This window comes from Neptuniibacter sp. QD37_11 (assembly GCF_047778105.1).
Taxonomy (GTDB): Bacteria; Pseudomonadota; Gammaproteobacteria; order Pseudomonadales; family Balneatricaceae; genus Neptuniibacter.
The window spans coordinates 519,045-576,715 of sequence record NZ_CP180552.1; the positions used below are offsets into that span (position 1 = coordinate 519,045).

Here is a 57,671-nt window from a genome sequence, read left to right on the forward strand (position 1 = left end):
TTGTCTTTCATGCCAGTGCTATTTAGCTAAATTAGCTAGCTTTCGCGCCACGAGGAGCGTAAACGTAACCGATACCCTGGTCGTGATCTTCACCGCGACGTAGAGAAACGATTTCAACACCTTCTGGAAGAGTGATGTCAGATAGGTGAAGAACCTGGTCTGAAGCACAAGCAGAAAGGTCAACAACTAGAGTTTCTGGCAAGTTTGCTGGTAGGCAAAGAATCTCAACAGTGTTTTTCTCTGCTGCGAACTTGCAAGCTGCTTTAGATGCTGGAGACTTCTCGAAGTTAGCAAATTCAACAGGAACAGTGATCTTGATCTTGTTGGATTTAGTAATGCGCTGGAAGTCAGCGTGCAGTACTACAGGCTTAGCTGGGTGACGCTGTAGATCTTTGATGATTACTTGCTCTTCTTTACCGTCCAAAGACAGAGTAAGGATAGAAGAGAAGAAAGTCTGATCTTCGATCATTTTAACTAGTTCGTTGTTAGGAACAGAGATAGAAGCAGGCTTCTTACGCTTGTCACCACCGAAAACGATACCAGGAACTAGACCTTCGCGACGTAGGCGGCGGCTCGCACCTTTCCCTTCGTCAGCACGTGCTACTGCATTAACTACAAAGTTAGACATTTTTAATACCTTTAAATAAATAAGCTGCAAAACCTTGCGACCAGGCTTTGCAGCAATCACCCGAGGGTGGAAAAACTTACTCGTTATTGAGTAAGTTGCTTTACCAGCGAGTTGTCCTTAACGGAACATCGCGCTGATGGATTCTTCATTGCAAACACGGCGCACAGCTTCAGCTAGAAGCGGAGCAAGTGTTAGCTGACGAATTTTGTCGCACTTAGATGCGGATTCAGACAGTGGAATCGTATCTGTAACAACAAATTCATCTAGATCAGAATTAGTGATGTTGCTTACTGCAGGGCCAGAAAGTACGGCGTGAGTCGCGTAAGCTACAACGCGTGCTGCACCGTTATCTTTAAGTGCTTTAGCTGCTTTACAAAGCGTACCGGCAGTATCACACATGTCATCAACCAATACGCAAGTACGGCCTTCAACATCACCAATGATATTCATAACTTGAGATTCGTTAGCACGCTCACGACGCTTGTCGATGATTGCTAGGTCGCAATCAAGTTGCTTAGCAACTGCGCGGGCACGAACTACACCACCAACGTCTGGAGAAACAACTAAGATGTTGTCGTATTCCTGATCAACGATGTCGTCGAGTAGAACAGGTGAACCGTAAACGTTATCTACAGGTACAGAGAAGAAGCCCTGAATCTGGTCAGCGTGTAGGTCAACTGTCAGTACGCGGTCGATGCCGATAGCATCCATCATATCTGCAACTACTTTTGCAGTGATAGGTACACGAGCAGAACGTGGACGTCGATCCTGACGTGCATAGCCGAAGTAAGGTACAACAGCTGTGATACGTGAAGCAGAAGCGCGACGAAGAGCGTCGGCTAGTACAATCAGCTCCATCAAGTTGTCGTTAGTTGGCGCGCAAGTAGACTGGATAATAAATACGTCTTTACCACGTACGTTTTCCTGAATCTCAACGCTTACTTCGCCATCACTAAAACGACCAACATTCGCTTTACCCATAGGAATATCTAGGCGATCAACTACTTTTCTCGCCAGATCAGGGTTAGCGTTGCCGGTGAAGACCATCATCTTGGACACGGCGTGCACCTTTTCGATTGTAATTTGTTCGGAATCTGTAGATCGGGAACCGTTCATAGGCATTTGGCTGGGGTAGGAGGATTCGAACCTCCGCATACTGGAATCAGAATCCAGTGCCTTACCGCTTGGCGATACCCCAACATTATTCCTCTTGGAGGACCGGCCTCCCGTTGAAAGAGGCGCAGATTATCCAAGACTCGTGGTTAAAAGTCAAACTAAAGCAGGGGGAGGGGCTACTAGTATTCAGAGCGTAATTGCGGGCTTTCTGTGATGGCTACGCGAGAATGAAATTAATGTTGGGGTGATTCCCGCTGACTATAGTTTTATCCACGTTTTAATCACAATGGTGACTTTCAAATCACGGTACTGCAGACGCATTTTAGTAGGTAGGGCAGGTGTTTGTTGGTTATAGCGAAGATACTCAATTTTCCAATCTTGTTGGGTTAATCGTGCAAGTCTTTCATCGACGATTGTTTGGTCGTATTGCGAGTGAGGCGAAGGTAGCCCCCTGATCCACCAAAAAATATCACTGACAGGCAGTGCCCAGCCCCACTGTTGATGGAGGATTTGTTCCGGATTTGTACCGGTAAAGGTTCCTTCGCCGGCAATATCAACGGTAACTTCTTGTGGGTTGCCCGCAATAGATGCGCCACCTTGCCCCCAAGGCCCGCGGATATCTATCTGATAATCAGAACCTTCTTGTAGCCATTTTAAACTGGCTGATTGGCTGTCCTCAGGTGTACGGATGCCTATCTTGCCGCTAGCTTCCCAATCAGAGATGTCTTTAAGCAGACTTTGCCGAGTTTCCCAAGAAATATCGCTAGGTGCTGGTAGCTGAGTTTTTTGTAAGCTACAACCGGCTAAGAATAGGCACAGCAACGCTCCAAGGTACTTTTTTAACATCTACTTTTATTACTCTGCGTTAATTAGCTGTGCTGCTTCTTCTAAGAAGGGGTCGCCCGGATTATCTTTTTGGCTTCTTTGTAGCAGTGAACGAGCTTTCTCTTTTTGATCTATTGCCCAATACACCTGAATTAGGTGGCTAGAGACTTCAGGGTCGGAATATAAAGCATGAGCCTTTTCTAAATAAGTCACGGCTTCATGATTTCTACCCAATTTAAATAAAGCCCAACCCATTGAATCCAAAATAGCAGGGTCTTCTGGCTCTGTGGTTAGCGCTGCTTGGATTAGCTTGTAGGCTTCTTCATAACGCTCAGTATGTAGAAGCAGGGTGTAGCCTAAAGCATTCTGCACTGTAGCGTTGCCAGGCTCTAATTCTAATACTCTGCGTAGATCTTTTTCTGCCTGCGGGAAATCGGTTGATTCCACCATCATTGCACGGGTGTATAGCAGTGCGGTGTTATCAACAAACAGTACTAGCGCATCTTCTAATACAGTTAAGGCTTCCTCTTTCAAATTATGGAGGTTTAGCCATTCTGCCTCTAATGTATAAATTGAAGCTGCTTGGTTGGGCATGCTGGCTCTGGCATCAGATAAAATCTGCTGTAGACGAGGTTTGTCTTCCACATCTTTAAGAAGCGAGCTTACTCGAGATAGGGATTGCAGAACGTTAGAGCCATTTTTTACAGAGCTGTAATGTTCAATCGCTTGATCACGCATCTCTTCCGACTGAGCAATGTGGCCCAAATAAAAATGCGGTGAAGTGTCCTCAGGTTTCAGTTCAAGTAATCGCAAAAAGGCTGCTTTAGCGTCCTGGGGGGCTTCATTCTCTAGCATCAACAGGGCTAAGTAGTAGGTTAACTGATGATCTTTTAAATTGTTTTTTAGCAGCTCTTTAGCCTGAGAAACCGCTTGTTTAGATTGCTTATTTTGGAATAACAGCTGTGTGTAAAGGATATGCAACTGACGGTTATTTGGCTGTTGTTCAAAAGCAGAGCGGATAAGCTTAAGTGCATCGTAGACTTTGTTTTGAGAGCGCAGCAGTTCAGCTTTTTGTATCAACGCTTCTGGATTCTCGGGGTCAATCCTAAGGGCGCGATTAAACGAGGTGAGTGAAGCCTGCTCGTTGTTATTGGCTCGATGCAACAGTGCTAGAGTCAGCTCCAGATCAGAGCGTGGATCGGCAGATTGACGATGCTTATTTAGCATCGTGATGTAGCCGGATAAGACTTGGGGATCAATACGTTCTACTTGCCCACGAATCAAAGCCAAGGTGCGTAATGGATCGAACTCTAAGGCCTTCTCAACCAAAGGCAGTGCCTCGGTGTATTTGCCTTTATGTAGAAGCATATTCGCTTCTATTTGATAAGGCTCTGGATTAGACGGAGCAATTTCGCGCCAAAGTCGGGACGCCTGAATGACTTTGTCAGGGTTTCTTAGGTATTGAGCAATTCGTGTGGCGCGTTCTGCAACGCCAGAGTCCTGACTTTTCTCAGCTTGTTTGAGGTAGTTCTCCAGGGCTACTGGGAAGAGCCTGCGCTGCCCTGCAATCTCGGCAAGTAATAAATCGTAAAGAGATTCTTGGTTGAACTCGCCATCTACGTAATTAACTGGCTCGGAGGTAACTTCTTGTGTCTGTTTCGTTGGGGTGCTTTGACAGCCTTGTAATAAGGCGAAGACACAAGTTAAAACGATAAGTGATTTATTCATGTATACAGCCGTAATAGCCCCGACATCCCTGAATGATTTGGTCACTATAGTTGAATAACCTGTGGCTTGTCAGCTACCGACCAAAGGTTTTAAAGAGAATAAGTTAACGATTTTTAGATTGTTACTCATACATGCTGACTTTGACCTTAATTTAAAGAGTTAGACCTAAGGTTCTTTATTTTTGTTCGATTTATGTGGATTTTGTCCAAAGATTTGTAATTAATCCGCTGTTTTTTGATCGAAGTTGCCTAAATTGTGGTGCTGCCTTTTAACCTTTGTCGCAAAGCGTTGTATCATAGCGCGCTGATTTAGATCAGCTTCAGTTGATTTGTAGTGCCGTCTATACGACGGTAGATTTTTTGGTATGGCGGATCGCATGGCGTTACTTGCATTAGGCATCAATCACAAAACGGCTTCGGTAGAGGTTCGCGAACGCGTGGCGTTTGCCCCCGAGCTGCTTGCTGAAGCGATGAATGGTGCTGCCGAATTTGCTGATCTGAAAGAGATTGCCATCCTATCGACCTGTAACCGTACAGAGCTGTATTGCTCTTCTGCCATAGAAGGGTCGAGAGCCCTGTTGGAATGGCTAGGCAAATACCACGATTTAGATCCTGATGAACTGCAGCAATGTTCCTATGCTTTCTGGGGTGAAGATGCCGCGCGTCATATGATGCGTGTTGCGAGCGGTTTGGACTCCTTAGTATTGGGAGAGCCGCAGATACTTGGTCAACTGAAGTCGGCATATAGCCTTTCTCAAGAAAATGGCCATGTAGGTGCCGAGCTGGGACGCTTATTCCAGCAGACGTTTTCTGTGGCTAAGCAGGTGCGTACTGATACGGCGATTGGTGAAAACCCAGTATCAGTTGCTTATGCAGCAGTAAGCCTTGCTCAGCATATCTTCTCGGATATGCGCGAAAGCAAAGCGTTACTGATTGGCGCAGGTGAAACCATAGAGTTGGTAGCGCGCCATTTAGCGAATGCTGGCGTTAAAGATATCACGGTGGCTAACCGTACCCTTAATCGTGCTTTGGCATTGGCTGATGAATTTGATGGTAAAGCGATCTTGTTGGGTGATATTCCAAATGCGCTGGCCGAGGCCGATATAGTGATTGCTTCTACTGCCAGCCAGTTGCCTATTCTAGGTAAAGGTGCAGTTGAGTCCGCGCTTAAGCAACGTAAGCACCGCCCTATCTTTATGGTTGATATAGCCGTTCCGCGTGACATAGAGGCGCAAGTTGCGGAACTGGATGATGTTTATTTGTATACGGTCGATGACCTTAAAGAGGTTATCGAAGAGAACCAACGTAGCCGTGAAGATGCTGCTAGGCAAGCAGAAGAAATTATAGAGACTGGCGCGCATGAATTTATGCGTCAGTTGCGTTCACTGGAAGCGGTTGATGTATTAACGGCTTTCCGTGGTCAGGCAGAAAGTTTGCGTGATCAAGAATTAGGCCGAGCGTTAAAACAGCTGGAGAATGGTAAACCAGCTGAAGAAGTGTTAACCATGTTAGCGCGTAGCCTGACGAATAAAATGCTGCACCATCCTACAATTCAAATGCGTAAAGCAAGCGCTGAAGGGCGCAGTGAATTACTGGACTTGGTGCAAGAGCTTCACCAGTTAGGTGAACATGCTAAGAATGAGAAATAATGAAAGAATCTATTCTAAGTAAGCTAGAAAAGCTTAGCGATCGATACGAAGAGCTTGCTGCTCTAATGTCTGATCCAGAAATTATCTCAGATCAGGATAAGTTTCGTGATTATTCCAAGGAATATTCCGAATTAGAGCCTGTGGTACAGGCATTTGCAGCTTTTAATCAAGCGCAGGATGATCTTGAAGAAGCCGAGATGATGATGGCTGACAGTGATCCTGATATGCGAGAGATGGCAAAAGAGGAATACCCTGCCGTTAAAGAGCGTATCGAAAACCTTGAAGCTGAACTGCAGATTCTTTTATTACCTAAAGATCCAAATGATTCTCGCAACGTCTTCTTGGAAGTACGTGCCGGAACCGGTGGAGATGAAGCAGCTATTTTCGCCGGTGATCTTTTCCGTATGTACTCTCGTTTCGCGGAAGTACAGGGTTGGCGTGTAGAGGTTATCAGCGTTAACGAAGGTGACCATGGCGGCTATAAAGAGGTTATCTCTCGTATCGTTGGGACGGATGTGTATTCGAAGCTGAAATTCGAATCCGGTGCACACCGTGTACAACGTGTTCCTGAAACCGAGTCTCAAGGCCGTGTTCATACGTCTGCTTGTACCGTTGCAATTATGGCAGAGATGGATGAGTCCGCTGAGATCGAGATCAATAAAGCTGATCTACGTGTTGATACCTTCCGTGCATCAGGTGCTGGTGGTCAGCACGTCAATAAAACTGATTCGGCTATTCGTTTGACCCACATTCCTACAGGTGTAGTAGTTGAGTGTCAGGAAGAGCGTTCGCAGCATAAGAACCGTGCTAAGGCGATGTCACTTCTAGCATCTCGTTTACAGGCTGCAGAAGACGAACGACAGGCAGCCGAAATGGCAAGTACGCGTAAAAGTCTAGTGGGTAGTGGTGACCGCTCTGAACGAATCCGTACCTATAATTATCCACAAGGTCGAGTAACGGATCACCGTATCAACCTAACGCTATATAAGCTGCAGGAGATTATTGGTGGTGAGCTGCAACACGTTGTTGAGCCGCTCTTAAATGAGCACCAAGCAGAACAGCTTGGGGCGCTCTCCGAAGAAAGTTAATCAAAGGGCCTGTATGGCCCTTTTTGATATGTATTAAATCTCTATGCAGATTAAGCAAGCGGTAAAACTAAGTAATCAACTCGGTGGTGTCAGTGAGTCGGCTCAATTAGATGTTGAGTTGATGCTATGTCATCTGCTCGATAAGCCGGGCAGCTACCTGTTTACTTGGCCTGAAAAAGAGTTAGACCCAAAAATTGTCGATCAATTGACAGTGATGATTGATCGGCGTCTCAAAGGTGAGCCTGTTGCGCATATTATCGGTATGCGAGGTTTTTGGGATTTTGACTTGGAAGTGTCCCCTCATACCTTGATTCCTCGTCCCGATACCGAAGTGGTGGTCGAAAAGGCTTTGCAGTTATGCACCAAAAAACAAGCGCGCATTACTGATTTGGGCACGGGAACAGGTGCAATTGCTTTAGCCTTGGCTTATGAAAATCCAGAATGGACTGTGGTTGCATCAGACTTTGTGCCGGAGGCGGCACAATTGGCCGAGCGTAATCGAGCCCGTTTGCAGCTTGAAAACGTAGAAGTCATACAAGGAAGCTGGTTTGAGCCTCACCATGGCCATTACGATATGATCGTCAGTAATCCTCCTTATATCGATCCGAAAGACCCGCATCTAGAGCAAGGTGATGTGAGGTTTGAGCCGCTCTCAGCGCTCACGGCTGAAGATCATGGAATGGCAGATATCAAACATATATGTGAACAGGCTCGAAGTTACCTTGTTCCAGGTGGTCATCTGTTGTTTGAACATGGTTATGACCAAGGTCCTGTTTGCCGCGCCTTGCTGGACAGTTTAGGGTATACAGAAATTGGTACTCAGCGCGATTATGGCGATAATGAGCGAGTAACCTTTGCATTATGGCCAGGTAACACCTGCGCTTAAGGAGAAAACAATGCTGAGTGATGAGCAGCTATTACGCTACAGCCGCCAAATTATGTTGCCTGATGTCGATATCAATGGGCAGGAGATCTGGTTAAATTCGACAGTTTTGATCATAGGTCTAGGTGGTTTGGGCAGTCCTGTCGCTATGTACCTAGCTGCGGCAGGTATAGGTGAGCTTATCCTAGTGGATGATGACGAGGTCGAGCTTTCCAATCTACAGCGTCAGATTGCTCATAACACTAAGCGTATTGGAGCGCCTAAAGTGGATTCGGCTCGAAATACCATTGCCGGTCTTAATCCGGATACTCGAGTTAAAGCATTGTATGAGCGTTTAGACGATGAGGCTTTGCAGCGTTTAGTCGCAACCGTTGACCTTGTGGTTGATTGTACTGATAACTTTAGTACTCGGTTTTCGATTAACCGTGCCTGCTTTATGCACAAGAAACCATTGGTTTCCGGTGCGGCTATCCGTATGGAAGGTCAGGTGGCGGTTTACGATCCGCTTAATCCTGAATCACCTTGCTATCAATGCCTCTACAAAGAGGGAAGTGATGAAGCGCTTACTTGCTCTGAGTCCGGTGTTTTATCGCCTCTCGTCGGTATTATCGGATCGGTTCAAGCATTAGAAGCATTAAAAGTTTTGGCTTCGGTTGGCGAGAACTTGGCAGGCCGTTTACTGCTTTTAGATGCCAAAACCATGGATTGGCGCACCCTTAAATTGCGCAAAGACCCAGAGTGTAGTGTTTGCAAAGGCATGCATGCCGAAGGTGATAGTCATGACTGACGATCAGTTATCTATCGATGTTTTAGAAAGTGTCCGGACTATCGCGCTAGTAGGTGCAAGTAACAAGCCTGAGCGCGCAAGTTTTCGTGTGATGGCTTTCTTGAAAACTTGCGATTATGACGTTATCCCGGTCAACCCTGCACTTGAGGGTGAAACTCTGCACGGTGAGCAGGTTGTGGCCTCTTTAGCTGATATCGATAAGAAGATTGATATGGTCGATGTGTTTCGCCGCAGCGATCAGGCTGGAGAGGTTATCGACGAAGCCATTCAAATCGGAGCTAAGGCGGTTTGGTTACAGTTAGGGGTTTATAGCCCAGACGCACAGAAACGCGCTGAAGTTGCAGGTCTTAAGGTTGTGGTAAATCGCTGCCCTAAGATCGATATACCTGACCTATCAATTAAAACTCCCTCAAGTTTTAACGTCTAGCCCGAATTAGGAAGAATGGCGTTTCTAACTGAATGGTTTCAATCTCAATGTTGTTAAAACCATTACTTTTCAATAACTCGATATAAGCATTGGGTTCACGGAAAGAGCGATTGAACAACAACATAGGCAAGAGGCCATAAGGTACTGGATCACTTAGATCTAATGGTCCTCTTTCACATATCAGTATTTCACCCCGATCATTTAATGTGCTTGCTGCTTGTCGGATAAATTGTGCACAGGCTTCTATTGGCCAGTCATGCAAAATAGATTTGAACGTCACCAGATCTTGTTGCTGCGGTAGTTTATCCACAAGAGCGTCTGCTGCTTTAAAATCGATTCGATCTGCTTCTTGTTCACTCTTAATGTGTCTTTTACCTACTTCACACACCACAGGAAGATCGATAATAGTCGAATTGAGTGCTGGATTGGTTTTGCATAATTGCAGTGCAAATTCTCCACTGTTTCCTCCGATATCCAAATGATTTTTTATATGACTCAGATCGGCGTGTTTAGCAATTACACGGCCTTCGTAGCGGGTTAAGCAGGTGGTGAAGCGCATCCAGCGACGGGTTGCAGTAATGTTTTCTGGCGTGACCTCAAAACAGCGATTGTAAGCGAACAATTCAAATACCTTAGCTTGCTGAATAAAACGAGGCATGTCCTCAAGGAACAGTGTGTAGTGCTCCAAAAGGTCAGGTGCTAATAGATTTGCAAACTCCAATTTGGAAAGTAGCAGATCTTGGAAGGGGAGTGTTTGGCTGAAATCCGTCGTCAGTTGCCATTGAAGATTGTCGTCCTGCTCAATTACATTGGCTGCTTTTAATTGTTGGAGCAGCATACCCAGGGCTGTCACTTTAGGGTGGCTTTGTTGCAAAGCATCTTCAGAACGAGGTTGGTCTGATAGGATTTTGATCAGGCCTAGTTGTAAAGCCGTTAACAGTGCTTGGGCTGTGACAAAATCTTGAATAAATGCCTCGATGCAAAGGTAGGCTTTCCAGTCCTGTTGTTCAGCTGTTGAATCATCTAAGCAAAGAGGTTGCATTGTTTATCCTTTTTATTGTTCTTGTGAGATCGCTTGGTAAATGTGCTGAGTTATTTCGCCAAGTGGAAGGGTGCCATCGATATTAATATCGGCATCTTTGACTAAGCGTTCTTGCTGTATGACGAGTGTAGCGCGGATATCTTGAATATAGCCTTCAAGGTAATTAGCTAGCCAGTCAAGTTGTTGAACGTAGTCGGATGGGGCCTTTTTAAATTCGCTGCTAAAGGCTTTGATATTACGAGCAAGTGAAATATCAAGAGGAGTGTCTAGCCAAACTAGGCAATCAATATATCGTCCACTGGCGTGATGATGTCGGCCTAATGGGGTTTCAATCAACAAGAACCGTTTATGAGTGGTTTGGATCTGGGTGGCAATCGCTTCAGCAAAGCCGGGAATATTTAACTTGTTGTAGTCGCTACCTTGTTTCATCCATTGAAGGATTTCTGCCATGGATTGATTTGTGGCTTGTTGATAATCATCGTAAAAGAGTGTGTCTGCATCTAGCAGTTTAGCTAGGGCTAGGGTTAAAGAGGTCTTACCGCTACCAGGTGCACCAGCGACAGCTATTACATAGCATCTCTTTGAATCTGTCATGAGAGAAACATCGCTCTAATTCTCTGATCGTCCCAGCATTTTTGTGCATAGTTTAGCGTCTCTTCTGAGTAATTATGCTGGTTTATATCGTCTGGACAAGATGCGCCAGAATTTATAATAAAGTGAATAAGCGGTAACTGATCGCTAGCTAAGGCTTTATGAACAAGTTCGTCATCAAGCTGTCCGCTATATTGGAGCAAGACGGATAGATGCAGCATGAGTTCTTGTTCGGAACAGTGGTCAAAGCATTGTTGCATCAATGGTGTTGGATCGGTTTTGGCACCAGCAGTATAAAGCGCTGTTAGTAAGGACAGACTTTTTTCTTGTCTAAGTGACAGTTCTGCAAGTGTTAGAGCTGCATTTGTGTGACTTGTTTGGTCTGGATTAGCGCCGAAGTTTAACACCAGCTTTAACGCTTTAGGGGCTTCTTTAAGAATACAGACTTCAGCTAAAGGCGCAGTATCATCGGAGACTGGCTGATTGATTTCTTCAGGTTCGAGTTTTTGCAGATGTTTTTGTAGTTTGGTCAGATCATCGGCATCGATCGCCTTAAAAGCTTTTGCCAATCGATCGCTTTTGAATAACTTAAACATCTTTATCCTCACTTAATAAAACTCTACTGACACTACGCTGTCAGTAGGCCTAGTTTAGCATCCCTGTTGTCATATTTAAGAATTGGATTAAGGAGAATAACAATGACAACAACCGTCGTGGAAATGGTAACTTACAATCTGAAATCAGGCGTGAATAAAGCTGACTTTGCATCGACTCATGACAAGGTTAATGAGTGGTTAAAAAAGCAGGAAGGCTTTCTGTATCGTTCAGTGAGCGAAGATGAAAATGGCTTACTGCATGATTTAGCTTATTGGCAGGATATGCCGACAGCTAAAGCGGCGGGCGATGCATTTATGCAATCTGACGAAGGCCAGTCGTTGTGTGGTCTTATTGATATGGACAGTTGTCATATGCGTCATATGGAAGTACAAACAGAAGCGATGATTTGCGAAGGGGCTTAGGGAGCTAAATTACCGATGAGGAAAGCGGAACGCTTATTTCAATTACTCACGCTTTTGCGCGGCCGCCGAACAGCTTTAACGGCCAGCGCTTTGGCAGAAGTATTGGAAGTCTCTGAGAGAACTATCTACCGAGATATACAGGCGCTTTCGCTTTCTGGTGTGCCTATTGAAGGTGAAGCGGGGGTGGGCTATCGGCTACGCCCAGAATTCAATCTGCCACCTTTGATGTTTGATGAAGAGGAACTAGAAGCACTGTTGCTTGGCGTGCGCTTAGTGCAGGGTTGTAGTGATCAGCATCTGGGGCAGTCTGCTTCCCGAGTGTTAGATAAAGTCAGAGCGGTTTTGCCTACTGAACTTTACGACCAATATATTGAAGGCCCCGAATGGTTTGTTGTTCCTGGATTGCATCGACAATGGACAACGCAATACAGCGATCAGATTAGAGTCGCGATCAAGAATAGGTTTGTGATTGCAATTGGTTATCAACGAGAAGATAAACAACAATCCGAGCGTGAAGTTTGGCCTTTAGGTTTAGTGTACTGGGGTGCTGTTTGGACCTTGGTTGCTTGGTGTGAGTTACGCGATGATTTTCGTATGTTTAGATTGGATCGTATCCAATCGCTCACGCAATTGTCCCGTCATTTTGAAACTACAGATCAAATTAGCTTACAGACCTACCTTAAGCGTACAGAATGTACTGAAGCTTAAATGACACCTGTGACGCGCATGATATAGATGCCTGCCGATAGGCTAAGAATAGAGCCTATGGTCGTCATCAAGATTATATTCGCTGCTAGTTTCTCATTGCCTCCCATCGCTTTAGCCATCACAAAGCTAGCTGCAGCCGTTGGGCAGCCAAATAGAACCATTAGCATGGTTAAGTCTTGCCCTTTAAAGCCGTATGCCCAAGCGGCTAGCGTTAATATCAATGGAATAAAAAGCAGCTTTGATAAGGTCGCCCAAGTGGCTTGAGAAGATGTGCTGCGTAAGCTCTTCATGTTCAATGAGCCGCCTATAGCCAGTAGGGCTAAAGGTAGTGTCAAATTCGCAAAGTAACGCCCCGTTTTTTGTGCAATTTCGGGAAGTTGAAAACCAAAGTAAGAGAACGGAAGCGCCAGCAATACCGCAATGATCAGTGGGTTTTTTACGATCTCTAATACGGTTTTGCCAATACTTGCGCCACCTTGATGTTTGGCTGGCAGAGTTAATGCAATGATTGAAAGGACGTTAAATAGAGGAATCACGAGTGCCAGCAATAGGGATGCTTGAGCTAAACCGGAATCAGAAAAAAGGTTATAGCTCACAGCTAAACCAATAATGCCGTAATTACTCCGAAACGCACCTTGTATAAATACGCCTAAGTCTTCTGGTTGTTTGATCCAGCGCTTAGCGAGAAACCAAAGAGCGATGAAACTGATTAGAGTGCCAATTAAGACAAATCCTAGTTGTTCCGGATTAAAGACTGCGTGAAAGTCTGTCCGTGAGATGGACATAAAAACCAAGGCTGGCAGGGTGATCATAAATACGAGCTTTGATGCTGTATTTATGAAGGCATCATCAATCAGCCCAACACGTTTCAGTAGATAGCCTAAAAAGCCAATAAAAAAGATTGGGGCGGTAATACTTGCAGTAAAACTGAGCGATGAAAGGTAAAGATCCACAGGCACTCACTCTGGAATAAAGAGTACAGTTTATCATAGTTGCTTAGGTGGTAGTTGAAGCGTGCTTTTTCGGGTAATCGAATAAAATGCTGGTGGCGCAGCCCGCTGCTAATTCATGCCACTGGGTGATGCTCAGATGCATGTGAAGGACGGCTGCCGTTGGCAGTTTTTCTAAGTGGTTTTGAGTAAGCAAATCAGCTAATTGATGTAACGCTGGATTATGGCCGATTAGCATAATACTACTTAGATGATCTGATTGATTTTGCAAAAGGTACATCAGCGTTTCGGCACAAGATGCATATAGTTCAGGATGCATTTGCAACTGTTCGGGTTTTAAATTGAGCTGTCGATGGATCTCGGAGGCAGTCTTGATTGCTCTGTTAGCGTCGCTAGCTAAGATGAGGTCTGGCACGATGCCGTACTCATTTAAACGCTTGGCCATCTTTGGAAGGTCCCGCTGACCACGCTTGTTGAGAGGGCGATCAAAGTCATCTAGGCTGGGGTCTTTCCAGCTAGATTTTGCGTGGCGAACTAAAGTTAGCTTTTTCATAAAGCGCTCCCGCAGTTAGACGCTCTTTGGAGTATTGCTTTAGATAGCTGGAATTGCGAGTTAGGCTAGATGAAAAAACATCCGGAGAGCGGCCAAAAGACTAAAATCCGGGGCTGCGGTGAAGTGCAGTATAGATTTGAGTAATGATGTGAACCGCTCTCTGCAATAAGAATAGAGCCTTAGCACAAGTCCGCCGCACAGCGAGAATATGGCAATGGGGTCAGTACGTTGTGTACCTTCCCCTATCTTATTGCTGGATGATAAAAGGACGATCTTACGAAATTGAATACATCTTTGACGGTTGTGGGACCGGCTTTTGCGGTTGAAGGACGTTCTTCATTAATGCCCGCATCTGCTGCATCGGTCTGCTACCGGGTTGATTTAAGCGCATTGGGCTTTCACGGAATAGGCGCTCATCCATCGGAGTTAAGTGATCATCAATTAACGGCATAAACTCCATCTGATCCAGTACATCCTTCTGCAGATCGATACCTGGAGCAATCTCGGTTAGTAAAAGGCCTTTTGGCGTGAGTTTGAATACCGCACGTTCAGTGATGAAGGTTACTCGTTGTTGGCATTGCATGGCGTAACTGCCATTAAATGTGATTTGTTGAACAGCCTTTTTAAATTTCTTAAGAGGCCCGTTCTCTATCACTTTTAAGCCGTGCTCGTGCACTTCCAATAGTTGTTTGCCTGAGGTGAATGTGCCCAGAAAATAAACGTCTTTAGTGTTTTGGGTGATGTTGATAAATCCGCCCGCACCAGCGAGTTTGGGGCCGAATTTACTAACGTTAACGTGACCTTCTGGGCAGGTTTCAGCTAAGCCTAAAAAGGCTTGGTCTAAACCGCCGCCATCATAGAAATCAAACTGAGCAGGTTGGTCTACAACTGCTTCGGCATTACTTGTTGCGCCAAAGCTTAGTCCGCTAGCGGGTTGGCCGCCGATGCCGCCAGGCTCAACGGTAAGAGTGAAATCTTCTATCTTTCCTTCTTCAGCGGCAACGGCTGCTACTGTTTCTGGCATGCCAATACCAAGATTGACGACGGCACTATTTTTCAGCTCCATCAGCGCGCGACGTGCAATGACTTTTCTGGCGTCTAAAGGAACAGGCTTGCTTGCTTGAGCCGGTAGCGTAATTTCGCCGCTGTAGGCTGGGTTATAGACTTCGGCAAATGTTTGAGGGTGGTCTTCAGCATGGGCCTGAATGATATGGTCGACCAAAATACCCGGGATACGGATTCTATCTGGAGTTAGGTTATGCTGCGCAGTAACACGTTCAACTTGTACTAGTACCTTACCGCCACTGTTTTTAACGGCTTGCGCAATCGCTAAGGCATCTAAAGGCAGAGCTTCGCGTTCCATGGATATATTGCCTTTACTATCTGCAGTAGTACCTCGTAGCAGGGCAATATTAGGCTGGCAGTGTTTATATAGAAGCGCTTCTTCACCGTTAAGATCAAGTAGCTGTACCAGTTGCTCTTCTGTACGGCTATTTACTTTGCCACCTTCAAAACGTGGGTCTACAAAGGTGTGCAAGCCTACCCGTGTGAGCGTGCCTGGTTTACCTGCAGCAATATCACGGAACATGTGACAGATAACCCCTTGAGGGAGATTATATGCCTCAATTTTATTATCGATCGCCATTTTTCCTAGCGCCGGTGCTAAGCCCCAATGTCCACCGATGACTCGCTTTATCATCCCTTCATGAGCAAAGTGATTTAGGCCGCGAGTTTGGGCATCGCCTTGGCCGGCCGCATAAAGCAGGCTGAGATTGTTGGGTGTACCTTGATCTAGAAATCGTTTTTCGATCGCTTTTGCGAGAGTTTCAGCAAAGCCGATGCCGATAAAGCCGCCTGTCACTATGGTGTCATTTGATTGAATTAATGCTGCCGCTTGATCGGCTGAGATCAGCTTATTTTGAGACATCCTGAATACCATTTTTGTTATTTTTAATTCGTGTGTTTACAGCAAGGCAGGGGCCATGTTTTAAATATTGTTTAAAAACAATGGTTTATTTGTTTTTTTGGTGGATGGAATATAGATAAGTGTCTGTAAAAATAGACAGTGTGTTTTTTATGTCTAATTTTTTAGACGCTTTTCCCGTCTCTTAGGCGTTGATAAAGACTTGCTCTAGAGATACCTAGCAGTTTAGCCGCAGCTGTTTTATTGCCATTGCATTGCTGTATCGCTTCTTCAATAGCTGAACGCTCGTGCTCTTTACGATAGCTTTTGAGATTAGTTAAAGGGTTTCTTTGATGGGGCTGTTCTTCATTTGCGCCTAAATCAGGCGCTTCTATTGAAGAGCCTTCAGCCATAACACAGCCTCGTTCTAGGCGATTTCGCAGTTCACGGATATTACCAGGCCAGCTGTAGCTTTGTAGCCATTCTAGGGCTGACTGTGACAGAGGTAGTTCAGGTAGCTGCGATTGACGCTGAATTTCGCTCAACATGTGTTCGGATAGCAGTGGAATATCTTGGATTCGCTCTCTTAGTGGCGGTAGGTTGATCGGTAAGACGTTCAATCGATAGTAGAGGTCTTCTCGAAATAAACCTTGCTCTACTTGGTTGCGAAGATCTTTTGCGGTTGCAGCGATGATACGTACATCCACTTTCTCAAGGCGGTTGGAGCCCAGGGCTTCTACTTCACGTTCCTGTAGGACTCGAAGAAGTTTTGCCTGCATGGAGAGAGGCATCTCTGCAATCTCATCAAGAAATAGAGTACCACCTTCAGCTAGCTGGACTTTGCCTTTGCGTGCCTTTTTATCTGCGCCGGTATAAGCACCGGGAGCGGTGCCAAACAGTTCAGCTTCGGCAAGCGATTCGGGTAGTGCACCCATATTAATGCCGACAAAAGGTCCGCTGCGCCGTGTGGAAGCATGGTGGATGCCTTGAGCTAAAAGCTCTTTTCCCGTCCCGGTTTCGCCTAATAAAAGCAAGGTAGTGTCGAGTTGTGATGCTCTTAGTGCTTGGCGACGAAGTTGCTGTGTCTTCGGCGCATTACCGATCATGTCGTCCAAAGCGTAGCGGCTTGGGCGGATGATTTTCTCATCTTCAAATTTACGCTGCAGGCGAGCAAATTTGTCGAACAATGGTTGAAGGCTGTCTAAGTCGTCGTAAAAAATAAAACCAATAGCGCCGATAATCTCATTTTCTGAATTCTTGATAGGAAGGCGGGTAACAACACACCAGCGGTTGTTAATCTGCATCAGATCGACAAAGGAAGGTTTGCCGCTTTTAATGACTCGGGGCAGTTGAGTCGTGGGGATTAATTCTTCTACATTACAGCCAATTGGATCGATCTCTTCTGGAATAGCAACGAGCTTACGATAAGCATCGTTCATCCAGAGAATGGATGCTTTTTCATCGACTGCAATAGAGCCTTGGCAAAGACTGGAGAGTAGATCGAATAAGTTGTGATTATTATCTTGCTCAATCAGCTGGCGAAGTGAATGCATAGGAACCAATCGTGTTTAAGTTTCTATGACAAAACTACGCGTAACTATCTGGGCTGCCAAGTAAAATTTGGCTTGGGACGCTGCTAAGCAACTTTTTCTTTGGCTTCTTTCGCGCGCTTTTTATGATGTCGAGCAACAGAACCCTTGATCACGATCTCCCAGTTGTCTGCTGTGCTCATTAACATGGCACCGCAGTTACCGCATTTGCAGATCTGAGAGTTACCTAAATCACTAACCGTTTTTAGCTGTGGGTGTTCCTTCCCGTTTTTAACTAACTCAAAGCAATACTTGCAATCAGTGTTCATGCTATATCTCCTTGCTAGGCATGAGAGGCTACTTTCGGTTAAATATCGGACAATAAATCATATTCTTTAATAAAAAATATAAAAAACAGCAGGTTTTTCTGCTTGTTTATTGTCCGATTTTAAGGTGCTTATATAACTTATTGAAATATAAAGATTAGATGGCTTCTTCTGTGCTGGCCATAATGCTACCGCCATCACCATTTTTGGCTAGTTCACCGATCTCCTTATCGATAAAGAATAAACCTTTGCCATCTTCGCCAATGATTTTGATTTTATCTAGGATGCCATTGAACAGCTTTTCTTCTTCGTGCTGTTCAGCAACATACCATTGCAGGAAGCTAAAAGTTGAGTAGTCCTGATTTGTAAAAGCGGTGTGCGCTAATTCGTTGATCTTGCTGGTCACTAGGCATTCGTGTTCGTAAACTTTCTCGAATAGATCACGGATAGATTCGAACTCTGCTTCAGGGGCTTCAATAGTGCCAATCAGCGCCATCGCACCGGTTTCGTTAACGTAAGTGAACAGACGTTTCATGTGAGACATCTCTTCATCAGCGTGCTTGTAAAGGAATTCAGCACAGCCTTCATAACCTTTAGACTCTGCCCATGCACCCATTTGTAGGTAAAGGTTGGATGAGAAAAATTCTAGATTGATCTGTTCGTTTAGCTTTTCAAGCATTGCTGGGCTAAGCATAGGTAAATCCTTACTAATTGGTTACGTCACATCGCAACAGGTTTACACAGCCATTTTTTACTATTGGCAGAACGAGCGCATTTGCGACATAGGTAAGTGCTTGAACGGGTATGTTTGGCAATCTCAGAGAAGTGATGCTCTATATCGCTCTTACTAAACTTACATAAGGTTTTAGATTTGCTCATTCAGAATGGGGCTGTAAAAATTTTGCTAATGATAATCAATATTAAATGTGAAATGGCTACTAGTCTATACAATCCGACATTATATCTGACCGAAAGGTCGGTAGAAACGTTTAGAAATCTATGGTTTGGCCCTAGCTAAGCTAGGGCCTCAAAAGGATTTTTTCTGTGTGGATTAAACCGAAAAGGTCTTCATCATGGAACGTAGGTCGGTTACCAACTTATGCAGATTATTGCTGGCATTATTGGTTTGCTCTGCAGCGGTCATATTGCTGCTGGCAATATCACGGATATTTAGAATGTTGTGATTGATCTCATCAGATACGGAACTTTGTTGTTCGGAAGCACTCGCAACTTGAATGCAACGATCAGAGACTTCTAGCATAGCTTCTGATACGGAATCAAATGATTGGCTAGCATCATTAGCCAAATGAATTCCTTTTTGGGCTTGTTCGGAGCAGCGCTGCATAGTGTCGGCAGTCACGGCAACTTGCTTTTGAATCGCTTCAATTGTGCTTCTGATTTCGCTGGTGGAGGTTTGTGTGCGCTGAGCTAGAGTACGTACTTCGTCAGCTACTACAGCAAATCCACGGCCTTGATCACCTGCGCGGGCTGCTTCAATCGCGGCATTCAAAGCCAACAGATTAGTCTGCTCTGCAATATCATTGATAATGTTAACGATTTGCTCGATTGAAGAAGCTTGATGTTTTAGCTCATCAGAAGATTCTGATGCTTGTTCAACATCTCTAACAAGCTCGGTGATGCTTTCAAGCATGACATCAATATTCTCTTTGCCGTTGTTTGCAAGGTCTGATGCTTTTTGCGTTGCCTGAGAGGTTTGTGCAGTGTTTTGCGCGATTTCATGAGCTGTTGCAGACATTTGAGTAGCTGCGCTGGCAAGCATGTCGCTCTCACTGTTTTGCTGCTGAATGCCCGCTGTAGTTTGATTAATGGCAGCATCTGTTTCGTTCATTACCTCGCCTAAGGTCTCAATACTGTCCTCGACTCGGCCGATAACTGTCCGCAAACGTGCGCGCATCATGCGGGTGGCTAGATCAACAGAACCTTGCTCATGCATATTTTCTGTCATCACTAATTGCGCTAATGGGTTGCTATAGATCTCATCTGTGGTGGATGAGATCTTTTTTAGACCCCGAGTACTGGCAAATAGCGTATATAGTCCAGCAGCCAGCACCGTTAACATCGCGATGGATTGGTATAGCTCAGAGATCGGTGCAAAGTTTAGGGCCAACATACTCGCCCCCATCAAACCGGTAATGCTTATAATTCGAGCCGCAAGGCTTGTTGTTTTAACTGATTTTGGTGGTGATTTGCGAATCTTTCCATAAACTTGTTCAGCACGTTGAATCTGTTCTTGGCTTGGGCGAGTTCGGACCGATTGATAGCCAGTTTTAGTGCCATTGTTATCGTATAGTGGCATTACATAAGCTTGAACCCAGTAGTAATCACCATTTTTACAACGGTTTTTTACCATCCCCATCCAAGGCTGGTCGTCTTTGATATGGTTCCATAAATCTTCAAAAGCGGCCGCAGGCATATCAGGGTGTCGAACTAAGCAATGAGGTTTGCCGATTAGTTCTTCTTGTGTGTATCCAGCGACTTGGCAGAATTCCGGGTTGGCATAAGTGATGATACCGCGAGTATCGGTTGTAGAAATAAGGCGAACATTATCGGGATACACGTGTTCCCGATCTGTTGTGTGAACAGAAGCCATATCTGTCTCCAGTTTAATTCCGGTTTATTCTGGACGGGGATCTCTCTATCCCGTGTAGTACTTATTCTTCCGTGCAGAACCACAGCAGATGTTTGTCTGCTTCCTATCTAAGTATATTCATCCAAATGACATTTGCATGAAATTCACTTACAAAATATAAGTTTTTATAGTGCTCGGACTGAACGGTCGGTATTCTTCCATGGCTTTCGCCTCCCTGCAATGGATACTCTGAAAATAAATATGGTTATTTAGTCGAGTGCTGGGGCTTTTATATTGGTAATGGAATCAACTGGTTAGGGATTTCTGTGCGTACTCTAAGAGGCGGGTGCTGCTATCGGGCTTACCGAGTAAGAAGCCTTGAATTTCATCGCATTGATGATCCTTCAAAAAGCTCAGTTGCTCTTGAGTTTCTACCCCTTCGGCAACAACTTTCAATTGCAGTGAATGGGACATAGATATGATTGCAGCGATGATATTTTCATCATCTGTATCACCGGGTACGCCAGTGACAAAGGATCGGTCAATTTTAACGGTGCTTACCGGTAGACGTTTTAGATAGATAAGAGATGAGTATCCAGTGCCAAAGTCATCCACAGATAAGCTGACACCAAGGTCACATATTTGCTGAAGCTTGTTGATAACTTTGTCTAGGTCATCAATTGCGAGTGTTTCGGTAATCTCAAGTTCTAGCAGTGACGGTGCAAGGTCGCTGTCTATAAGTGCGCCTTTGATATCATCAATTAGGTTTGGATCATAAATCTGTCGTGCTGATAGATTGACAGATACCGGCATAGGCCTAGCAGGATTCAGATTCCAAGCTTTTGCTGCGTGGCAGGCTAGGTTTAGAATTTCTCTTCCAAGTTCGACAATTAGGCCGGTTTGCTCTGCTAATTCGATAAATTGCCCTGGAGGAATCATTCCTTTTTCAGGGTGGTTCCAACGAGCCAGTGCTTCGGCGCTCAGAATATCTTTACCATTGATATGGAAACGAGGTTGGTAAACCAAAAAGATATCTTGGTTATGCAAGGCGAGACGAAGATCTTCTTCTAAGCGAGTTTGCGCTTCAGCTTTTTGGTTGACCTCTTGGTCATAGAAGAGAATGCCGTTCCTGCCTTTTTCTTTCATGTGATACATCGCGGTATCAGCGTTGGTTAGCAGCTCTTTTGCATCCTTGCCGTCATCAGGGTAAAGAGCGATACCTATACTTACCGGAGCGTTACTCATGAAATTATCGAGCTGGAAAGGTGTTCTTAATGATTCAATGATTCTATGGGATATATGACTCACTGTGTCGACGTTATCAATGCTTTGTAAAATTACACCAAACTCATCCCCGCCTAAGCGTGATACGGTGTCATCAGGTCTTATGAAACCGGAAATACGGTTGGCGGTAGCTTTAAGTAATTCGTCACCGGCAGCGTGCCCATAGGTGTCATTGATGTTTTTGAAACGATCAATATTGATAAACAGTAGGCCTATTTGGCTCTTTTCACGATTGGACCGGGCGATAGCAGAGTTTAAACGATCAAAGAACAGACTACGATTAGGTAATCCAGTTAAGCCATCATAGTGAGATAGTTTTTCAAGCTTATTTTCGGCTTCTTTTTTAGCGCTGATATCAGAAAAGATTAGAACAAAGCGTTCTTCATTATCTTCTGTGTATAGGTTGCTAACAGACAGCCATGCAGGGAACGCTTGCCCATTTGGCCTACGTATCTGTGTTTCACCTTGCCAGCGTTTATCTTGTTTTAGACTGTGGCGTATATCTGGGTGTTCTGCGAAGAACCTACGACTAAATTGGTTGATAGTGAGATCGTCAGAGCCGCACAGTTGATGGCAGGCGCTATTGCTGGTCACCATTTTTAGATGAGTGTCGATGACCAAGATTGCTTCATCGGCTTGATCGAATATTTGTCCGGCCAGTTGAATATGGCTTTGTGCATGTTTGAGATCGGTAACATCAGTTACGATTCCTCCGATGGCGTAGACATTTCCCGATTCATCAAAGAGAGGGAACTTGGTACTTAGGTAATTTCGACGGCCTAGTTCTGTGGCTCCAGTGTATTCGATTTGGATAGGTGTACTTGTTCGAATAACTTCTAAATCGCTACTTTTAAGTATTTCAGCATGCTTAGGAGAATAGAGTTCATGGTCGGTTTTACCAATCACTTTTATTGATGTGTCTTTAATCAGATCATAATAATTAGGGCTGATCATCTGGTAGCGTAGATCAGCACCTTTTATAAAGATGATGTTGGGTGTATTAGTGATAATGCCATTGAGTTGCTGTTCGTGCTCACTTATTCGGCCAACCATATGCTCTAAAGTTTTACCCAGCAGGTTAAATTCGGAGAAGTGACCCGGTTTAAAAGGTTCGGCATCACGATTGATCGCCATGTCTTCAGCATATTGAACTAAACGCACGAGTGATGTTTTTGTCAGTCGTGATATCGCTAACACAGTTAGTAATCCGATGATCAGTGCTGCTGTAATCGCCATACCCAAATCTTTTGTATACGCCAGTTCTAGAGCAAGGATCGAAGAGTTTGGCAGTGTGGCTACAACTTTTAATTGTTGTTGTGTATTAAAAGAGAGCTGATAGTGGTGGATGATCCTATCGTCCTCGAATACCTCAAACAGAGTATCTGGTTTTGACTGCTGGAGTACTGATAGAAGCTTAGGTGTGAGTGCTAAGCTAGATGTGACTTGTTGGTTGAAATACAGCGCAACTGATTCTGCACCCGTTAAACTTTGAATCTCGCTGAGTAATTTAAAGTGATCATTTAACAGAATAAATGAATGTAGTGTTCCTATTACCTCGCCCAAGTCATCACTGATGATTGGAAAGGTAATTCGCATGAGGTGCAGTGGCGTAGCTGTGTCATGTGATACTGATTGTACTTTCCAGCTGCGATTTGGGATAAATTCTTTGGTTAATTCACTCAGGTTCAGCTGCATACCTAGAAGCGAGGTATTGATAAATTCGTAATGATTGCCTTGTTGGGTTTCCAGCACAAATGCATGGATGCTTTCACCTGTTTGTCCAGCTAGCTGCTGTTGCAAAAATTTGTTTAGGTCTTTTTGATGCTGGTTTTCTATGCCGGTTTTTAGAATGTCTCGTTGGCTAATCTGCTCGGCGTTAAAGGCTGCCGCTTTTAAGTATTTATAGAAGAATTGTTGAAGAACCGTCTGATTGCGGGAATGAGATAAGTTAATCTCTTCCAACAGTGCTCGTTGTGAACCTTGATACGCAGGTATGAGTAATACCAAAGCGATAACTGTGAGTGCACAGAGTACAATGGATAAGATAGCGGTTGAAAACTTAACTTTTTTCACTGATTACTGCCCGTGACTACTGTAGCGAAAAGCTCTTTTCTTTAGTTGCTCGATCTCATCCTTGTCTGTGCCTTTGCTCAATAAAACAATATCGCCTGAATAGATGTGAGGCACACTACTACTTTGGCCTGAAATATCCATCTTTATAGCCTCAGCCATAGCGACACTACTGTCGTCATTCATTCGCATAACAGTGAGGTCTAATTTACCTTCTAATAGTGCTTCAATCTCCCGATCGCCACCGCCCCAACCATTCAGTGTTACTTGATTGATTAGGTTTTTTTCGTCTAATGCTCTTATCGCACCTAAAGCGATATCGGTTGAGCAGGCAAAAATCATATTTAAATCTGGGGTTTTTTCTAGGGTCGCTAGTGTTGCTTTGTATGCTATTTCACTGTTTCCTTTAGTATAGTAACTGCTTACCAACTTTAAGTCGGCGTTGTTTACTGCTTGTTGAGTAAATGTATCTCCACGCATTTTGCTTACATATCCACGCGAGAAATAGAGCATGGAGTATTTGCCTTTAGAGTGTTGTTCTAGCATCTGATCGGCAAGTAACTGAGTTCCTTTCTCGTGATCAAAACCTGTATAGAGGAAAGGTTTTAGTTGCTGCCATTGCTGTAGTGGAGTTGTGATGTTCTGCAGAATTAATTTCGGTTTTCCGCGCAGCAAGATCCTCTCGATCATCGCTTGATGGCGAAGAGCATCAAGTGTGTAGATTAAATAATCAGGTTCCCAAGCAATGGCGCTATTGAGTTGCTCACTCTGCAATGAAATATCAACTGTAGGTCGAGAAAAATAGCTGTTGATCTCATATGAAACATTAAGTTCGGATAAGCGCTTTTCAAGGGTGCTTACGCTTCTACGCCAGTAGTCTGAAGATTGTTCTGCAGGATAGATGATCGCAATTTTGATCGGTTTTTCATTGGTTGTGTCTATAGGGGAGGCTTCTTCGCGCACAATCTTAGAAAAAGCCTGCATCTTTAGACGTTGTTCTGGGTGCGCTGTTAAGTAGTCAGATACACGAATATATTGGCTGTTGTCATCGGCTGCTACGCTTACCCAAAGGCCGCTGGCAAATAGAATCGTTGCAATATGCACGAAGAAGTTACGAAAAGGTTTGAACATATTGATTTTTAACCCTACTACAAACGTAGGTTTAACCTAGCATGTAAGTTTTTGTTTGAATATGCGCCATGTCATAAATATGTAATAAATTTTGTATGTAACTGCTTGTTTATAATAATGGTTCTGTATATTAGTAAAAGCCTGAATTACCAGTTTTAAGTGTTTTTGATCGCTGTGATCAGATCACCTTTTCTAACATTGATTGCCAGAGACTATGAAATTGCTGACTATTATTGTTAGTAAATGTGCGGGTGGATGTTATTGAGCAATTGCTGGCTTTATAGCAAGCTGCTCAGATCTTCCCGACAAAAATAATAATTGGGTTTTACATGCTAAAACGATTTCCAACAGCGCTTCTTAGTATAGCGCTCTTGTTAAATGTAGGTTTGGTTAAAGCAGATAGATTAATACTCCCGGCTTTAGAGCAAGATCGCTTGGATAAAAGTCTACTGCTTGATATAGACGCAGCTGATCAAAGGCTGGTTGCTGTAGGTGAGCAAGGTGTGATTATCACCTCCGATGATGAAGGTGATAAATGGCAACAAGCAATAGTGCCTGTAAGCGCAATGTTGACGGCCGTACACTTCTTAAATAATAAGCGTGGTTGGGCAGTAGGGCATGACGGTGTAATGCTCTCGAGCGAGGATGCTGGTTCTAATTGGCAGTTGGTTTTGGATGGCAACCAGCTCAACGGCATGCGAGTTAAAGCAATTGAAACTTCTCTCTCTGAACTATCCAAGCAAAGTGACGTTGATCCAATAGATATTGAAACCCTTGAATACCAATTAGAAGACGCTCAGTTTGCTAAAGAAGAGGGGGCTAGTTCTCCTCTATTAGATGTTTTATTTATTGATTCCCAAAAAGGTTTTGCTGTTGGTGCTTATGGTCTTTTGATTGAAACAAAAGATGCGGGTGCAAATTGGCACTATGCAGGCCATACACTTCCTAATCCTGAAAGCCTGCATTTGAACCGACTGTTCTACACAAAGCAAGATGAACTGTTTGTGCTAGGTGAAGCGGGTTTACTACTTAAAAGTAAGGACAACGGATTGAGCTGGGAAAGCGTGGTTGTGCCTTACGATGGTTCTTTCTTTGCCATGGTGGAAAGTGAAAACCTTTTTCTAATGGGGCTCAGAGGCAATGCTCTGATGAGAGTTAAAGCCGATGTTTGGGAAACAATAGAGCTTCCGGTTAAATCGACAATTAATGACGCAGTGGAAGCGGGTGGGAAGGTCTACCTTGTAGGTCAAGGTGGGGCGCTTTTACACAAGACGACAAGCGGGTATGAAGCTTTCTCTAAACGAGGTTTGCTAAGTTATTCGGCGGTTGTACATGTCGATGATCAGCTAATAGCAGTCGGTGAGGCCGGCGTAACAAAGATCGCTATACAGGGGCGTGCTGAAAATGAATAAGCTATCTGCTCTTCTTTTATGGCCGATTAACACTAGTGAACAATTAGCTGAAACACTTCTATTTAGCTATCGCAAAGTATTGTTGCTGATTTTTATAGTGATTACAGCGCTACTTGCCTGGCAAGCATCTCAAGTTCGCCCTGATGCTAGTTTTGTGAAAATGATCCCGGCTTCACATCCATATGTGGAAAACTATATTGAGTATCGTGATGACTTAGCGGGCCTTGGTAACAGTATTCGTGTGGTTGTTGCCGCAAAAGAGGGTGATATTTTTACACCTGAATTTCAGACCACTCTCAAGCAGGTAACGGACGAGCTGTTTTTTATCCCAGGGGTCGACCGATCATCGCTCAAGTCTATCTGGACGCCAAATGTACGTTGGACGGAAGTGACCGAAGACGGGTTTGTCGGTGGACCTGTAATTCCAGCCAAGTATGACGGTTCTAGTGAAAGCTTAGAGCAGGTAAGAACGAATATCTTACGTTCGGGGCAAGTTGGCATTCTGGTGGGTAATGATTTCAAATCCGCTATGGTGCAGGTTCCTCTATTTGATTTACATCCAGAAACGGGTGAAAAACTAGATTACCAAGCTTTCTCCGAGCAACTCGAAACGCTAGTACGAGATAAATACAGCTCGGACCAAATCGATATCCATATGACAGGGTTCGCCAAAATTGTTGGCGACCTAATCGATGGTGCTACCGAAGTTGCGTTGTTCTTTGCTGTGGCCATAGTTGTTACGTTGCTATTGCTTTATCTCTATTCTGGTAGTGTGATGGGTACCATCGTTCCGCTGGTTTGCTCTCTGGCTGCGGTTATTTGGCAGCTAGGTCTACTCAATCTGCTTGGATATGGTATCGATCCCTATTCGATGTTGGTGCCGTTTTTGGTGTTCGCCATAGCGGTTAGTCATGGTGTGCAGATTGTAAATACGATCACTTTAGAATCGGCGACTAAAGGCTCGAGTAAGCTGGTTGCGGCACGACATGCTTTTAAAGCGATCTATATTCCAGGTATTACTGCGCTAATTTCTGACGGAATCGGGTTTATCACTTTGATGGTGATAGAGATTGAGGTAATTCAAGATCTGGCGGTTGCAGCTTCTCTGGGAGTTGCAGTTATTGTGCTGACTAACCTGATGCTATTGCCATTACTTATGAGTTACGTTGGGGTAGGTAAGCGAGCGATAACAAAAGCTAAACGAAGTATTGAATCGGAAAGTTCATATTGGCACTACCTAAGCTTTTTTTCACGCCCAATAGGTGCAACGATCGCGGTAACGACTGCTTGCATTATGTTGGTGTTAGGTTTGTATGGCAGTAAGGATCTACAAATAGGAGATCTTGATGCAGGAGCACCAGAGCTTCGTGCTGACTCTCGTTATAACTTGGATAATCAGTTTGTAACCTCCAATTACTCGACATCCAGTGATGTGTTTGTGGTGATGGTCACTACACAAGAGGAGCAGTGTAGTCATTACAAAACCTTAGAGGTTGTGGATAGATTTCAGTTCTATCTGCGATCCATTAAAGGTGTTCAATCCAGTATTTCTTTAGTTGACGTATCTGAACGTGTAACCGCGGGGCTTAATGAGGGCAGTCTAAAGTGGCGGACAGTACTACGTAACCAATACGTTATTAATGCCTCACTTTCTCATGTACCAGCAGGTTTAATGAACTCTAACTGTTCTTTACTGCCAGTGATTGTGTTCTTGGATGATCATAAGGCTCAAACGCTCAAAGATGTAACAGCGGCAGTCGATAGCTTTGCTGCAGAATACGGAACTGAGGATATCCAATTCAAAATGGCTGCAGGCAAGGCCGGTTTTGAGGCTGCAACCAACGAAGTCATTGAGACAGCCCAATATGAGATGCTGATTTGGGTTTACTCAGTAGTCAGTTTGCTTTGCTTGCTAACGTTTAGGTCTATAAGAACAGTTGTCTGTATTATTGCGCCTTTGGCGTTAACATCAGTGCTTTGTCAGGCGTTAATGGCTCATTTGGGTATCGGTGTTAAGGTGGCGACCCTGCCCGTGATTGCTTTAGGTGTAGGTATAGGCGTTGATTATGGTATCTATATCTATTCCAAAATGCAGACCTTTCTCAAACAAGGTCATTCATTGTCCAAGGCTTATCTAGAAACTTTGCAAAGTACAGGAAAATCAGTTGCTTTCACCGGTTTAACCCTTGCGATTGGAGTAGTGCTATGGACGCTTTCACCAATTAAATTCCAAGCAGATATGGGGATTCTTCTAACCTTTATGTTTATTTGGAATATGCTGGGTGCGTTGATCCTGTTGCCTGCGTTAGCTTGTTTGCTCCACCCTGAAAAAGATAGTGCGCGGGCTTAATTGCTTTTCAATAGTTGCCGCATATGACCCTTATTATTGAATGCTTTTTGTATGGCTTTTGCCGCGATAGCGGCAAATAGGCGGATTTTTATTGCCGGTTATGCGGTTTTTTGTTTTTAAAATATTTCTTAAGTCATTGTTATTAAAGATATATATTTCATTGGTATGTATATTGCTTTTTGTGAGGTACTAACTGCTTTTGCCAGTTGATAATGAGCGAGAAAAGTCAGCTAAGAAGCCTAGCGTATGCATCATGACGCTGCGTGAAGGGTTGACCTTTGACTTTGAGGTTGTTTGAAAAGGCTTCCTTTCTCACTGGCGAATTAAAATTAATGAAGTGTATTCCTGCGGGGCAGACTCGGCTGGATATGGGGAGAATCTCTCATGGCAATGGTAATTAACTCGAACATAATGTCGCTCAATGCGCAGCGAAACTTGACGATATCCCAAGGCGATCAGAACCAGGCCATGGAGCGGTTAACAAGTGGTAAGCGTATTAACTCCGCTGCGGATGACGCGGCAGGTTTGGCTATATCTAACCGTATGACTTCTCAGATTCGAGGTTTGGATCAGGCTGTTCGTAACGCAAATGATGGTATATCGCTTATTCAGACCGCAGAAGGTGCTCTAGATGAGACGACCAATATTCTGCAGCGTATGCGTGAGCTGTCTATCCAATCTGCCAACGGCACATATACTGATGCTAACCGTGCCACGATTGATGCAGAAGTTCAGCAGCTAATTAAAGAACTTGATCGCATATCAGAAACAACGACATTTAATGGTCTGAATATCCTTGACGGTACGCTAGGTACAGTTGACCTTCAGGTTGGGGCAGAAGCAAACGAAACGATTAGATTTGAAGTAGGTGCACTTGATGCAGATAGTCTGGGGTTTGGGTCTGTTAGTGCTGATATCTCAGGTGATGATGTTACTTTAGGTGCTGGTGTAGATATTAAAGATGGCGATGTTTTGATCAATGGTCAGAGTATCGGTGCTTTGACTTCTTCATCTACCTTTTCTGATGTGTTGGACACTATTAACGAAAATGTTACAGGGGTATCAGCAGCGGGCTTTAATGATATACAAGCATCTCTTGCTGGTACGGGCTTAACAACTTCAAGTAATCAACTAACAATTACAGTTACTCAAACTGACAACACAACTACTTCCTTTGTTATTCAGGATACTAATAATCTAGAAGAACTAGCGGAAGCTATTAATACCACAACAGGTGGTACTGTGCAGGCGTCTATAAATGATGAAGGCGAACTGGTACTGCAAAACAGTACCGGTGCTAGCATTGCTTTGGAAACAACGGGCTCTGATGCAGATACTGTAACCGGTATTGCGTCTGCAACCTATCAGGGGCAGTTGGCATTAACGTCAGATACGGGTGGTGAAATTACTATTACGACCGGTCCAGAAGGCTCTCCAGGGGATTTGGAAGATCTTGGTTTGTCCGAAAACTTGGATGGCGGTGTATTAGTTGGTGAGGCATTAGATTCAGCTGATGCTGTAGCTTCATTAGGTTTTGAAGATCTGAAAATTAATGGTATCGGGGTGCCTAACGAGCTGAATGGTGAGGCTGTTGATACACTTCAGGAGAAGGTTGCAGCTATTAATTCTGTGAGTAGTGAAACTAACGTTACAGCCGCCCTGATTGGCGAAGATAGTAATGTTAATGAGCTAGATGCAAGTTCCACGGAAATTGAAGCTTCAGCTGCGTTTGAAGCAATTTCTGCAGCTGCATCGCTTTTAGTTAACGGTGTTGAAGTTGCTTTGACAACATCGGACTCTATAAGTGAAGTGGTAAGTGCGTTTAACGCAGTGACTTCTGATTCAGGTGTGGTTGCCTTCGTAGATGATGATAATAAAATCCACCTATATAGTGATGATTCGATTACGATGGCTGCAACAGCTGCAACTGATTTTGGTAATCTGAACTTGGCAGGGATTGGTACTGGCGGCTTCTCAGCTGGTACGACAACAGATGAGTCTGACTACACTTCGCTAGCTACTGACACGACAATAAAAGTTAATGGTCAGGAAATCCTATTCTCGGCAGCTGATTATACTGATGTCGATACTGTAGTAAGTACTATTAACGGACAAACTGCCAATACAGGCGTATATGCATCTGTAAATGATTCTGGTGAAATTACCTTAACGGCTAATGGAGCATTTACTCTAGAAGCGGGTGAGGGGGATTCAGGTAAATTGCTTCGAGGTATGGGCTTCCAAACTTCTGAATTTATCGATGCTACTGCCGGTGACGGTCTACAGGCAATTCAGATTGATCCGCAGCTTAAACTGGATTCATTAAATGATTCAGCGATTAGTGTTGAGGTCACATCTGCAGGGGCGACAGCAACAGGGCTGCGTAATCAGAATGAATCAGGTACAGGGGCTGCAACGGGCAGTGCGATTAGCACAATTAGTGTAGGTACGGCAGCGAGCGCTCAAAAAGCAATAGGTGTGATCGATAATGCACTTGAGCAGGTGAACGATGTTCGAAGTGAGTTGGGTGCGGTAAATAACCGTCTGGACTTTACAATCAATAACCTGTCAAACGTATCTGAAAATGCATCAGCTGCGAGATCTCGGATCATGGATGCTGATTTTGCAGCTGAATCTGCTGCGCTATCCCGTGCACAGGTCCTACAGCAAGCAGGTACAGCTATGCTTGCGCAGGCTAATGCAGCGCCGGAACAGGTATTGTCTCTACTTCAGTAACAATAAAGTAGCCGCCCTTAGCTAGTTTAAGGGTGGCTATAATGTACTTTGCTTAGTCAATTTTTAAATCATTAAGCGCTTTTTGCATCTTAACGACCTTTTTCTGGGTTTTTTGGGCTTCAATTAACTCATCTTGAAAAAGCCCAGCTAGTTCGCTTGTTGAAGAATTTAACTCTTGAACCTGAATTAGCATATCTCGGATTATATCTTGATTATCTGTTGGGATTTCTGCTGTATTAATCTTTTGGATTAAAGCTGAATGCTGGGTTTGTAGCTGTTCAAGCTGATCCCATTCTTTGCTTTCCGCAAATTTGTTCATTGCTATTGCCTGTTCAAGGGCTTGAGTTGCAAGTTCTTGAAGTGTGCTCATCTGTATCATCCCTAAAAAAATATTAATGCTTAGTCTGCGCCTGCCGATATTGAAAATCAACGAAGGATTTATTGGCAAAAAAAATTCTAAAGAGAATTTTCCCTTGGTCGATAACGTACTCAAGCTGGATTCTCCTGTTGGCAAATAACAAGGAGAATTTTATAAGCAAAAATTCTTGATGGCCGGTCAGACTCGGCTGAATATGAGGAGTAAATCTCATGGCAATGGTAATTAACTCAAACATTATGTCGCTGAATGCGCAGCGTAACCTGACTATCTCCCAAGGTGATCAGAACCAGGCTATGGAACGTCTGACCAGCGGTAAGCGAATCAATTCTGCTGCTGACGATGCTGCAGGTCTTGCGATTTCTAACCGAATGACTTCCCAGATCCGTGGTTTGGATCAGGCTGTTCGTAACGCAAATGATGGTATTTCTTTGATCCAAACTGCAGAAGGTGCTTTGGACGAAACAACTAACATTTTGCAGCGTATGCGTGAGCTATCTATTCAGTCTGCCAACGGCACATACACTGATGGCAACCGTGCGACTATCGACGCAGAGGTTCAGCAGCTGATCAAAGAATTGGATCGTATTTCTGAAACAACGACGTTTAACGGTCTGAATATCCTTGACGGTACGCTAGGTAAAGTTGACCTTCAGGTTGGTTCGGAAGCAAATGAAACAATCGGCTTTGAAGTAGGTGCTCTGGATGCAGATAGTCTAGGTTTCGGTTCAGTGTCAGCTGATATTGCTGGTGATGATGTTACTTTAGGTTCTGGTGTTGATATTAAAGACGGTGATGTCTTGATCAATGGTCAAAGTATCGGTGCTTTGACGTCTTCCTCTACCTTCTCTGATGTATTAGATGCCGTTAACGATAATGTAAATGGTGTAACTGCTGCTGGCTTCAACGATGTACAGGCTTCGCAGGTGGGTACTGGTCAAACATCTTCTTCAAATCAGCTAACCATTACAGTTACTCAAACTGACAACACAACTACTTCCTTTGTTATTCAGGATACTAATAACCTAGAAGAGTTGGCTGAAGCGATTAACACAACAAGTGGCGGTACGGTTCAAGCATCTATTGATGATGATGGCGAGCTGGTACTTCAAAACAGCACCGGTGCTAGTATTGCTTTATCCACAACGGGTGATGATTCAGATACAGTTACAGGTATTGCATCAGCAACATATCAAGGTCAGTTGGCGCTAACTTCTGACAACGGTGATGCGATCACTATTACTACCGGTCCAGAAGGCTCTCCAGGTGATTTGGAAGATTTAGGTCTGTCTGAAAACCTAGCAGGTGGCGTTTTAGTAGGTGATGCCTTGACTTCAGGAGATGCGGCTACAGCGCTAGGTTTTGAAGATCTGAAAATTAATGGTGTTGCAGTTCCAAATGAAATAGAAGGCGATACAGTAGATACGCTTCAAGAGAAAGTTGCGGCTATCAATTCTGTTAGCAGTGAAACTAATGTTACAGCGGCTCTAATTGGCGAAGATAGTAATGTTAATGAGCTAGATGCAAGTTCCACTGAAATTGAAGCTACAGCTGCGTTTGAAGCAATTTCTGCTGCTGCTTCAATGTTAGTTAACGGTGTTGAAGTGGCTCTGACTACATCTGATGCATTAAGCGATGTGGTAAGTGCATTCAATGCGGTAACGTCTGACTCAGGTGTTGTTGCCTTCGTGGATGATGATAATAAGATCCACCTATATAGTGATGATTCGATTACGCTGGCTGCAACTGCTGCGGGCGACTTTGGTAATCTGAACTTAGGCGCAGTAATTGGTACAGGCTTCTCAGCTGGTACAACAACAGATGAGTCTGACTATTCTTCGCTAGCGACTGACACGACAATAAAAGTTAATGGTCAGGAAATCCTATTCTCCGCGGCTGATTACACTGATGTTGATACTGTAGTAAGTACTATCAACGGGCAAACTGCTAATACAGGCGTATATGCATCTGTAAATGATTCTGGTGAGATTACCCTAACGGCTAACGGTGCATTTACTCTAGAAGCGGGTGAAGGTGATTCAGGTAAATTGTTACGAGGAATGGGCTTCCAGACTTCTGAGTTTATTGATGCTACTGCTGGTGATGGTCTACAGGCAATTCAGATTGATCCGCAGCTTAAATTGGATTCATTGAATGATTCAGCAATTAGCGTAGAAGTGACTTCAACAGGTGCAACAGCAACAGGGCTGCGCAACCAGAATGAGTCGGGTACAGGAGCTGCAACGGGCAGTGCAATCAGCACAATTAGTGTCGGCACAGCAGCGAGTGCTCAAAAAGCAATCGGTGTTATCGATAATGCACTAGAGCAGGTGAACGATGTACGAAGTGAGTTGGGTGCGGTAAATAACCGTCTGGACTTTACAATCAATAACCTGTCAAACGTATCTGAAAATGCGTCGGCTGCACGTTCTCGAATTCAGGATGCTGACTTTGCTGCTGAATCTGCTGCGCTATCCCGTGCACAGGTCCTTCAGCAAGCGGGTACTGCAATGTTGGCTCAGGCAAACGCTGCACCACAGCAAGTATTGTCACTACTTCAGTAAGCTAGGAGCTATACTGATAGATAGATCGCTAGCCCCTCTATATATGTAAGTGTATAGAGGGGTTATATAGATTTAAAAAAAGAGAGGATTGGGTTATGGCTATTGAATCAATGGGCGCGGCAACGTCATCGGTTGTTCAGCCTTCTCAGCAGCCTCAGCAGGCAGAGCAAGCGAAATCTCAGGCGATTCAATCGCAGGGGAAAGAAAGCTTTCAAGCTCAAGCAAAAGAGACACAGGAATTGTCTGTTGAAAAACTGGAAGCTGCCATTGATCGTTTGAACGAGATGATGAAAGACGGTCAGCGTTCTTTAAATTTCTCTGTTGATACGGCGTCTGAAAAGGTGGTGGTTCAGGTTAAGGATGTTTCTACTAATCAGGTTATTCGCCAGATTCCAAACGAAGAGGCCCTGCGTTTCGCAGAATCTTTTGATCGCATGATGGGCTTGATCTTTAATCAGGAAGCCTGAGACAATCATGGCTTCTTGATTTCACATTACTCAACCAGAGGTATGGGCGATGAGTGATAGTATCATTAAATCACTGGGAGCCGGATCTGGTATTGATACTGCCAACCTAGTTTCTAGTCTTGTCGAAGTTGAACGAGCTCCTCTACAGAATCGTTTAGATACTAAAGAGGAGAAGCTTGAGTCACAAATATCGGCTTATGGCACCTTAAAGAGCAGTCTAGCTGAGCTTCAAGGGGCACTGTCTCCACTTACTGATAACGATACATTCAATGGTCGTTCAGTTTCTTTTCCTGATACTGATGTTATTACCCCGAACTCAGTAGATCCAGGGGCCCAGACCGGCACATATCAGATCGAAGTGGTCGATGTGGCGCGAGCTCAGTCTCTAGCATCTATTGCGCATGATGATAAAGATGCAGCGATTGGTGCTTCCGGTACTGTAACGATCTCATTTGGTGAATGGACTTATAATGTATCAGATGAGCCTACTTCATTTGCAACTAATGATGAAAAAGCTGCGTTAAACATTGTTATTGAAGCAGGAGACTCTCTTCAAGATATAGCTGACGCGATTAATGATGAAGAAGATGCTGAAATTCAAGCTTCTGTTCTCCTTGTGGATGGTCAGTACCAATTGCTCTTAACCGCGCCATCAGGTGCAAGTAATGCGATGCAGATTACCACCAGTGCTGATGGTGATGATAATGGATCGTTAGTGGATTTTGAGTTTAATTCGACTAATTTCTCATCAATGACAGAAACTCAGCAAGCTTCCGATGCCGAGTTGAAGGTTAATGGACTCACCGTTTATCGAGATACGAATGAGATTAACGATGTGATTCAAGGCTTTGATTTTAGCTTGAATAAAGCGGATCCAGGGCAAAGTTATACTTTTTCTGTCTCTGAAGATAAAGGTGTTGCAGAGCAAGCAATAAGAGATTTTGTTGAAGCATACAATCTTTTCTATGAAACTGCTGAAAATCTGACTAAATACACTCAAGATGAGGATGGAAATACAGTTCGTGCTGATCTTGCAACGGATGGTGCAGCGAAGACGATTGTTAATCGTGTTAGAGCTATGATTGGCGCTGAAGTACCAGGTGTGGATGATGCCTTTACGGCTTTGACTAACGTAGGTATCAGGACTGAGCTTGATGGAACTTTATCCATCGATGAAGATGATTTAAGTTTAGCGCTAGACGATAACTTTGCGCTGATTGAGTCGCTATTTGCCACAGATACATCTTCCTCAAGTGATAAGGTTAAAGTTTCTGTTGGTAGTTATGCACAGAATACTGTTCCTGGTGACTATGATGTTGTAATTACTCAGGATCCGGTAAAAGGAGCAATAGAATCCAATGCAATTACAAATCCGGCTTTCGATACGGCGGCCGATGATTTTTCCTTGTTAGGCGGTTCTTTAGATACTTCGCTTGGTGATTATCGTTTTGTTATTACTGTTGATGGAACTGCTTCCAATGAAATTACTTTGGGTGGGGATTATTCAACTGCTGAAGAGCTTAGAGCGGAATTACAATCACTAATAAATGGTGATACTAACCTCAAAGGTGCTGGGGCCGCGGTAGATGTAACATATGATACATCTACGGATAAGCTTCTTTTTACGTCAAGACAATACGGTGATGGCTCTTCGGTCTCATTTAGTGGGACTACGGCCGATGTTCAAACGTTAGGCCTAGCGGATTCCGGTTTAACGGTTACAGCAGGTAAGGACGCTGCAGGCACAATAGATGGTGAAACTGCTTTTGGTTCAGGTAATGTGCTACTGCCGGAGATAGATACTGATCCATATGGGTTGAATTTCATAATAGAAGAAGGAGCTGCTGCAGCAACTACTGATGCTGGTGGGGTTCTTTCTATTAACTTTTCTCGCGGGTTTGCAGGGGAGTTATCAAATCTTATTGATGATTTTTTAGCGAATACAGGTACGATTAAAGCACGCGAAGATAGTATTAACAGTCAGCTTAGCGGTATTGCTGAAGATCGAGAAGATCTTGACCGTAAGATGGAGAAATTGGAAACTCGGCTTTACTCACAGTACCTTGCTATGGAACGTATCGTTAGCAGCTTTCAAAATACAGGCAATCAGCTGGATGGGATCTTAGAGCGATTACCATTCACGACATCTAACAATTAAAATAGAGTAACTAATGACGGATCTTGATGCGGCGATTGCTGGGGCGGAAAAATTATCCAAGAAAATTTCAGCAAGCCGACTTTACGAAAAAAATATAGCGTATATAAAAGATAAGTTGCCTAGTCTTTATGAGTTTTATTTAGATTATAAGCCTGAAAAAATGCAGGTTGGTTTTGACGATGCAGGGAACCTAAATCTAGTAAATGCTTCAGGTGTCTATGTATATCCTGAAGACCCTGAAATTTTTGCTTGTAAGCAAGTGGAGGCTTACAAGAAAAAGCCCACTATTAAATTTCTAACGTTTAAAAACGAAGCTATTGATACAGGTTATATCCATCAGAAACTGATGGGAAACTTGTTTCAATATTACGAAGAAGTAAAGGATGGCTACTATAAGGCTTTGACTGCTTGCCCTAACGAAATCCAAACTATGATTGTTATGGGGGTGGGAGCAGGATTTCATATTCGTGATATAGCTATGAATATGAGTGTTAGAAATCTATGTATTTATGATCCGCATCCAGAGACACTCTTTATTTCATTTCATCTAATTGATTGGCAGCCAATAATCGAAAAATATAGCCAGCCAGGTTACAACATTGAATTTTGCATAGGTCACTCAGTTCGCAAGAGTTATGCTGTTTTGACGTCATTTTTTGGGCGTGTAGGCATGTTCAATGTGGTGAGGACTTTTATTTTTAAGCATTATGACAGCTTGGAAGTGCAAGAGTTAGATTCTCTTTTGCAAAATGACTTGCTTAAGATTGCAATGGGCATAGGGTTTTATGACGATGAGCGAGTGGGTCTTGCTCATACGATGGTTAATTTTCGTAATGATGTTTCTATTGCAAGAAAATCCCTGATTAATCACAAAGAGCAGATTTCTAATAGAACAGTAGTGGTGGTAGGTAATGGCCCATCACTTGATGAAAATGAAGACTTTTTACGTTCTTTGCAAGGTCGAGCGTACATAATTTCTTGTGGTACGGCATTAGCAACGTTAGAAAAAAAGGGTATTAAGCCAGATATCCATGTCGAGCAAGAACGCCCCAAAAATGTGTATGATTGGCTAATTAACTCAACTTCAGAGGAATTCCGAAAAGGTATTCGCTTTGTTGGGTTAAATACTGTTTACCCTGATGTTTTTGATTTATTTGATGAATCCTATATGGTCGCTAAGCCGAATGATCTTGGGGGGACTTTTATTTTTGAGTTATTGCATCGAAAACCAGGTAACTCTTTGGTTTTGGCTGAATTTGCAAACCCAACGGTAACCAACTTCGGAGCTTCATTGTCTCTCACGCTAGGTTTTAAGAATATAATTTTGGTGGGGGTTGATTTAGGTATGGTTACTTTGGATGCGCACCACTCCAAAGATAGCTCCTATGAAAAGAAAACCGAAGCTCATCAGAATGCTCTGAAAACTGCTGGGGTTTTTGAAAGGCCGGGTAATTTCAGGGATAAAATTTATACAACAAATGCTTTAGATAAGTCTCGGATATCTTTTGAGATGCTCTTGGATCGTTTCAAGCAGGTAAATTGTGTGAATATAAACGATGGCGCCCGTATTCAAGGAGCACATAGTTGTCGTGCTGCAGAAATCGAAGTGGTTGGTGAGCACCCTATCTCATTTGCAGATGAGTTATCAAATCGTTTTACAACTGTATTTAGCCTCAACGGTTTTCATGATTTCTCTGAAGATGCTATTCAGAAGCATCTAGCTCATGTGTCTATAGTGTTGGATCGATATAGAGGTTTGTTACAGACCAAAGTTAACTCTTTGGATGATGTATATATGGTTCTTAGAGAAGGGCATTATGCATTACGTAAAACCAAAGGGTTGAGCTTTATAGCTCGAGGGCTACTTAAAGGTACGTTGGAATATGTATCTTGTACCTATATCAGTATTCTCACAATGGTAAAAGAGAGAGATGTACCAGAGTATTTTGCTAAGTTAAGTGGTGTTGTTCTACCTTATTTGGATCAAATAGAAATTGATGCCAAAGAAAAGATCTTTAAGAAAGATGAATTTTCAAATTATGATATTTATCATGATTAAGAGTGTAAGTTATTGTTTTATAGGTTTTGTTTTAAATTGTCTGCATAGGTTGGTGGGATAGATAAATTATTTGGTTGACTATATTTATTGATACGTTTCCATTGTAAATATACATAATGTTTGCAGACAGCTAGTTTTTAACTTAATTTCAACTTGCTGTCTTAGTCAACCTCACCACTTTGTCGATTAGTGATAAATTCGGAGAGATTATTAATCCGTTTATTTCTTCAACCTTCTGTTCAAAACAAACTCTTTTACCATTTATGTCATAAATATAATAATTCAGCTCATTGGCAATTGCTGCTACAGGAGCTAGATCCCAGTCTCGCACAACAACATCTTTTACGAAAAGGTCTACTTCACCATTACATACAAGCACAGATTTTAATCCGAGGCTGCCGCACTCAACATAACGTTCAAGACCGAGAGCATCGTAGAGATACTTTGCAATACCATGAGGTTCTGGCGTGTTATCAATAATCGAACGAATAGGTTTATCTTTTCTGGCAGGCTTCACAGGCTGACCATTATAAGTCGCCCCCTTGCCTCGTTGTCCAACCCAAAGGTCGTTTCGCTCCGGCGCATAGATAACACCAAAAGTTGGCTGCCCATTATCAATCAGTGCAACCTGACAGACATATCCAGAAAAGCCATGATACCAACTAGCAGTACCATCAATAGGATCTATAAGCCAATAGCGTTCTCCTCGCTGCCTAACCTCATCTTCCTCAGACACGACCGAAATATCCCTGGTTATATCTGCTAAACCCGCAACAATCAGGCCATGGGCCATACTATCAGCGTCGGTTTTAAACTTACGCTTATCAGTAATGTCTGAAAATTCATCAGACTTACGCCATCTCTTTATCTCATTGCCAGTATTAATAACTAGAGAAACAACCCTTTCAAACTCTATCATTCAAAACCTCTAACGATTGCGCAAAGCTGCTTTTCAACACAACACCAAATTCAGCCATCTTCTCCAAAATAAACTCAAAGTCCTTATGTATTACTTCATAACTAATATTTGTCGCATACATATCAGCAGCCAGATTAACAAGGCGATTAACTGACATTTTCTCCGCATAACCAACATTAACCGGGACAAAGCTTTCGCTATACTTCAACATAACAAACTGTTCAATAACATTTGCAGCATCCATGACATCCATCGCGGACCACATAACAGGCTTATCCGGCAGGGAAAGCTCCCTCTGATGCTTTAGAGCATATAACAAATTGTGTACCAGGCCTGCTTTACGATCGCTTCCGTACAAACCTGGTAAGCGGAGAGCCACACCCGAGACACCAGCCTCGGTGAGTAACGCTTCACACTGGAGCTTACTGGTGCCATAAGCGCTTAAATCCCCGCCTGCCTGATTTTCAGAACATGGCATACTCAAAGCATCATCATAAACAGCCATAGACGAGATAAAAATGACCGGACAGTTTACCGTATTGATTAACACCTTAACCATTGAGGTATTACGATCAATCACGGTTTCACTGAGGTAGTCGGCTTCACGCTTAGGTACTTCAGCCGCACAGTGAACAACAATATCTGGGGTAACTTGTTTAAACACTAGATTTACTGCATCCTGATCGAGTAAATCACAATAAACCCGTCCACCAGGGCTGTGAGTCATCGGATACAGATCTACCGAAGAGTTTGTCGCCAATCGTCGGCTTAATTCCGCACCGAGAAAACCTGCAGCTCCGGTTACCAGAACCCGCATCACAGTTTATCCCAAGTGACCCACTGATCAGCTCTAATATCTTCCTTCGCAATACGCCCTACCACGTGCTTACGCATTGCAGGAGCAATGCCCAGACCTGGGCGTTTGGTAACAAGCATCTCTTCAGTAATCACTTCACCAGCAGCAATATTTTTTCTGGCATGTAGGCTGCGTTGTCCCTTTTCAGCCATTTCCATTTCTTCTTCTCTGGGGCCAGCTTTAATTCCATCACCCATACCTGATTCGACAGCTCTGATTTTTCTAACCATCTCAGAAAAGCCTTTAGGCTCAATTGCAAATGCATGATCAGGCCCCGGCAAAGAGCGATCCAGTGTAAAATGCTTCTCGATAACTTTCGCTCCCAGTGCGACAGCGGCAATACAAATATGATCCCCTTCAGTATGATCTGAATAGCCTGCATGCAAGCCAAAAGTATTCTTTAGAGTTGCTATTGCTTGTAAATTACTCAATGCGTCGGGCGCAGGATACAGCGAGGTACACTGCAATAGAATAATATCGTTATTGCCTGCTGTTTTTGCAGCATCCACAGCAATCTGGATATCCATCCACGTTGCCATCCCAGTCGACAGGATGATCGGCTTTCCGACAGCAGCCATTTCAGTAATTAATCGATCATCTGTCAGATCAAAGGAAGCAACTTTGTAAGCTGGTACATCTAATTCAGCCAATTCAGCAATGGCTTCGCTATCACAAGGAGAGGAAAAAAAATCAACACCGCAACTTTCTGCATACGCTTTTAGTTGTTTCTGCCAACTTCGATCCAGCTCTAGCGACGCAATCAATTCATGTGTATCTTGGCCGTCCAGATAACTGAACCCTGGCGCAAACTTAGAATAATGTTCTTTTGCTTTAAACGTCTGAAACTTAACAGCATCTGCGCCTGCATCCGCTGCGGCCTTAATTAAGTCACAAGCCATGTCATAACTATGGTTATGATTAGATCCAATTTCAGCAATAATGTAGCAAGGCTCACCATCACCAATAAGCCGACTGCCTATTTCTATATTGTTCAGCATTGTAAGCACCTACTGCTAGTAATGTGTAATCGAATTAACCCAGTGCCGCTCCAAGCGACATCTCGATCTTTCTGAAGCGCGGCCTATAAAGCTAGCACTATGATTCTCAAACAACTCAAATGGATCTACGCCCGACGCCAATACCAAGCCAAAGGTTGTTGATATTCTTGGATTAATTTCAAATGGGAAAACAGTACCATCAGAACTGAGAATAAGTTGAATATTATAAGTTCCACTCCCACCACCTAGCACATGTAAGTGCTGACAGGCAGCAATCACATTCTGATCGTACTCTGTCTCAGCTGAAATGGTGATTCCTTTTTTTGAGAACACTTTGACAGGAATAATTTCATGTAAAGCTCCCTGAGATGAAGAAACAACTTGGACAGTATATTCAACGCCTTCAGCTTTCTCCTGAACAATAAAGTCGTCTAACCGCCCAGTGAACTTCCTCGAGAAGTAATCAAGGTCATCATTATTATCTAAAACAAAAACATCTCTGGATCCGCGACCTGTACGAGGTTTTAAAATACTCGGAAAGGGAATATCAACCGAATGATCTGATAGCAATTTAGTTATCGGCATTAAAGCATTAGCCTTAAAATGCTCCACCATTTGAAACTTATCCAACATCATACGGATGAAACCAGCTTCAGGTATAAACATCCGAGTACTGCCAAATAAGCCAGCGTTTTCTGCCAGAATAGGTAATTCTTCGTCAACAGCCGATACCAGCAGGTCAATATCTAACTTTTCGCAGACACTCACCATCTCTTGCAGAAAGTCATCATCATCGGCAAAAGGAATTTTTATACAGCATGCATTTGGAATATCTGGACTAATGCGCGCTAAATTGGCATCTGCAAAGAATAAAGAGTACTTATTCGAAAACAGCTTCCATATTAATTCAGCCCCAGCCCCCCCAGCACCTGTTATGAGAATCGACCGCATATCAATCATCCTTAGAACGAAGACTTATGTTTAGCTGGTATTCCTTGCCAAGATGCCGAAAAAAAACTGGATATCGTTCATTATCAGCAACTCTAAAAGCATTAAACAATTCAAGGAGAGTCCTTTCGGGGTCAACTTCACTATCATCAGCAGATCGTCTTGGATAATAACTGGGCTTCCCTATCTGAGGCTCTCCATTCTCCCGCAAAGTTTCAAAGTTGAGTAAAAACGTCTCAACAAGTTTCAACGTTTCTTTAGCCTGTTTTTGTCGTAACTCCTCAACCAGCTCCGTACCCTCAAGTGAAATAAATGAACGCAGATAAACAATACCCGAATCTACCTTTTCACCTGCCTCAAGCAAGCAAATTGGAATCTTACGTTTACCCTCTAAAACCTGCCAAGTCATGGGAGACCACCCACGCCCTCTCGGGAGATCACTCTCATGCACTACTACACAATGATTAAACCCTGCCCGTTTATGCTCAGGCACCATCTGCCCGCACCCCAACAGGAAACATATATCACCGCATCCTAGCTCAGCCACCTTATGAACCCAATGAACATCATGTCCATCATTAACAGCAGACTGACACAAATCTTCAAGATAATGGTTTATCCAGCTACTTTCATCACTCAGTATCCAAATATTCATCACGCACAAACCTCCATCAGCACGTCCGCAACTCTATCGCATCCTAAACCATCAACTACTCTCTGGCCTTCAACAGACATGTTGAATAACTTATCCGGCTGGAGTGCAAATTCAGACACGGCAGCAAAGAAATCTTGCTCGACAACTTGATTACTAACCCCTAAATGAATAGCAAGACCTAACTCATCTAGGGCTTTGCTGATGAACTCTTGATTTTCTGCCACAGAAACGATCACAGAAGGCACTCCCAAGCACAACCTCTCCCAAGACGTAGCCCCACCTGCGCCAATCATTAAATCAGTGTCACTCATCAAGTTAGATAAACTCTTCTGAGGTTCGAGTACAACTGTATTAGGTCTCAATTGAGCCTGTCGAAGTAATTCCTGCTTATGCGGTGGATTATTAGCACCAACTACTATACAGACCTCGACATCCTCAAATTTAGCATCTGATAAAGCCTTCAAAGCCATACTAGATAAATTATCTGGATCAACCCCGCCAAAATAAACTAGCACCTTGTTAAGCTTAGAAGAATACGCTGTTTCCTGCTGTCGTAGCTGCATGTACTCATCAGCTAATAATGCATAACTAGGTCCTAAAAAACACTGGCATTGAGAGGGGATCAGGGCATCATAACGCTCTTTACTAGCAGACAAATTTTGATCAAGTAAAAAATCGCAATCATGGGATCGGTTATTCAGATCATCGATAACCATAATACGACCTACATAGGGCCTAAGCAGCATCTCCCACGAAGCACTTAGAGAATAATGATCAACAATTAAAAGATCTGGTCTAAAATCAAATAAAGTCTTAATAGACTCTTGTGCGTCCTTCTCCTGACTAACTCCAAGCCATGCAGCATAAGAATCGCCAGTAGAAGCCACAATAGAAGGACTCGCTAAGGGACGTACTTCAAAGCCATCTTTTTCTATAAGAGTGATCAAATTTCCATGGTGCTCACGACATATAAAAAGCACCTTAACGCCTCTCTGTTTAAGCTTTAAAGCTAACGTTCGGCACCTAATAATATGTCCGCTCCCCATAGCGCTCGAAGCATCAACCCTAACTGCTACTTTCATGCAAGCATTCGTCCAAGAATATATGCCTCGGCAGCTTCAACACCTACAGTTGCTCCTCGCCAATGACACAAGGCATCAATTGCCTTGGCAGAACGAGGGTGGGGCCACTCTCGCATTTCTAGTTGATATGCCAGTAACGCCTCCTGCTTTTTCTTCAGGAAGCAGCCAGAGATGTCTACAAAATAATTAGGCGCAAATGCATAGCCATCCCCAGGAGAGCGCCATTCTGTGCTAGAAGCCACCTCAAAGAAGAGTAAATTCTTTACACTGTGGCCTGGTGTAGGTCTGCAAGCCGTTACCACTGCCTCATGAACCAATCGATGATCGATATTCAAGTCACCTGAGTGATGTGTAATTACAGTATGAGGTCGAAGCTGACTTATATAGCGCTCTATCAACTGTACAATCTCTAACAGCGGAACAGTGTCTAACCTGTTGTCAGGGAGCTGTCCGGTAAAAACCACTTCATATCCCAAAATTACAGAAGCCGCCTCTAGGGCCTCTAACCTTGCAGGCAGCGCGCTGTCTGCTGCACTGTCAGACCTCGAAGATACGCCATCAGCAATAAACATAACTTTGACAGGCCTCCCTTCACTAACATACTTTGCTATAGTCCCTCCGCAGCCCAAAACCTCATCATCAGGATGTGCAGCAACAACCAACACAGTCATTCTTTGCTCTCCAACGCTTCCAAACCAACGAACATTAACTCAGCCCTACGCCAGTCATCATTAGTATCAATATCCTGAACGCGCCAAGCGGGTATTCTCAACGCGTAGGTATCTCGGGTAAAAAATGGTTTTAGCTCTAACCAAGCAGCCGCCTTACCCCAGTAAAACTGCCCAGCATCATGTAAGGCTTCAGGCAAATCCTGTGAACGGCTAGCAAATTTATCCGGATAGAGCATTTCTATACTGCCATCATCATACCGCTGAAAAGACCTAAAGATAGGGGCATTGAATTCACAAGCTGGAATCACGTAGGACCAACCATTACCCAACTCTTGGTAGGCTTTCTCAATATCCTCTGAACGAGCAAAGGGCGCAGTCGCATAAATACAGCAAACATCGTCTACCTGATGACCTTTGCTCTGTATATTTTGAATAGCATGTTGGACTACTTCAGCGGTACCCGTAAAATCATCGGATATATCTGCTGGGCGCAAGAAAGGAACTTCGGCACCATGCTCAGACGCTATCTTGGCGATCTCTGTATCATCTGTAGACACGATAATTCTGTCAAATAAACCTGAGCGCTGAGCTATCTCGATCGACCAAGCGATCATCGGCTTTCCGCAAAACTGTCTGATATTTTTGCGAGGTATACGTTTACTACCACCTCGCGCGGGAATGACTGCTAGCTTCATAGATCGCCTTTGTAACGATAACTCAATAACAAGAATACTACGGTTTTAGATACTTATGTAAAGAATCACTGATATATGCGATCTCTGTTTGAGATAGCTTAGGGTGAAGAGGGATGGTTATCGCTCTTTCGTAATATTTTTCGGCATTTGGGTAATCACCTTTAGCAAAACCTAAGTTCTTGTAGTATGGCTGAAGATGAATGGGAATATAGTGAACGTTTACGCCAATGCCGTCTTCACGTAGTTGATTAAAAAGTGTTAAACGGTCAATGGGAGTATCATCTTGGAGCTGTATGGGATACAGATGAAGAGATGAGAGGCTTGTTTTCCGCCTTGAAGGGAGTTGTATTGGTAGGTCGGATAAAAGTTCTTCGTAATGATCAGCTATGGCATGTCGTGTTTTAATGTATTGATCTATACGTTTTAGTTGCTCTAGGCCTAGAGCTGCATGGATATCTGTCATTCTGTAATTAAAGCCGAGGTCTTGCTGCTCATAGTACCAAGGTCCATCGTTATTCTTGAGCAATTGAGAGTCTCTGGTAATTCCATGGCTCATGAGCGAGCGCATTCTTTTAGCTAAAGTCTGATCGTTAGTTACAGCGCATCCTCCTTCGCCAGACGTAATGATTTTGACTGGGTGGAAGCTGAAAATAGTAATGTCACTATACTCACCTGAGCCGGTTCTTATATTTTGGTATCTTGAGCCAATGGCGTGAGATGCATCTTCAATGACTTTAATGTTATATTGCTTTGCTAGATTGCTAATCGTTGCCATATTACAAGGTTCGCCTGCAAAATCGACAACGACCAAAATTTTAGGGAGCTGATTGAGTTTTTCGGCTTCGATCAATTTTTGTCTGAGTGCGTCTGGGCATAAATTGAAATGTGTCAGTTCAATATCGACAAAATCAACACTTGCACCACAATATAGACCGCAATTAGCACTGGCTACAAAGGAGTTTGGGGAAGTCCATAGATGATCTCCTTTAGATAGGCCTAGAGCAAGGCAAGCAATATGCAGTGCGGAGGTCGCGCTGTTTGTGGCTATAGCGTGGGAGCTACCGCAATAATTCGCTATTGAGCTTTCAAATTCAGAAACTTTCGGGCCTTGAGTCAAAAAAGCTGACTTGAGAGTTTTGGTTACGGCTTCAATATCTTCTTGTGTAATATCTTGTGTGCCATAAGGAATCATTGATTAGAAGCCCAGCTTTTTATTGAGGTCTTGGATTTCCTTTATGCTCAGAAATTCTTCATTAGTGCCTGAATTGTACTCAAAGCCTTGGGATACAGGGGTGCCGACCTCTCCAAGGTTATTGGTCGAGAAGTCATTGTTGACATCATTAAGAATAATTGAGGGGCGAAGAACGAAATGGTCGTCAAACTGAAGTGTGAGATGCGAGTCATCAGAAGGGCACATGATTTCATGGACCTTTTCGCCAGGGCGAATACCAATGATCTCTTGTTTAAGGTTCGGTGCCATAGCTTTGGCTAAATCGGTGATGCGTACGGACGGTATTTTTGGCACAAAAATTTCACCGCCACTCATTCTTGCAAAGTTTGTTAGAACAAAATCTACGCCATCTTGTAGAGTGATCCAGAAGCGCGTCATGTCTGCATCAGTAATAGGTAGTGTTTTGTTGTCATCTTCAATAAGTTTTTTGAAGAAAGGAACGACAGATCCCCGTGAACCTACTACATTACCATAGCGCACAACACTAAATCGAGTAGGATGCCCGCCGGCCATATTGTTTGCTGCTACAAATAATTTGTCAGAAGCTAGTTTTGTTGCCCCGTAAAGGTTGATGGGGTTTGCTGCCTTATCAGTGGATAAGGCAATAACTTTTTTAACGTCATTTTCTAAAGCAGCACGAATAACATTTTCTGCGCCGTGGATGTTGGTTCTGATGCACTCTGTTGGATTGTATTCAGCGGCTGGTACTTGTTTTAAAGCAGCTGCGTGAATGACATAGTCTACATTCTGCATTGCTTGCCTCAATCTTTCCTTGTCGCGGACGTCACCTATAAAATAACGCATGCACGGGGCATTGAACTCTTGCTGCATTTCAAATTGTTTAAGCTCGTCCCTTGAATAGATAATGATTTTTTTGGGCTTGAATCGGCTTAGAAGAGTTTCTGTGTACTTTCTGCCGAATGAGCCTGTTCCACCAGTAATGAGTATTGATTGATCATCGAACATTATGTTGTCTATCCAAATGAATACTTAATATTTATATCGACCATATTTCTGCATTAATGAATATTTTAGCCCTGATTTGAATGGCTTACGGAATAAAAGGTCTAATGAATTGTAGCTTATCAGACGCAAGATCATTAAAGGAAGCTCTCTTTGTGCCGACTATTCAGTATAATAAAGTGTACTTAAACTAATTTTTAAGGTGTTTGCATGGCTGTTAATTTAAATGCCCTTAAGCAGTATCAAAGTGTTGATCTGCGTGCGACTATAGAAACTGCAAGTCCTCACAAGCTAATTTCTATGTTGTTCGATGGTGCCATGGGGGCGCTCGCAAAGGCAAAGGGAGCAATAGAGCGAGATAGTATTGAAGACAGAACTCAGCATCTTAATAAGGCCTCCGAGATTATAGTAGGTCTCCGCGGAAGTCTTGACCTTGAAGAGGGGGGAGAGGTTGCTGCAAATTTAGATGGACTTTATGACTATATGTTGCGCTCTGTTATGCAAGCTAATCGAGAGAATAATGCTGAAAAGGTCCAGGAAGTGATGAATCTAATGCTGGAAATCAGACAGGGGTGGTCTGAGATGCCGAATGATATTCAAATAGGTGAAAGTTAAGTAGTAATGCTGTTGGTAATTACAAAAAAGGTCGCAGAGATGCGGCCTTTTTTGTTCATGGGTGTCTTTTGTGTCAAAAAAATAACTGAAGCGTTTTGCTTTTATCTTTGTGACATTTTATTGACATTTTTTTCGTCAGGGGTTAATTATTACCATTATTAACAAGTAGCTTTTAATAATGGTTAGGCATGTCTTCGGTTTTAGTCATAGATGATGATCTAAGTCGGCGGGGGCTTTTGAGTTCCGCTTTTTCTTTTCTCGATCAACCGTGTGAATTTTGCGGTTTTGTTGATTGGTTTCAATCAAGTAGTGATATTGATCAAGCTCAGGTCAGTTTAGTGCTGCTAGGTCAAAGTCAGCTACCTATCTCTTTAGAAAAGCTTGTTAAAGATCTTCAAGATAAGTTTGACTCTATTGCTGTTGTGACGTTGGACGAGTGGTCAGAGGTTGCAGAACTGCCCGATTCCTTGCGTCAATGTGTGGTTGGACAGCTTTCTGTTCCGTTTAATTATCAGCAGTTGTTAGATTGTTTGCATCGAGCGCAGTTGTTTAGCTTGCAAGCGGGTGATGCATCACTTGGACAAGTAGACCTTTTCTCTGGATTGGTGGGTGTCAGCCAGCCAATGTTGCAAGTCAGGCGAGCGATGTCTCAAGTGGCTGGAAGAGATGTAAATGTATTGATTACTGGTGAGTCTGGCACAGGCAAAGAGGTTGTTGCTCGAAGCCTGCATGATCACTCTGTGCGCAAAGATGGACCATTTGTTCCAATTAACTGTGGGGCAATTCCTGCTGACCTTCTTGAGAGTGAGTTGTTTGGTCACGAAAAAGGCGCATTTACTGGAGCTGTATCTAGCCGGCCTGGACGTTTTGAACTGGCTCAAGGTGGTACGCTATTCCTTGATGAAGTCGGCGATATGCCGTTGCCTATGCAGGTTAAGTTACTTCGAGTACTGCAGGAGCGAAAGTTTGAGCGTATTGGTGGAACCAAAACCTTAGACGCTGATATTCGAGTGATCGCTGCTACGCATAAAAACTTGGAAGAGATGATCGAAACGGGCGAGTTTAGGGAAGATTTGTATTACCGTTTGAATGTTTTTCCTATAGAAATGCCTCCGCTTAGGGAGCGAGTAGGTGATCTGCATCTGCTTTTGGAAGAGTTGTCGCGTCGTCTTCCTGAGCAAGGTTTGGATTCGGTGCGTTTTCAAAATAGCGCGATCATCTCTCTGCAATTGCATCCTTGGCCAGGCAATGTGCGCGAGCTTTCCAACTTAATTGAGCGTATGGCGATCCTTTACCCGAACGGCGTGGTTGGTGTTTCTGAGCTGCCATCTAAATTCCAGAATGTTCCTGAGCCAAATCCTGAATTATATGAGCAAGCCGAAAATGCTGTTTCAGTAGAAGGAGTTGGCATCCCTCACACTTTGGAACTGGATAAGCTTCCAGATGAAGGTATTGATCTTAAAAAGCATTTGGAAACGATCGAGCAGCGGTTATTGGAACAAGCGCTTGCTGTAAATGACAATGTGGTTGCGCGAGCTGCGGAGACGTTAAATATCCGACGGACTACTTTGGTAGAGAAAATGCGTAAATATGGGATGCAGCGTAAGTAATATGTCTAGTGAACAAGATTATCTACAGCGCATAGAGCAATTAGAGAGTGAACTGTCTGCTAGTAAAGCAAAATTGGCTCAACTTGAAGCAACTAAAAGCCAGAATAGCCAACAGCTGAATGATCGCTTTCAACATCTATTATCCGTGATGCCTGTTGGTGTCGTTATTATTGATGGTTCCGGGGTGATTTCTGAAGTTAATTCGGTAGCCGAGAACTTGTTGGGTTCTCCTATCAAAGGACAGCCGTGGTTTAAGATAATTGAACGTAGCTTTGCTCCTCAAAATGATGATGGTCATGAAGTCTCATTAAAAGATGGTCGTAAAGTTAGTTTGATGACGCGAGCGATGGATAACGAACCGGGTCAGTTAGTGGTTTTGACGGATCAGACTGAAACTCGTCTCCTTCAGGGCCGTCTTTCTCATTATCAGCGTCTATCTGAAATGGGGCGGATGATGGCGTCGCTTGCTCATCAGATTCGAACGCCTCTTTCGGCGGCCTTGCTCTATGTTGATCATCTGAATCGCCCTGATCTATTACAAGAACAGCGTCAGAAATTTGCCTCTAAAGCCAAATCTCGCCTGACTAATTTAGAGCAGCAAGTTAGGGATATGTTAATTTTTGCGCGTGGTGAAATGCGCTTGGATGAGCAGGTAAGCTCTAAAGCACTGATGGCTGAACTAGAAGATATGCTTGATGTGCCATTAGTAAACTACGATGCTGATTGTGACTGTGTGAACACTGTGCCCGAATATAATTTGCAGTGTAATAAAGAAGCCCTTTTAGGTGTTTGTAGTAATTTGATTGAGAATGCTTTGCAAGCTTGCGGTAAAGGGGCTGAGTTGATGGTTCGTGTTGCTGATCAGGAGGGAAAATTGCGCATTGATGTAATTGACCAAGGGCCAGGAATGGACGCAGATGAATTGAAGCGTGCGCTCGAACCATTTTATACCACCAAATCCCATGGTACAGGATTGGGCTTAGCTGTAGCTCAAGTTGTAGCGCATGCTCATCATGGTCAATTTTTACTTAATTCTCTGCCGGGTCAGGGAACAGTTGCCAGTCTAATTTTGCCGGCTATAACGTCTGCTTCGGATGAGGGTTAAAAGATCTGCAATGGCTAATCGTATATTAATAGTTGAAGACGATAACGAGTTACGCGAAGCACTTTGCGATACATTGGAATTGGCGGGTTTTGAATATCTGGAAGCAGAGGATGCTGAAACAGCTTTGGATATTTTGACGCGTCAGCAGGTGGCTATGGTAGTAACCGATGTCAATATGCCGGGTATGGATGGGCATCAGTTGTTAGATAAGATTCACGAAACTTACCCTGCATTGCCGGTCATGTTGATTACTGCTTTTGGGCAAGTAAGCAAAGCGGTAGAGGCCATCAAAGCCGGTGCTGTCGATTACTTAATGAAGCCGTTTGATTCCGAAGCCTTAATCTCGTCAGTGCGCAGATTTGCGGTAGGGGAAACGGTCACAAGTGAGATGGAGCAGCCAATTGCTGAAGAGCCTAGCAGTCAGCAATTGCTGCAGTTGGCGCGTCGTGTTGCTGCATCAGATTCTACTGTACTGATCTCTGGAGAGTCCGGTACGGGTAAAGAGGTGTTGGCTCAATATATCCATAATCACTCTTCGCGGGCTAAAAAACCATTTATTGCAATTAACTGTGCGGCAATCCCTGAAAATATGCTTGAAGCCACCTTGTTTGGTCATGAGAAAGGGGCTTTTACGGGGGCCTATGCGAGTGCACCCGGTAAATTTGAACAGGCTGATGGCGGTACTTTATTGCTGGATGAGATCTCAGAGATGGATCTTGGTTTACAGGCAAAGTTACTTCGCGTGCTGCAAGAGCAAGAAGTAGAGCGTATTGGTGGACGTAAAGTTATCAAACTCAATGTACGTGTATTAGCTACCACAAACCGTAAATTAGATAGCTACGTTGCCGAAGGTAAATTCCGAGAAGATCTCTTTTATCGCCTGAATGTATTCCCATTGCAATGGAAGCCTTTGCGTGAGCGTTCGGCGGATATTGTGCCTTTAGCTGAGCGCTTGTTTAGTAAGTATTGCCAGAAAATGCAGCGTACATCCGTCGCCTTGTCTGATGATGTTAAGCGTTTGATGACCGATTATTCTTGGCCGGGTAATGTTCGAGAATTAGACAATGTTGTACAGCGTGCTTTGATACTTCAATCCGGTACAGAGATCGGTGTTGCGGACCTTATGCTTAATCCTGAAGATATTTCGGAGGCAGCTGTACCTGACATGCGTCAACAAACTGCTCAAGATGAAGATCTTTCAGGACAGTTGGGCGAGGGAGTTCGTCAGCGGGAATTTCAGCTGATTATTGATGCCTTAAAAGCGACTCACGGAAGTCGTAAAGAGGCGGCGGAAAATCTCGGGATAAGCCCGCGCACTCTGCGATACAAGCTGGCTAAGATGCGTGAACAAGGTTTGGATTTAGATAAATTGCTTGGTCGTTAGATGGCTTAAAAAGAGCTTATTTTCGAGCCCTGAAAAAAAGCTTGTAGAGACTAAGGTCTTACACCGGATATACCAATGTCTAATTCAGAGTCCTGCTACCCCTTCTGTATAAATCTAGGTACTGATATAAAGCCTCAAACTGTCTCGTAGAATAATAATATTAGAGTAGAGCGATCTGGGGTTATTTTAGAACTAAAACAATCAAGCTAAGGGCATCACGATGAGTGAAAAGGTATATCCAGTAAGTCCGGAGATTGCGGCAAACGCGCACATCGACAACGAAAAATATGAAGCGATGTATGAGCAATCAGTTAACGATCCGGATACATTCTGGGGTGAAGCAGGTAAGCGCCTGGATTGGTTTAAGCCATACACTAAAGTTAAAAACACCACTTTCGATCCGCACAATGTTGATATTCGTTGGTACGAAGATGGTACGTTGAACGCTTCTCACAACTGTCTTGATCGCCACCTAGAAACTCGTGGTGATCAGGTTGCTATCATCTGGGAAGGTGATGATCCAAGCGAATCTGAAAATATCACTTACCGTGATCTGCATGAGCGCGTTTGTAAATTTGCTAACGCTCTTAAAGCTCGTGGCGTAGAGAAAGGCGATGTTGTAACGCTTTACATGCCTATGATTCCAGAAGCTGCTGTAGCTATGTTGGCATGTACTCGTATTGGTGCTGTCCACTCTATCGTATTTGGTGGTTTCTCTCCTGAAGCACTAGCAGCTCGCATCGAAGGTGCGAAGTCTAAAGTTGTGGTTACATCTAACTACTCTTTACGTGCGGGCAAGTCTGTTCCACTTAAAGCAAACGTAGACAAAGCACTAGAGCATGATGCAGCTAAAGCGCATGTTGAAAGCGTAATCGTTGTTAAGCGCGTTGACCAGGATGTTGCTTGGGATAGCAATGTTGATGTTTGGTACGAAGATCTAGTAGCTGAAGCATCTGCGGATTGTCCTGCTGAAGAGATGAACGCTGAAGATCCAATGTTCATTCTTTACACGTCTGGTTCTACTGGTGCGCCAAAAGGTCTGAAGCACACTACTGGTGGTTACATGGTTTACGCTTCCATGACTCACGAGTACGCTTTCGATTATAAAGAAGGTGATATCTATTGGTGTACTGCGGACGTAGGTTGGGTAACTGGTCACTCTTACATCGTATACGGACCACTAGCTAACGGTGCAACTTCTCTAATGTTTGAAGGTGTTCCAAGCTACCCAGATAACAGCCGTTTCGGCCGCGTTATCGAAAAACACAAAGTTAACCAATTCTACACTGCGCCAACAGCTATCCGTGCTTTGATGCAGCAAGGTGAAGATGTACTAGGTGATTCTGACCTATCTACACTACGTATCCTTGGTTCTGTAGGTGAGCCAATCAACCCAGAAGCTTGGGAATGGTACCACCGTATTATCGGTCAGGGTCGTTGCCCAATCGTTGATACTTGGTGGCAGACTGAAACTGGCGGCATGATGATTCTTCCTCTGCCAGGTGCTACAGCAGCTAAGCCAGGTGCAGCGTCTCGTCCATTCTTCGGTATTCAGCCAGCACTTCTAGATGCTGATGGTAACGAGTTGGAAGGTGCGACTGACGGTAACCTAGTAATTAAAGATTCTTGGCCATCTCAGGCTCGTTCTATCTGGGGTGATCACGAGCGCTTTATCCAAACTTACTTCTCTACATACAAAGGTGTATACACTACTGGTGATGGTTGTCGTCGTGATGAAGACGGTTACTACTGGATCACAGGTCGTGTAGATGACGTAATCAACGTATCTGGTCACCGTATGGGTACTGCGGAAGTTGAGTCTGCGCTAGTAGCTCACGAAGCCGTTGCTGAAGCAGCAGTAGTTGGCTACCCACACGAAGTTAAGGGTCAAGGCATCTACGTATACGTAACTCTTCAGTCTGGCTTCGAGCAGTCTGACGAGCTACTTAAAGAGCTGCGCCTACACGTACGTTCAGAGATCGGTCCAATCGCATCTCCTGACTTGATTCAATTCGCGCCAGGCATGCCTAAGACACGTTCTGGTAAGATCATGCGTCGTATCCTTCGTAAGATCGCTGAAGACGATTTCGGTGCTTTGGGTGATACTTCTACACTTGCAGATCCATCTGTAGTAGATGACCTAATTGAAAACCGCATGAACCGTCAGGACTAATTTTTCTTATAAATTAGTCTGAAAAAACTCCTGTAAGTCGCGGATTACCCGAGACTTGCGGGAGTTTTTTGTTTTATAGTGGTATTCTCTTCACTGGATTAACCGTTCATTAACGGTTGGCGTTCGTCACAGGGTTCTTAAGGGGGAAGTGAACGCATGCAGTTAGCACAAAAAATTATTATTGCAGATGATCATCCGTTGTTCCGTGCAGCTTTGAAACAGGCTGTTACTCAGGCTATGCCTGGTGTAGAAACAATCGAAGCGGATTCGTTGGCTGCAGTGCAGGAAGCCGTGGATCAGCACTCAGATGCAGATTTGGTGTTATTAGATATTCATATGCCAGGCACTAATGGCTTTTCTGGGTTGGTATTTTTGCGTGGTCAAAACCCGGGGATTCCAGTTGTGGTTGTATCTGGCAGTGAGCAGCCGCATGTGATGAAGCGTGCGATTGATTACGGTGCTTCTGGTTTTATCCCGAAATCGGCTCCTCTGGAAACGATCGGAGAAGCGATTGTTGCTGTGCTTGAAGGTGAAGAATGGCTGCCTCAAGAAGTGGCTGATAACTTAGGTGATGTAAGCGAAGATGATCAGAAATTCGCTGCTGCATTGTCTGCATTAACACCTCAGCAGTTCCGAGTGCTGACGATGTTGACAGAAGGCTTGTTAAACAAGCAGATCGCTTATGAGTTAAACGTTTCTGAAGCGACAATCAAAGCGCACGTAACAGCTATTTTACGTAAGCTGGGTGTTCATAGTCGTACTCAAGCAGTGATTGCTGCTCAGCGTTTAGGTGTGGAACCACCTAAAACTGATCTTGAGTAATGCTCAAGAATAAGATTTTAAAAAAGGCGCCTATGGCGCCTTTTTTGTTGGTTCTATTTGTCTGTGGATTATTCGTTTTCAGCTTCGCTGGCGCGAGCTGTTGCAATGGTTTTATTGATCATTGCTCGTAATGCCGCAGGGCGAATAGGCTTGGTTAATAATTGCGATCCGTGATCTTGGATTTCGTTCTTCACTTCTTCAGTGCGGTCAGCCGTAATAACGATGCTTGGCACTGGTTTTTCCAGCAGTGGAGCAAGGTCATTTAGTGCCATAATGCCTGTTAGCGTTTCAGAGAGGTGGTAATCAGCTAGAATGATCTCTGGCTGGAATTCCTCTGATTTAACAATGTCAGTTGCTTCTTTCGAAGAAAGGGCGACTTTAACGTCACAGCCCCAGCCGTTAAGTAATGCAGACATACCTTCTAGAATCTTAGGTTCGTTGTCGATCACTATTGCTCGAATGCCATTTAAACCCTTGCTGCGAATCCAGCCGCGTTTTTCAGGCTTTGGTTTAACTGCTTTAGTGCTGTCGCCAAGTGGGATCTCTACGCTGAATACGGTGCCTTTAGTTGGCCAAGAGCGTACATTAAGCTTGTGGCCCAGCATGCGAGCAATTCGTTCTGTAATCGCAAGCCCGAGGCCTAGGCCTTGTACCTGAGAGTGCTTAGGGTTATCGATACGTCTGAACTCTTCAAAGACCTCTTTGATTTTGTCTTCAGCTATACCTACACCTGTATCCCAGACTTCGATTCTCAGCATGTTTTTACGTCTACGACAGCCAAGAAGGATCTTGCCTTCTTGTGTATAGCGCATAGCGTTCGATAGGAAGTTTTGGATGATTCGTCTTAGGAGCTGTTGGTCCGAGCGTACAACCTTGTTGCATTGTACAGTTTGGAACTTCAGCGACTTTTTATCGGCGACTGCGGTAAATTCAGTATTTAACGCACTGAACATATCATCCAGAGAAAAATCCGTAATGGATGGTGCAAGAGCGCCAGCATCCAGTTTGGATATATCTAGGATCGCGGTAATTAGTTCTTCAGCAGCGGTAAGTGAGCCATTAAGGTTTTCTACGAGTTGGCTGGTCTCATCGCTATGGCTTTGTTGAGCTAATGCAGATGTGAATAATCGTGCAGCGTTTAATGGCTGTAGTAAGTCGTGGCTTGCTGAAGCTAGGAAGCGTGTTTTACCGAGGTTTGCATCATCGGCATCGGACTTGGCTTGGCGAAGCTCATCCTCCATTAGCGAGCGAATCGTGTTTTCTTTTCGTAGCTCTTTGTTAACAACAGAGAGTGCATGTGTGCGCTCGCGTACACGTTGTTCTAGTGTTTCATTAGTTTCCTTTAGCGCTAGCTCAGCTTTACGACGCTCAGTGATGTCTTGGTAGAGAGTGAAGTAACCCAATACATCGCCATATTCACCAATGTGCGGAATGTATTTTACTTCTGCGTAGCGGGGTTGCCCGCTGTCACTTGGGAGTGTGGTTTCAAAACGCTGGCGTTTACCTGCGAGTGCCGCAGTAATGTAAGGGCTCCTGAGCTCATACTCATCTTCAGACATCGTTTTGTAGCAAGGTTGGCCTGAGATGGTATTGCGATCAAGGCCAAAGGTGTCAGCATAGGCTTTGTTGATGAACAGGTAGCGTCTCTCTGGATCGAGATAAGCAATCAGTACTGGCACATTGTCGGTATAGATTCTAATGTTCTGCTCGCTTTCCCTTAGTGCCTCTTCGACATGTTTATGGTTGGTGATATCCATATAAGTATTAACATAGCCGCCATTTGGCATTGGATTACCACGTACTTCAAGAACGGTGCCGTCCGGGCGGAAACGCTCATAACTATGTCGTTTACCTGATTTCAGGACTTTTAAGCGTTTAGTCACTTGTTCGTCGTTGTTGCCTGGGCCGTATTCGCCTTTCATGGCGTTATAACGAAACACTTCCTCGATCGGGCGGCCAACGCAGATGAGGCCTTCAGGGTAATCAAACATCTCCA

The 57,671-nt window shown here is 43.9% G+C and carries 49 protein-coding genes and 1 tRNA gene (2 of these 50 cut by a window edge); 20 read left to right on the forward strand and 30 right to left on the reverse strand.

Annotated features, from left to right (window positions below):
• The 6 genes from pth to ACMXYT_RS02225 form a co-directional block, all read right to left on the reverse strand.
• Positions 1 to 11, reverse strand: the 5' portion of a protein-coding gene (gene pth, locus ACMXYT_RS02200) for an aminoacyl-tRNA hydrolase (RefSeq protein ID WP_415883373.1). Its footprint begins 580 nt before the window's first position; the window shows 11 of its 591 coding nt (coding positions 1–11); its start codon is at positions 9 to 11; its stop codon lies beyond the left edge, outside the window.
• Positions 12 to 31: 20 nt separating this feature from the next.
• Positions 32 to 628, reverse strand: coding sequence for a 50S ribosomal protein L25/general stress protein Ctc (locus ACMXYT_RS02205; protein WP_415900016.1), 597 nt, complete (start codon positions 626 to 628; stop codon positions 32 to 34).
• A gap of 117 nt (positions 629 to 745) precedes the next feature.
• Positions 746 to 1,687, reverse strand: a complete 942-nt coding sequence (locus ACMXYT_RS02210) for a ribose-phosphate pyrophosphokinase (protein WP_415883375.1) — start codon at positions 1,685 to 1,687, stop codon at positions 746 to 748.
• Between the two features lie 64 nt (positions 1,688 to 1,751).
• A tRNA-Gln gene (locus ACMXYT_RS02215) sits at positions 1,752 to 1,826 on the reverse strand.
• A 176-nt stretch (positions 1,827 to 2,002) separates the two neighbouring features.
• Positions 2,003 to 2,590, reverse strand: a complete 588-nt coding sequence (gene lolB / locus ACMXYT_RS02220; RefSeq protein WP_415900017.1) for a lipoprotein insertase outer membrane protein LolB — start codon at positions 2,588 to 2,590, stop codon at positions 2,003 to 2,005.
• Positions 2,591 to 2,599: 9 nt separating this feature from the next.
• A complete protein-coding gene (locus ACMXYT_RS02225) occupies positions 2,600 to 4,297 on the reverse strand; it encodes a tetratricopeptide repeat protein (protein WP_415911809.1) in 1,698 nt (565 codons plus the stop codon).
• A 376-nt stretch (positions 4,298 to 4,673) separates the two neighbouring features.
• Between ACMXYT_RS02225 and hemA the strand changes: the two genes are divergently transcribed.
• Genes hemA through ACMXYT_RS02250 form a run of 5 tightly spaced genes read left to right on the forward strand, consistent with a single transcriptional unit; the run spans position 4,674 to position 9,130 of the window.
• On the forward strand, positions 4,674 to 5,945 hold the full coding sequence (hemA, locus tag ACMXYT_RS02230) for a glutamyl-tRNA reductase (RefSeq protein ID WP_415883378.1): 1,272 nt from the start codon (positions 4,674 to 4,676) through the stop codon (positions 5,943 to 5,945).
• Positions 5,945 to 7,033: a peptide chain release factor 1 gene (gene prfA, locus ACMXYT_RS02235; protein ID WP_415883379.1), complete on the forward strand. Its 1,089-nt coding sequence runs from the start codon at positions 5,945 to 5,947 to the stop codon at positions 7,031 to 7,033. Before hemA ends, prfA begins: the two co-directional genes overlap by 1 nt.
• Before the next feature lie 43 nt (positions 7,034 to 7,076).
• The gene (gene prmC, locus ACMXYT_RS02240; RefSeq protein ID WP_415900019.1) at positions 7,077 to 7,919 is read left to right on the forward strand and encodes a peptide chain release factor N(5)-glutamine methyltransferase; all 843 of its coding nucleotides are present in this window, start codon (positions 7,077 to 7,079) and stop codon (positions 7,917 to 7,919) included.
• A gap of 10 nt (positions 7,920 to 7,929) precedes the next feature.
• The gene (locus tag ACMXYT_RS02245) at positions 7,930 to 8,703 is read left to right on the forward strand and encodes a molybdopterin-synthase adenylyltransferase MoeB (protein WP_415900020.1); all 774 of its coding nucleotides are present in this window, start codon (positions 7,930 to 7,932) and stop codon (positions 8,701 to 8,703) included.
• The gene (locus ACMXYT_RS02250) at positions 8,696 to 9,130 is read left to right on the forward strand and encodes a CoA-binding protein (RefSeq protein WP_415900022.1); all 435 of its coding nucleotides are present in this window, start codon (positions 8,696 to 8,698) and stop codon (positions 9,128 to 9,130) included. Before ACMXYT_RS02245 ends, ACMXYT_RS02250 begins: the two co-directional genes overlap by 8 nt.
• On the opposite strand, the gene ACMXYT_RS02255 is transcribed toward ACMXYT_RS02250, so the two are convergent.
• From ACMXYT_RS02255 to ACMXYT_RS02265, 3 genes are read right to left on the reverse strand one after another with little or no spacing between them, the layout of a single operon-like run.
• Positions 9,120 to 10,172, reverse strand: a complete 1,053-nt coding sequence (locus ACMXYT_RS02255) for a methyltransferase (protein WP_415900023.1) — start codon at positions 10,170 to 10,172, stop codon at positions 9,120 to 9,122. The genes ACMXYT_RS02250 and ACMXYT_RS02255 overlap by 11 nt on opposite strands.
• A 12-nt stretch (positions 10,173 to 10,184) precedes the next feature.
• Entirely contained in the window at positions 10,185 to 10,766 is a 582-nt protein-coding gene (locus ACMXYT_RS02260; RefSeq protein ID WP_415911810.1) for a hypothetical protein, read from the reverse strand.
• On the reverse strand, positions 10,763 to 11,359 hold the full coding sequence (locus ACMXYT_RS02265; protein ID WP_415900025.1) for a hypothetical protein: 597 nt from the start codon (positions 11,357 to 11,359) through the stop codon (positions 10,763 to 10,765). The genes ACMXYT_RS02260 and ACMXYT_RS02265 overlap by 4 nt, the downstream gene beginning before the upstream one ends.
• Positions 11,360 to 11,461: 102 nt before the next feature.
• On the opposite strand from ACMXYT_RS02265, the gene ACMXYT_RS02270 reads away from it, so the two are divergent.
• Entirely contained in the window at positions 11,462 to 11,782 is a 321-nt protein-coding gene (locus ACMXYT_RS02270; RefSeq protein ID WP_415890179.1) for a hypothetical protein, read from the forward strand.
• Between the two features lie 15 nt (positions 11,783 to 11,797).
• Positions 11,798 to 12,490, forward strand: coding sequence for a helix-turn-helix transcriptional regulator (locus ACMXYT_RS02275; RefSeq protein WP_415900026.1), 693 nt, complete (start codon positions 11,798 to 11,800; stop codon positions 12,488 to 12,490).
• On the opposite strand, the gene ACMXYT_RS02280 is transcribed toward ACMXYT_RS02275, so the two are convergent.
• The 9 genes from ACMXYT_RS02280 to ACMXYT_RS02320 form a co-directional block, all read right to left on the reverse strand.
• Complete coding sequence (locus tag ACMXYT_RS02280) at positions 12,487 to 13,443, reverse strand: AEC family transporter (RefSeq protein WP_415893332.1); 957 nt, start codon at positions 13,441 to 13,443, stop codon at positions 12,487 to 12,489. The genes ACMXYT_RS02275 and ACMXYT_RS02280 overlap by 4 nt on opposite strands.
• Positions 13,444 to 13,486: 43 nt before the next feature.
• A complete protein-coding gene (locus tag ACMXYT_RS02285) occupies positions 13,487 to 13,993 on the reverse strand; it encodes a SixA phosphatase family protein (RefSeq protein ID WP_415900027.1) in 507 nt (168 codons plus the stop codon).
• 274 nt (positions 13,994 to 14,267) lie between these two features.
• On the reverse strand, positions 14,268 to 15,920 hold the full coding sequence (locus tag ACMXYT_RS02290) for an acyl CoA:acetate/3-ketoacid CoA transferase (RefSeq protein ID WP_415900028.1): 1,653 nt from the start codon (positions 15,918 to 15,920) through the stop codon (positions 14,268 to 14,270).
• Positions 15,921 to 16,081: 161 nt separating this feature from the next.
• Complete coding sequence (locus ACMXYT_RS02295) at positions 16,082 to 17,449, reverse strand: sigma-54 interaction domain-containing protein (protein ID WP_415911811.1); 1,368 nt, start codon at positions 17,447 to 17,449, stop codon at positions 16,082 to 16,084.
• A gap of 83 nt (positions 17,450 to 17,532) precedes the next feature.
• A complete protein-coding gene (locus ACMXYT_RS02300; RefSeq protein WP_415890185.1) occupies positions 17,533 to 17,754 on the reverse strand; it encodes a hypothetical protein in 222 nt (73 codons plus the stop codon).
• 154 nt (positions 17,755 to 17,908) lie between these two features.
• Positions 17,909 to 18,445, reverse strand: a complete 537-nt coding sequence (gene ftnA, locus ACMXYT_RS02305; RefSeq protein WP_415900030.1) for a non-heme ferritin — start codon at positions 18,443 to 18,445, stop codon at positions 17,909 to 17,911.
• A 357-nt stretch (positions 18,446 to 18,802) separates the two neighbouring features.
• Positions 18,803 to 20,362 (reverse strand): PAS domain-containing methyl-accepting chemotaxis protein, encoded by a 1,560-nt coding sequence (locus ACMXYT_RS02310; RefSeq protein ID WP_415900031.1) that lies wholly within the window; start codon positions 20,360 to 20,362, stop codon positions 18,803 to 18,805.
• 285 nt (positions 20,363 to 20,647) lie between these two features.
• Positions 20,648 to 23,698: an EAL domain-containing protein gene (locus ACMXYT_RS02315; protein WP_415900032.1), complete on the reverse strand. Its 3,051-nt coding sequence runs from the start codon at positions 23,696 to 23,698 to the stop codon at positions 20,648 to 20,650.
• Positions 23,699 to 23,701: 3 nt separating this feature from the next.
• Entirely contained in the window at positions 23,702 to 24,826 is a 1,125-nt protein-coding gene (locus tag ACMXYT_RS02320; RefSeq protein WP_415900033.1) for a substrate-binding domain-containing protein, read from the reverse strand.
• A gap of 329 nt (positions 24,827 to 25,155) precedes the next feature.
• On the opposite strand from ACMXYT_RS02320, the gene ACMXYT_RS02325 reads away from it, so the two are divergent.
• From ACMXYT_RS02325 to ACMXYT_RS02335, 3 genes are all read left to right on the forward strand, one after another.
• A complete protein-coding gene (locus tag ACMXYT_RS02325) occupies positions 25,156 to 26,238 on the forward strand; it encodes a WD40/YVTN/BNR-like repeat-containing protein (RefSeq protein WP_415900034.1) in 1,083 nt (360 codons plus the stop codon).
• Complete coding sequence (locus ACMXYT_RS02330; RefSeq protein ID WP_415900035.1) at positions 26,231 to 28,588, forward strand: efflux RND transporter permease subunit; 2,358 nt, start codon at positions 26,231 to 26,233, stop codon at positions 28,586 to 28,588. The genes ACMXYT_RS02325 and ACMXYT_RS02330 overlap by 8 nt, the downstream gene beginning before the upstream one ends.
• 384 nt (positions 28,589 to 28,972) lie before the next feature.
• Positions 28,973 to 31,324, forward strand: a complete 2,352-nt coding sequence (locus ACMXYT_RS02335; RefSeq protein ID WP_415900036.1) for a flagellin — start codon at positions 28,973 to 28,975, stop codon at positions 31,322 to 31,324.
• A gap of 52 nt (positions 31,325 to 31,376) precedes the next feature.
• On the opposite strand, the gene ACMXYT_RS02340 is transcribed toward ACMXYT_RS02335, so the two are convergent.
• Entirely contained in the window at positions 31,377 to 31,694 is a 318-nt protein-coding gene (locus tag ACMXYT_RS02340; RefSeq protein ID WP_415900038.1) for a hypothetical protein, read from the reverse strand.
• Positions 31,695 to 31,912: 218 nt separating this feature from the next.
• Between ACMXYT_RS02340 and ACMXYT_RS02345 the strand changes: the two genes are divergently transcribed.
• From ACMXYT_RS02345 to ACMXYT_RS02360, 4 genes are all read left to right on the forward strand, one after another.
• The gene (locus ACMXYT_RS02345; RefSeq protein WP_415900039.1) at positions 31,913 to 34,264 is read left to right on the forward strand and encodes a flagellin; all 2,352 of its coding nucleotides are present in this window, start codon (positions 31,913 to 31,915) and stop codon (positions 34,262 to 34,264) included.
• Between the two features lie 95 nt (positions 34,265 to 34,359).
• Positions 34,360 to 34,731, forward strand: a complete 372-nt coding sequence (locus tag ACMXYT_RS02350; RefSeq protein WP_415900040.1) for a flagellar protein FlaG — start codon at positions 34,360 to 34,362, stop codon at positions 34,729 to 34,731.
• 49 nt (positions 34,732 to 34,780) lie between these two features.
• Entirely contained in the window at positions 34,781 to 36,889 is a 2,109-nt protein-coding gene (fliD, locus tag ACMXYT_RS02355) for a flagellar filament capping protein FliD (protein WP_415900041.1), read from the forward strand.
• Between the two features lie 13 nt (positions 36,890 to 36,902).
• On the forward strand, positions 36,903 to 38,948 hold the full coding sequence (locus ACMXYT_RS02360; protein ID WP_415900043.1) for a 6-hydroxymethylpterin diphosphokinase MptE-like protein: 2,046 nt from the start codon (positions 36,903 to 36,905) through the stop codon (positions 38,946 to 38,948).
• Positions 38,949 to 39,096: 148 nt separating this feature from the next.
• Here ACMXYT_RS02360 and ACMXYT_RS02365 read toward each other — a convergent pair whose 3' ends face one another.
• From ACMXYT_RS02365 to pseB, 10 genes are read right to left on the reverse strand one after another with little or no spacing between them, the layout of a single operon-like run.
• Positions 39,097 to 39,867 (reverse strand): 3'(2'),5'-bisphosphate nucleotidase CysQ family protein, encoded by a 771-nt coding sequence (locus ACMXYT_RS02365; RefSeq protein WP_415900044.1) that lies wholly within the window; start codon positions 39,865 to 39,867, stop codon positions 39,097 to 39,099.
• Positions 39,854 to 40,684 (reverse strand): NAD-dependent epimerase/dehydratase family protein, encoded by an 831-nt coding sequence (locus tag ACMXYT_RS02370; protein WP_415911812.1) that lies wholly within the window; start codon positions 40,682 to 40,684, stop codon positions 39,854 to 39,856. The genes ACMXYT_RS02365 and ACMXYT_RS02370 overlap by 14 nt, the downstream gene beginning before the upstream one ends.
• A complete protein-coding gene (locus ACMXYT_RS02375) occupies positions 40,684 to 41,721 on the reverse strand; it encodes an N-acetylneuraminate synthase family protein (RefSeq protein ID WP_415900046.1) in 1,038 nt (345 codons plus the stop codon). Before ACMXYT_RS02375 ends, ACMXYT_RS02370 begins: the two co-directional genes overlap by 1 nt.
• A gap of 15 nt (positions 41,722 to 41,736) precedes the next feature.
• Entirely contained in the window at positions 41,737 to 42,672 is a 936-nt protein-coding gene (locus ACMXYT_RS02380; protein ID WP_415900047.1) for an ATP-grasp domain-containing protein, read from the reverse strand.
• A 1-nt stretch (position 42,673) separates the two neighbouring features.
• The gene (locus ACMXYT_RS02385) at positions 42,674 to 43,324 is read right to left on the reverse strand and encodes a hypothetical protein (RefSeq protein ID WP_415900048.1); all 651 of its coding nucleotides are present in this window, start codon (positions 43,322 to 43,324) and stop codon (positions 42,674 to 42,676) included.
• Positions 43,324 to 44,406 (reverse strand): UDP-2,4-diacetamido-2,4,6-trideoxy-beta-L-altropyranose hydrolase, encoded by a 1,083-nt coding sequence (gene pseG / locus ACMXYT_RS02390; protein WP_415900049.1) that lies wholly within the window; start codon positions 44,404 to 44,406, stop codon positions 43,324 to 43,326. The genes ACMXYT_RS02385 and pseG overlap by 1 nt, the downstream gene beginning before the upstream one ends.
• Positions 44,403 to 45,077 (reverse strand): PIG-L deacetylase family protein, encoded by a 675-nt coding sequence (locus ACMXYT_RS02395; RefSeq protein ID WP_415900050.1) that lies wholly within the window; start codon positions 45,075 to 45,077, stop codon positions 44,403 to 44,405. Before ACMXYT_RS02395 ends, pseG begins: the two co-directional genes overlap by 4 nt.
• On the reverse strand, positions 45,074 to 45,772 hold the full coding sequence (gene pseF / locus ACMXYT_RS02400; protein WP_415911813.1) for a pseudaminic acid cytidylyltransferase: 699 nt from the start codon (positions 45,770 to 45,772) through the stop codon (positions 45,074 to 45,076). The genes ACMXYT_RS02395 and pseF overlap by 4 nt, the downstream gene beginning before the upstream one ends.
• 37 nt (positions 45,773 to 45,809) lie before the next feature.
• Positions 45,810 to 46,964, reverse strand: coding sequence for a UDP-4-amino-4,6-dideoxy-N-acetyl-beta-L-altrosamine transaminase (gene pseC / locus ACMXYT_RS02405; protein WP_415900052.1), 1,155 nt, complete (start codon positions 46,962 to 46,964; stop codon positions 45,810 to 45,812).
• 3 nt (positions 46,965 to 46,967) lie between these two features.
• Complete coding sequence (gene pseB / locus ACMXYT_RS02410; RefSeq protein WP_415911814.1) at positions 46,968 to 47,969, reverse strand: UDP-N-acetylglucosamine 4,6-dehydratase (inverting); 1,002 nt, start codon at positions 47,967 to 47,969, stop codon at positions 46,968 to 46,970.
• Between the two features lie 207 nt (positions 47,970 to 48,176).
• On the opposite strand from pseB, the gene fliS reads away from it, so the two are divergent.
• The 6 genes from fliS to ACMXYT_RS02440 all read left to right on the forward strand — a co-directional run bounded on the left by fliS (position 48,177) and on the right by ACMXYT_RS02440 (position 55,675).
• Positions 48,177 to 48,581, forward strand: a complete 405-nt coding sequence (gene fliS / locus ACMXYT_RS02415) for a flagellar export chaperone FliS (RefSeq protein WP_415900054.1) — start codon at positions 48,177 to 48,179, stop codon at positions 48,579 to 48,581.
• 188 nt (positions 48,582 to 48,769) lie between these two features.
• The gene (locus ACMXYT_RS02420; protein ID WP_415911815.1) at positions 48,770 to 50,191 is read left to right on the forward strand and encodes a sigma-54 dependent transcriptional regulator; all 1,422 of its coding nucleotides are present in this window, start codon (positions 48,770 to 48,772) and stop codon (positions 50,189 to 50,191) included.
• A 1-nt stretch (position 50,192) separates the two neighbouring features.
• The gene (locus ACMXYT_RS02425) at positions 50,193 to 51,296 is read left to right on the forward strand and encodes a sensor histidine kinase (protein WP_415900056.1); all 1,104 of its coding nucleotides are present in this window, start codon (positions 50,193 to 50,195) and stop codon (positions 51,294 to 51,296) included.
• A 10-nt stretch (positions 51,297 to 51,306) separates the two neighbouring features.
• Entirely contained in the window at positions 51,307 to 52,680 is a 1,374-nt protein-coding gene (locus ACMXYT_RS02430) for a sigma-54-dependent transcriptional regulator (RefSeq protein WP_415911816.1), read from the forward strand.
• A 220-nt stretch (positions 52,681 to 52,900) separates the two neighbouring features.
• Complete coding sequence (acs, locus tag ACMXYT_RS02435) at positions 52,901 to 54,853, forward strand: acetate--CoA ligase (RefSeq protein WP_415911817.1); 1,953 nt, start codon at positions 52,901 to 52,903, stop codon at positions 54,851 to 54,853.
• A 156-nt stretch (positions 54,854 to 55,009) separates the two neighbouring features.
• Complete coding sequence (locus ACMXYT_RS02440) at positions 55,010 to 55,675, forward strand: response regulator transcription factor (RefSeq protein WP_415883409.1); 666 nt, start codon at positions 55,010 to 55,012, stop codon at positions 55,673 to 55,675.
• A gap of 68 nt (positions 55,676 to 55,743) precedes the next feature.
• On the opposite strand, the gene ACMXYT_RS02445 is transcribed toward ACMXYT_RS02440, so the two are convergent.
• Positions 55,744 to 57,671: the end of a NahK/ErcS family hybrid sensor histidine kinase/response regulator gene (locus tag ACMXYT_RS02445; RefSeq protein WP_415900059.1), read on the reverse strand. Its footprint extends 2,020 nt past the window's final position; only the last 1,928 of its 3,948 coding nucleotides appear in the window; its start codon lies off the right edge, out of view; it ends in the stop codon at positions 55,744 to 55,746.

Coding starts and splice junctions, on each gene's coding strand:
- ACMXYT_RS02205 (WP_415900016.1), bottom strand. CDS start 628: ATGTCTAACTTTGTAGTTAATGCAGTAGCACGTGCTGACGAAGGGAAA.
- lolB (WP_415900017.1), bottom strand. CDS start 2,590: ATGTTAAAAAAGTACCTTGGAGCGTTGCTGTGCCTATTCTTAGCCGGT.
- ACMXYT_RS02225 (WP_415911809.1), bottom strand. CDS start 4,297: ATGAATAAATCACTTATCGTTTTAACTTGTGTCTTCGCCTTATTACAA.
- hemA (WP_415883378.1), top strand. CDS start 4,674: ATGGCGTTACTTGCATTAGGCATCAATCACAAAACGGCTTCGGTAGAG.
- prfA (WP_415883379.1), top strand. CDS start 5,945: ATGAAAGAATCTATTCTAAGTAAGCTAGAAAAGCTTAGCGATCGATAC.
- prmC (WP_415900019.1), top strand. CDS start 7,077: ATGCAGATTAAGCAAGCGGTAAAACTAAGTAATCAACTCGGTGGTGTC.
- ACMXYT_RS02245 (WP_415900020.1), top strand. CDS start 7,930: ATGCTGAGTGATGAGCAGCTATTACGCTACAGCCGCCAAATTATGTTG.
- ACMXYT_RS02250 (WP_415900022.1), top strand. CDS start 8,696: ATGACTGACGATCAGTTATCTATCGATGTTTTAGAAAGTGTCCGGACT.
- ACMXYT_RS02255 (WP_415900023.1), bottom strand. CDS start 10,172: ATGCAACCTCTTTGCTTAGATGATTCAACAGCTGAACAACAGGACTGG.
- ACMXYT_RS02260 (WP_415911810.1), bottom strand. CDS start 10,766: ATGACAGATTCAAAGAGATGCTATGTAATAGCTGTCGCTGGTGCACCT.
- ACMXYT_RS02265 (WP_415900025.1), bottom strand. CDS start 11,359: ATGTTTAAGTTATTCAAAAGCGATCGATTGGCAAAAGCTTTTAAGGCG.
- ACMXYT_RS02270 (WP_415890179.1), top strand. CDS start 11,462: ATGACAACAACCGTCGTGGAAATGGTAACTTACAATCTGAAATCAGGC.
- ACMXYT_RS02275 (WP_415900026.1), top strand. CDS start 11,798: ATGAGGAAAGCGGAACGCTTATTTCAATTACTCACGCTTTTGCGCGGC.
- ACMXYT_RS02285 (WP_415900027.1), bottom strand. CDS start 13,993: ATGAAAAAGCTAACTTTAGTTCGCCACGCAAAATCTAGCTGGAAAGAC.
- ACMXYT_RS02290 (WP_415900028.1), bottom strand. CDS start 15,920: ATGTCTCAAAATAAGCTGATCTCAGCCGATCAAGCGGCAGCATTAATT.
- ACMXYT_RS02295 (WP_415911811.1), bottom strand. CDS start 17,449: ATGCATTCACTTCGCCAGCTGATTGAGCAAGATAATAATCACAACTTA.
- ACMXYT_RS02300 (WP_415890185.1), bottom strand. CDS start 17,754: ATGAACACTGATTGCAAGTATTGCTTTGAGTTAGTTAAAAACGGGAAG.
- ftnA (WP_415900030.1), bottom strand. CDS start 18,445: ATGCTTAGCCCAGCAATGCTTGAAAAGCTAAACGAACAGATCAATCTA.
- ACMXYT_RS02310 (WP_415900031.1), bottom strand. CDS start 20,362: ATGGCTTCTGTTCACACAACAGATCGGGAACACGTGTATCCCGATAAT.
- ACMXYT_RS02320 (WP_415900033.1), bottom strand. CDS start 24,826: ATGTTCAAACCTTTTCGTAACTTCTTCGTGCATATTGCAACGATTCTA.
- ACMXYT_RS02325 (WP_415900034.1), top strand. CDS start 25,156: ATGCTAAAACGATTTCCAACAGCGCTTCTTAGTATAGCGCTCTTGTTA.
- ACMXYT_RS02330 (WP_415900035.1), top strand. CDS start 26,231: ATGAATAAGCTATCTGCTCTTCTTTTATGGCCGATTAACACTAGTGAA.
- ACMXYT_RS02335 (WP_415900036.1), top strand. CDS start 28,973: ATGGCAATGGTAATTAACTCGAACATAATGTCGCTCAATGCGCAGCGA.
- ACMXYT_RS02340 (WP_415900038.1), bottom strand. CDS start 31,694: ATGAGCACACTTCAAGAACTTGCAACTCAAGCCCTTGAACAGGCAATA.
- ACMXYT_RS02345 (WP_415900039.1), top strand. CDS start 31,913: ATGGCAATGGTAATTAACTCAAACATTATGTCGCTGAATGCGCAGCGT.
- ACMXYT_RS02350 (WP_415900040.1), top strand. CDS start 34,360: ATGGCTATTGAATCAATGGGCGCGGCAACGTCATCGGTTGTTCAGCCT.
- fliD (WP_415900041.1), top strand. CDS start 34,781: ATGAGTGATAGTATCATTAAATCACTGGGAGCCGGATCTGGTATTGAT.
- ACMXYT_RS02360 (WP_415900043.1), top strand. CDS start 36,903: ATGACGGATCTTGATGCGGCGATTGCTGGGGCGGAAAAATTATCCAAG.
- ACMXYT_RS02365 (WP_415900044.1), bottom strand. CDS start 39,867: ATGATAGAGTTTGAAAGGGTTGTTTCTCTAGTTATTAATACTGGCAAT.
- ACMXYT_RS02370 (WP_415911812.1), bottom strand. CDS start 40,684: ATGCGGGTTCTGGTAACCGGAGCTGCAGGTTTTCTCGGTGCGGAATTA.
- ACMXYT_RS02375 (WP_415900046.1), bottom strand. CDS start 41,721: ATGCTGAACAATATAGAAATAGGCAGTCGGCTTATTGGTGATGGTGAG.
- ACMXYT_RS02380 (WP_415900047.1), bottom strand. CDS start 42,672: ATGCGGTCGATTCTCATAACAGGTGCTGGGGGGGCTGGGGCTGAATTA.
- ACMXYT_RS02385 (WP_415900048.1), bottom strand. CDS start 43,324: ATGAATATTTGGATACTGAGTGATGAAAGTAGCTGGATAAACCATTAT.
- pseG (WP_415900049.1), bottom strand. CDS start 44,406: ATGAAAGTAGCAGTTAGGGTTGATGCTTCGAGCGCTATGGGGAGCGGA.
- ACMXYT_RS02395 (WP_415900050.1), bottom strand. CDS start 45,077: ATGACTGTGTTGGTTGTTGCTGCACATCCTGATGATGAGGTTTTGGGC.
- pseF (WP_415911813.1), bottom strand. CDS start 45,772: ATGAAGCTAGCAGTCATTCCCGCGCGAGGTGGTAGTAAACGTATACCT.
- pseC (WP_415900052.1), bottom strand. CDS start 46,964: ATGATTCCTTATGGCACACAAGATATTACACAAGAAGATATTGAAGCC.
- pseB (WP_415911814.1), bottom strand. CDS start 47,969: ATGTTCGATGATCAATCAATACTCATTACTGGTGGAACAGGCTCATTC.
- fliS (WP_415900054.1), top strand. CDS start 48,177: ATGGCTGTTAATTTAAATGCCCTTAAGCAGTATCAAAGTGTTGATCTG.
- ACMXYT_RS02420 (WP_415911815.1), top strand. CDS start 48,770: ATGTCTTCGGTTTTAGTCATAGATGATGATCTAAGTCGGCGGGGGCTT.
- ACMXYT_RS02425 (WP_415900056.1), top strand. CDS start 50,193: ATGTCTAGTGAACAAGATTATCTACAGCGCATAGAGCAATTAGAGAGT.
- ACMXYT_RS02430 (WP_415911816.1), top strand. CDS start 51,307: ATGGCTAATCGTATATTAATAGTTGAAGACGATAACGAGTTACGCGAA.
- acs (WP_415911817.1), top strand. CDS start 52,901: ATGAGTGAAAAGGTATATCCAGTAAGTCCGGAGATTGCGGCAAACGCG.
- ACMXYT_RS02440 (WP_415883409.1), top strand. CDS start 55,010: ATGCAGTTAGCACAAAAAATTATTATTGCAGATGATCATCCGTTGTTC.